The sequence below is a fragment of the Xanthomonas sp. NCPPB 2250 genome (assembly GCF_056725265.1).
Map to the genome: position 1 here is coordinate 2804352 of NZ_CM161520.1, position 57063 is coordinate 2861414.

The 57063-nt window shown below is 69.1% G+C and carries 50 protein-coding genes and 1 riboswitch (2 of these 51 running past the window's edge); of the genes, 35 read left to right on the top strand and 15 right to left on the bottom strand.

The window, feature by feature from the left end:
* From AC1PMG_RS10955 to AC1PMG_RS10965, 3 genes are all read right to left on the bottom strand, one after another.
* Nucleotides 1-329, bottom strand: the 5' portion of a protein-coding gene (locus AC1PMG_RS10955; RefSeq protein ID WP_225851617.1) for a hypothetical protein. Its footprint begins 79 nt before the window's first position; only the first 329 of its 408 coding nucleotides appear in the window; the start codon lies at nt 327-329; the stop codon falls past the left edge of the window.
* Nucleotides 326-1666, bottom strand: coding sequence for a voltage-gated chloride channel family protein (locus AC1PMG_RS10960; protein WP_481108917.1), 1341 nt, complete (start codon nt 1664-1666; stop codon nt 326-328). The genes AC1PMG_RS10955 and AC1PMG_RS10960 overlap by 4 nt, the downstream gene beginning before the upstream one ends.
* An 80-nt stretch (nt 1667-1746) precedes the next feature.
* Nucleotides 1747-1817, bottom strand: a riboswitch (Fluoride riboswitch).
* 58 nt (nt 1818-1875) lie between these two features.
* Nucleotides 1876-3246: a replication-associated recombination protein A gene (locus tag AC1PMG_RS10965; protein WP_481108918.1), complete on the bottom strand. Its 1371-nt coding sequence runs from the start codon at nt 3244-3246 to the stop codon at nt 1876-1878.
* 138 nt (nt 3247-3384) lie between these two features.
* On the opposite strand from AC1PMG_RS10965, the gene dmeF reads away from it, so the two are divergent.
* The gene (gene dmeF, locus AC1PMG_RS10970) at nt 3385-4500 is read left to right on the top strand and encodes a CDF family Co(II)/Ni(II) efflux transporter DmeF (RefSeq protein WP_481108919.1); all 1116 of its coding nucleotides are present in this window, start codon (nt 3385-3387) and stop codon (nt 4498-4500) included.
* 46 nt (nt 4501-4546) lie between these two features.
* Here dmeF and lolA read toward each other — a convergent pair whose 3' ends face one another.
* The 3 genes from lolA to AC1PMG_RS10985 all read right to left on the bottom strand — a co-directional run bounded on the left by lolA (nt 4547) and on the right by AC1PMG_RS10985 (nt 9615).
* Entirely contained in the window at nt 4547-5173 is a 627-nt protein-coding gene (lolA, locus tag AC1PMG_RS10975; RefSeq protein WP_017914052.1) for an outer membrane lipoprotein periplasmic chaperone LolA, read from the bottom strand.
* Between the two features lie 84 nt (nt 5174-5257).
* Nucleotides 5258-7204: a DUF3857 domain-containing transglutaminase family protein gene (locus tag AC1PMG_RS10980; protein WP_481108920.1), complete on the bottom strand. Its 1947-nt coding sequence runs from the start codon at nt 7202-7204 to the stop codon at nt 5258-5260.
* Nucleotides 7205-7257: 53 nt separating this feature from the next.
* Nucleotides 7258-9615: a DNA translocase FtsK gene (locus AC1PMG_RS10985; protein ID WP_017913921.1), complete on the bottom strand. Its 2358-nt coding sequence runs from the start codon at nt 9613-9615 to the stop codon at nt 7258-7260.
* Between the two features lie 287 nt (nt 9616-9902).
* On the opposite strand from AC1PMG_RS10985, the gene trxB reads away from it, so the two are divergent.
* The 4 genes from trxB to infA all read left to right on the top strand — a co-directional run bounded on the left by trxB (nt 9903) and on the right by infA (nt 13181).
* Entirely contained in the window at nt 9903-10871 is a 969-nt protein-coding gene (gene trxB, locus AC1PMG_RS10990) for a thioredoxin-disulfide reductase (RefSeq protein WP_010341722.1), read from the top strand.
* Between the two features lie 114 nt (nt 10872-10985).
* Nucleotides 10986-12110, top strand: coding sequence for a GNAT family N-acetyltransferase (locus tag AC1PMG_RS10995; RefSeq protein ID WP_481108921.1), 1125 nt, complete (start codon nt 10986-10988; stop codon nt 12108-12110).
* A 22-nt stretch (nt 12111-12132) separates the two neighbouring features.
* Nucleotides 12133-12870, top strand: coding sequence for a leucyl/phenylalanyl-tRNA--protein transferase (gene aat, locus AC1PMG_RS11000; protein WP_481108922.1), 738 nt, complete (start codon nt 12133-12135; stop codon nt 12868-12870).
* Between the two features lie 92 nt (nt 12871-12962).
* Entirely contained in the window at nt 12963-13181 is a 219-nt protein-coding gene (infA, locus tag AC1PMG_RS11005; protein WP_004425677.1) for a translation initiation factor IF-1, read from the top strand.
* Between the two features lie 124 nt (nt 13182-13305).
* Here infA and clpA read toward each other — a convergent pair whose 3' ends face one another.
* Together clpA and clpS are read right to left on the bottom strand one after the other, a co-directional pair.
* Nucleotides 13306-15588 (bottom strand): ATP-dependent Clp protease ATP-binding subunit ClpA, encoded by a 2283-nt coding sequence (gene clpA / locus AC1PMG_RS11010; RefSeq protein WP_342072723.1) that lies wholly within the window; start codon nt 15586-15588, stop codon nt 13306-13308.
* Nucleotides 15589-15711: 123 nt separating this feature from the next.
* Nucleotides 15712-16032 carry an ATP-dependent Clp protease adapter ClpS gene (clpS, locus tag AC1PMG_RS11015; protein WP_010341728.1) on the bottom strand — a complete coding sequence of 107 codons (321 nt, stop codon included), beginning with the start codon at nt 16030-16032 and terminating at the stop codon, nt 15712-15714.
* Between the two features lie 76 nt (nt 16033-16108).
* Here clpS and AC1PMG_RS11020 point away from each other — a divergent pair, with 76 nt between their 5' ends.
* From AC1PMG_RS11020 to AC1PMG_RS11045, 6 genes are all read left to right on the top strand, one after another.
* A complete protein-coding gene (locus AC1PMG_RS11020) occupies nt 16109-16612 on the top strand; it encodes a hypothetical protein (RefSeq protein WP_017908261.1) in 504 nt (167 codons plus the stop codon).
* A complete protein-coding gene (locus AC1PMG_RS11025; protein WP_481108923.1) occupies nt 16612-17070 on the top strand; it encodes an NUDIX hydrolase in 459 nt (152 codons plus the stop codon). The genes AC1PMG_RS11020 and AC1PMG_RS11025 overlap by 1 nt, the downstream gene beginning before the upstream one ends.
* On the top strand, nt 17067-18209 hold the full coding sequence (gene mnmA, locus AC1PMG_RS11030; RefSeq protein ID WP_481108924.1) for a tRNA 2-thiouridine(34) synthase MnmA: 1143 nt from the start codon (nt 17067-17069) through the stop codon (nt 18207-18209). The genes AC1PMG_RS11025 and mnmA overlap by 4 nt, the downstream gene beginning before the upstream one ends.
* A complete protein-coding gene (gene hflD / locus AC1PMG_RS11035) occupies nt 18206-18820 on the top strand; it encodes a high frequency lysogenization protein HflD (protein WP_342072719.1) in 615 nt (204 codons plus the stop codon). The genes mnmA and hflD overlap by 4 nt, the downstream gene beginning before the upstream one ends.
* Before the next feature lie 162 nt (nt 18821-18982).
* Complete coding sequence (locus tag AC1PMG_RS11040) at nt 18983-20173, top strand: methyl-accepting chemotaxis protein (protein WP_160947203.1); 1191 nt, start codon at nt 18983-18985, stop codon at nt 20171-20173.
* 130 nt (nt 20174-20303) lie between these two features.
* Nucleotides 20304-20603, top strand: a complete 300-nt coding sequence (locus AC1PMG_RS11045) for a hypothetical protein (RefSeq protein WP_481108925.1) — start codon at nt 20304-20306, stop codon at nt 20601-20603.
* Between the two features lie 767 nt (nt 20604-21370).
* On the opposite strand, the gene AC1PMG_RS11050 is transcribed toward AC1PMG_RS11045, so the two are convergent.
* From AC1PMG_RS11050 to AC1PMG_RS11060, 3 genes are all read right to left on the bottom strand, one after another.
* Nucleotides 21371-22690 carry an ABC transporter ATP-binding protein gene (locus AC1PMG_RS11050; protein WP_010341738.1) on the bottom strand — a complete coding sequence of 440 codons (1320 nt, stop codon included), beginning with the start codon at nt 22688-22690 and terminating at the stop codon, nt 21371-21373.
* Nucleotides 22691-22706: 16 nt separating this feature from the next.
* Complete coding sequence (locus tag AC1PMG_RS11055) at nt 22707-24464, bottom strand: ABC transporter permease (RefSeq protein WP_481108926.1); 1758 nt, start codon at nt 24462-24464, stop codon at nt 22707-22709.
* Nucleotides 24465-24984: 520 nt separating this feature from the next.
* Nucleotides 24985-27774, bottom strand: coding sequence for a sensor domain-containing protein (locus tag AC1PMG_RS11060; RefSeq protein ID WP_481108927.1), 2790 nt, complete (start codon nt 27772-27774; stop codon nt 24985-24987).
* Between the two features lie 163 nt (nt 27775-27937).
* On the opposite strand from AC1PMG_RS11060, the gene AC1PMG_RS11065 reads away from it, so the two are divergent.
* Complete coding sequence (locus AC1PMG_RS11065) at nt 27938-30040, top strand: PAS domain-containing sensor histidine kinase (RefSeq protein ID WP_342072715.1); 2103 nt, start codon at nt 27938-27940, stop codon at nt 30038-30040.
* Nucleotides 30041-30044: 4 nt separating this feature from the next.
* Nucleotides 30045-31769: an EAL domain-containing protein gene (locus AC1PMG_RS11070; RefSeq protein ID WP_010341742.1), complete on the top strand. Its 1725-nt coding sequence runs from the start codon at nt 30045-30047 to the stop codon at nt 31767-31769.
* A 168-nt stretch (nt 31770-31937) separates the two neighbouring features.
* Here the strand turns inward: AC1PMG_RS11070 and AC1PMG_RS11075 are convergent, their stop codons facing one another.
* The 4 genes from AC1PMG_RS11075 to flgA all read right to left on the bottom strand — a co-directional run bounded on the left by AC1PMG_RS11075 (nt 31938) and on the right by flgA (nt 34616).
* Nucleotides 31938-33122: an ATP-binding protein gene (locus AC1PMG_RS11075; RefSeq protein ID WP_407136534.1), complete on the bottom strand. Its 1185-nt coding sequence runs from the start codon at nt 33120-33122 to the stop codon at nt 31938-31940.
* 124 nt (nt 33123-33246) lie between these two features.
* Complete coding sequence (locus AC1PMG_RS11080; RefSeq protein ID WP_026143350.1) at nt 33247-33585, bottom strand: flagella protein; 339 nt, start codon at nt 33583-33585, stop codon at nt 33247-33249.
* Nucleotides 33586-33587: 2 nt separating this feature from the next.
* Nucleotides 33588-33905, bottom strand: a complete 318-nt coding sequence (flgM, locus tag AC1PMG_RS11085) for a flagellar biosynthesis anti-sigma factor FlgM (RefSeq protein WP_048489805.1) — start codon at nt 33903-33905, stop codon at nt 33588-33590.
* Nucleotides 33906-33971: 66 nt separating this feature from the next.
* A complete protein-coding gene (gene flgA, locus AC1PMG_RS11090; protein WP_481108928.1) occupies nt 33972-34616 on the bottom strand; it encodes a flagellar basal body P-ring formation chaperone FlgA in 645 nt (214 codons plus the stop codon).
* 113 nt (nt 34617-34729) lie between these two features.
* Here flgA and AC1PMG_RS11095 point away from each other — a divergent pair, with 113 nt between their 5' ends.
* From AC1PMG_RS11095 to AC1PMG_RS11200, 22 genes are all read left to right on the top strand, one after another.
* The gene (locus AC1PMG_RS11095) at nt 34730-35680 is read left to right on the top strand and encodes a chemotaxis protein (protein ID WP_026143352.1); all 951 of its coding nucleotides are present in this window, start codon (nt 34730-34732) and stop codon (nt 35678-35680) included.
* A gap of 168 nt (nt 35681-35848) precedes the next feature.
* On the top strand, nt 35849-36247 hold the full coding sequence (gene flgB, locus AC1PMG_RS11100) for a flagellar basal body rod protein FlgB (RefSeq protein ID WP_017912875.1): 399 nt from the start codon (nt 35849-35851) through the stop codon (nt 36245-36247).
* A 2-nt stretch (nt 36248-36249) separates the two neighbouring features.
* Entirely contained in the window at nt 36250-36657 is a 408-nt protein-coding gene (gene flgC / locus AC1PMG_RS11105) for a flagellar basal body rod protein FlgC (RefSeq protein ID WP_017908570.1), read from the top strand.
* A gap of 41 nt (nt 36658-36698) precedes the next feature.
* A complete protein-coding gene (locus AC1PMG_RS11110) occupies nt 36699-37376 on the top strand; it encodes a flagellar hook capping FlgD N-terminal domain-containing protein (protein WP_342072713.1) in 678 nt (225 codons plus the stop codon).
* Between the two features lie 30 nt (nt 37377-37406).
* Nucleotides 37407-38630, top strand: a complete 1224-nt coding sequence (gene flgE, locus AC1PMG_RS11115; RefSeq protein WP_481108929.1) for a flagellar hook protein FlgE — start codon at nt 37407-37409, stop codon at nt 38628-38630.
* Between the two features lie 149 nt (nt 38631-38779).
* Entirely contained in the window at nt 38780-39535 is a 756-nt protein-coding gene (locus AC1PMG_RS11120; RefSeq protein WP_342072711.1) for a flagellar basal body rod protein FlgF, read from the top strand.
* 102 nt (nt 39536-39637) lie between these two features.
* Nucleotides 39638-40423 carry a flagellar basal-body rod protein FlgG gene (flgG, locus tag AC1PMG_RS11125; protein ID WP_160967501.1) on the top strand — a complete coding sequence of 262 codons (786 nt, stop codon included), beginning with the start codon at nt 39638-39640 and terminating at the stop codon, nt 40421-40423.
* 23 nt (nt 40424-40446) lie between these two features.
* Nucleotides 40447-41148: a flagellar basal body L-ring protein FlgH gene (flgH, locus tag AC1PMG_RS11130; protein WP_017908575.1), complete on the top strand. Its 702-nt coding sequence runs from the start codon at nt 40447-40449 to the stop codon at nt 41146-41148.
* Nucleotides 41149-41156: 8 nt separating this feature from the next.
* On the top strand, nt 41157-42275 hold the full coding sequence (locus AC1PMG_RS11135) for a flagellar basal body P-ring protein FlgI (RefSeq protein WP_342072710.1): 1119 nt from the start codon (nt 41157-41159) through the stop codon (nt 42273-42275).
* 1 nt (nt 42276) lies between these two features.
* Entirely contained in the window at nt 42277-43485 is a 1209-nt protein-coding gene (gene flgJ, locus AC1PMG_RS11140; protein ID WP_481108930.1) for a flagellar assembly peptidoglycan hydrolase FlgJ, read from the top strand.
* 11 nt (nt 43486-43496) lie between these two features.
* A complete protein-coding gene (flgK, locus tag AC1PMG_RS11145; protein WP_481108931.1) occupies nt 43497-45371 on the top strand; it encodes a flagellar hook-associated protein FlgK in 1875 nt (624 codons plus the stop codon).
* Entirely contained in the window at nt 45368-46573 is a 1206-nt protein-coding gene (gene flgL, locus AC1PMG_RS11150; RefSeq protein ID WP_481108932.1) for a flagellar hook-associated protein FlgL, read from the top strand. Before flgK ends, flgL begins: the two co-directional genes overlap by 4 nt.
* Nucleotides 46574-46904: 331 nt before the next feature.
* Entirely contained in the window at nt 46905-48092 is a 1188-nt protein-coding gene (locus tag AC1PMG_RS11155) for a flagellin (RefSeq protein WP_481108933.1), read from the top strand.
* 705 nt (nt 48093-48797) lie between these two features.
* Nucleotides 48798-49985, top strand: coding sequence for a flagellin (locus tag AC1PMG_RS11160; RefSeq protein ID WP_481108934.1), 1188 nt, complete (start codon nt 48798-48800; stop codon nt 49983-49985).
* 199 nt (nt 49986-50184) lie between these two features.
* On the top strand, nt 50185-51507 hold the full coding sequence (gene fliD, locus AC1PMG_RS11165) for a flagellar filament capping protein FliD (RefSeq protein ID WP_481108935.1): 1323 nt from the start codon (nt 50185-50187) through the stop codon (nt 51505-51507).
* A gap of 148 nt (nt 51508-51655) precedes the next feature.
* On the top strand, nt 51656-52075 hold the full coding sequence (gene fliS, locus AC1PMG_RS11170) for a flagellar export chaperone FliS (RefSeq protein WP_010341674.1): 420 nt from the start codon (nt 51656-51658) through the stop codon (nt 52073-52075).
* Nucleotides 52072-52371: a hypothetical protein gene (locus AC1PMG_RS11175; protein WP_481108936.1), complete on the top strand. Its 300-nt coding sequence runs from the start codon at nt 52072-52074 to the stop codon at nt 52369-52371. Before fliS ends, AC1PMG_RS11175 begins: the two co-directional genes overlap by 4 nt.
* The gene (locus AC1PMG_RS11180) at nt 52368-52946 is read left to right on the top strand and encodes a PilZ domain-containing protein (protein ID WP_152236985.1); all 579 of its coding nucleotides are present in this window, start codon (nt 52368-52370) and stop codon (nt 52944-52946) included. Before AC1PMG_RS11175 ends, AC1PMG_RS11180 begins: the two co-directional genes overlap by 4 nt.
* A gap of 91 nt (nt 52947-53037) precedes the next feature.
* Complete coding sequence (locus AC1PMG_RS11185) at nt 53038-53670, top strand: response regulator (protein WP_017908534.1); 633 nt, start codon at nt 53038-53040, stop codon at nt 53668-53670.
* 267 nt (nt 53671-53937) lie between these two features.
* The gene (gene rpoN, locus AC1PMG_RS11190) at nt 53938-55341 is read left to right on the top strand and encodes an RNA polymerase factor sigma-54 (RefSeq protein WP_481108937.1); all 1404 of its coding nucleotides are present in this window, start codon (nt 53938-53940) and stop codon (nt 55339-55341) included.
* Between the two features lie 15 nt (nt 55342-55356).
* A complete protein-coding gene (locus AC1PMG_RS11195) occupies nt 55357-55740 on the top strand; it encodes a response regulator (protein WP_010341669.1) in 384 nt (127 codons plus the stop codon).
* On the top strand, nt 55737-57063 hold the 5' portion of the coding sequence (locus AC1PMG_RS11200; RefSeq protein ID WP_017908532.1) for a sigma-54 dependent transcriptional regulator. The gene runs 158 nt beyond the window's last position; the window shows 1327 of its 1485 coding nt (coding positions 1-1327); it begins with the start codon at nt 55737-55739; its stop codon lies beyond the right edge, outside the window. Before AC1PMG_RS11195 ends, AC1PMG_RS11200 begins: the two co-directional genes overlap by 4 nt.

The following is a 57063-nucleotide window of genomic DNA, read 5'->3' on the forward strand; positions in this document are numbered from 1 at the left end:
ACGGCGTGGACCTTGCGCAACTCCTCCGCATGGTCGGCCACAAAATCGCGCAGGCGCTGCTCGGTGTCCAGCAGTTCCAGGCAATGCGGATGGCGCATGCCGCTCAACTCCGGATGCCGCTGCGACAGACCAGCGCCGGGCAGATAGCCACGCTCGACCGGATGCAGCATGGCTTGGGCAATACGGCTGCGGCGCGCCATCGCCAGCAGGTGATCGGCGAGCGCCGGCGCGGTCAGCCGATGCCAGAAGCGCGTGGGCCGCCCGGCCTTGGTGGAGAACGGAAAATACAGGCGCAAGGCCGCCATCTGCGCTGGGAGCGGCCGGTTCACGGCAACCGCTCCGCGTCGGTGTCCACCGCCGTGTCCTGCACAGGCAACGGCCGGCGCCGCAACTGCCCCAGGTCGGCGATCCGCAGCGCCTCCGGCATCGGGCCTGCGGCGCGACGATGCTTGCCGTGCCCGACGCGTTGCGCGTGATAGATGCCGGTGTGCCCCGAAAACAGGAAGGCGGTGACGCAGCCGATCGCCGCCAACGGTCCGATATCGGCCCCGAACAGTTCCATCGCCATCAACGTGGTGGCGATCGGCGTGTTGGCCGCTCCCGCGAAGACCGCCACGAAGCCGATGCCGGCAAGCAAGGGGAACGGCAGGTGCAGCAGCGGCGCCAGCGCGTTGCCCAGGGTCGCGCCGATATAGAACAAGGGCGTCACTTCCCCACCCTTGAAGCCGCTGCCCAGCGAGGCCACGGTGAATGCGAACTTGCCCAGAAAATCCCACGGCGCCATCGGCTGCCGAAAGGACTGCACGATGTCGGGAATGCCCAGTCCGACATAGTGGTAGGCATCCAGCGCCCACACTGCCGTGGCGATCACGATGCCGCCAAGGGCCGGTCGCAGGGGCGCATACGCGACCGTGCGCTTGACCAGTCCACCGACGTGGTGCGTCGCGGTGGCGAACAGCATGCCGACCAGGCCGAACACGATGCCCGCGGCGACCACGGCCATCACGCTGGCGCTGCTTACCGGCACCACCTGGCCGATCGCATACGTGGTGTGCTGGACGCCCCAGGCGCGGCACACCTGGTCGGCGACGATCGCGGCGACGACGCAGGGGAACAGCGCGTCGTAGCGCATGCGGCCGATCGCCAGCACTTCCAGGCCGAACACCGCGCCCGCCAGCGGCGTGCCGAACACCGAGGCGAAACCGGCGCTGATGCCGGCCATCAACAGCATGCGCCGGTCCGGACGCTGCAGACGCAGCACATGCGTGAGCTGGTCCGCCAAGGCCCCGCCCATCTGCACCGCCGTCCCTTCGCGACCCACCGATGCGCCGAACAGGTGCGACACCACCGTCCCACCCAGCACCAGCGGCACCATCCGCAGCGGCACGACCTTCTTCGGATCGTGGATCTCGTCGATGATGAGGTTGTTGCCGCCATCGACCGCCTTGCCCAGCAGGTGGTAGACCAGGCCGACGCCGAATCCGGCGACGGGCAGCACCCAGATCGCCCAGCGATGCGCTTCGCGCCAGGCCGTGGCGCCGTCGAGGGAAAACAGGAACAACGCAGACGCGCTGCCTGCCAGCGTGCCGACGATCAGGGCAATAACCAACCATTTGCCCAGGTAGGGCAGCAATTCGAACTGTTCCAGGCGTTGCAACTTGGGCATCGGTCCTCTCCTCAGCCACGGATTGGGCCGACCGGAGCGAGGGATGCGGACGCGCGCGCCTACAGCCCCGACCTGGTCGGGCGACTGTAGGCGTCATCAACCACGCCGAGCGCGTGGTGGTTAAAGGAGGAACGCCATCTCCTGCCGCGAGTATGCGGGGCGTTGCGCGCGGGTGTCCAGCGGCATCGCGCGCCGCGGTTCGGTGGCCGTCAGCCGCGCGTCCCGGCCTTCTCTGCCCGCGCCTGCTCGCGCGCGGCGCGCAGGCGGTCGAGCTTGTCCTTGAGCTTGATCTCCAGGCCGCGCTCCACCGGCCGGTAGTACACCCGCTCGCCCATGGCATTGGGAAAGCCGGTCTGGTCCAGGGCGATGCCGCCTTCGGCGTCGTGGTCGTACTGGTAGTCGGCGCCGTAGCCCAGGGTCTTCATCAGCTTGGTCGGCGCGTTGCGCAGGTGCAGCGGCACCTCCTGGGTGCCGGTCTCGCGCACTTCGGCCTTGGCCTGGTTGAACGCGGCATAGCCGGCGTTGGACTTGGCGGTGCTGGCCAGGTACAGCACCAGTTGCGCGAAGGCCAGCTCGCCTTCGGGACTGCCCAGGCGCTCGTAGATGTCCCAGGCTTCCAGCGCCATCGACTGCGCGCGCGGGTCGGCCAGGCCGATGTCCTCGATCGCCATGCGAGTCAGCCGCCGCGCCAGGTAGGACGGATCGCAGCCGCCGTCGAGCATGCGCGTGAGCCAGTACAGCGCGGCGTCCGGATTGGAGCTGCGCACCGACTTGTGCAGCGCCGAGATCTGGTCGTAGAACTGCTCGCCGCCCTTGTCGAAGCGGCGGGTGCGGTCGGCCAGCACCTGCTGCAGGGTCTGCGCGGTGATCTCGCCGCCCTCGTCCTGGGCCAGCTCGGCGGCGATTTCCAGCAACGTCAGCGCGCGCCGCACGTCGCCATCGGCGGCGCCGGCGATCTCCAGCAAGGCCGCATCGGAGACCTGCAGGTGCTCGGCGCCGAGCCCGCGTTCGGGATCGTGCAGCGCCCGCTGCAGCGCCTCGGCGATGTCCTGCGGCGACACCGCCTCCAGCACGTGCACACGGCAGCGCGACAGCAGCGCCGAATTCAGCTCGAACGAGGGATTCTCGGTGGTCGCGCCGACGAACAGGATGGTGCCGCGTTCGATATGCGGCAGGAACGCATCCTGCTGCGCCTTGTTGAAGCGATGCACCTCGTCGACGAACAGCACGGTGCGGCGGCCATCGGCGAAACGCTGCGCGGCCTCGGCCAGCACCCCCCGCACCTCCGGCAGGCCGGACAGCACCGCCGAGATCGCCTTGAACTCGGCCTCGGCGTACTGCGCCAGCAGCAGCGCCAGGGTGGTCTTGCCGCAGCCCGGCGGCCCCCACAGGATCATCGAGTGCACCCGGCCGGACGCGACCGCGCGGCGCAGCGCACTGGTCGGCGCCAGCAGGCGCTTCTGCCCGACCATCTCGTCGAGCGTGCGCGGTCGCATGCGCTCGGCCAGCGGGCGCATGGACTCGCGGTCGACGCTCAGCAGGTCGGGGGTATCGGAAGCGAAGGGTCTGCGTTTGGCCATCTGCCCATTCTATCGCCGCGGCCCGTGCACGCCGTGCGGCCTGCAAGCGCCCCTGCCGGCATCTCCGTCATCGCAAGCCTGCGCGGTACCGACGCCAGCGCTAGAATCGCGGCGCCTCCTTGCCCGGCCGATCCCGCCATGAGCCACCACGACACCCTGGACGCCTTTACCCATCAGCACGACTTCCTCGGCACCCGCCACGAGCGCAATGCGCGCCGCACCTGGTCGGTGGTGGCGCTGACCGCCGCGATGATGGTCGTGGAGATCGTCGCCGGCTGGTGGACCGGCTCGATGGCGCTGCTGGCCGACGGCCTGCACATGGCCACCCATGCCGGCGCGCTGTCGCTGGCCGGCTTCGCCTACTGGTTCGCGCGCCGGCACCGGCACAACCCGCGCTTCACCTTCGGCACCGGCAAGGTCGGCGACCTGGCCGGCTTCTCCAGCGCGCTGATCCTGGCGCTGATCGCCCTGGGCATCGGCGTGGAATCGGCCATGCGCCTGGCGCAGCCGGTGCACATCGCCTACGACGAGGCCCTGTGGATCGCGGCGCTGGGCCTGCTGGTGAACCTGCTCAGCGCCTGGATGCTGGGCGCCGACCACCACCACGATCATGGGCACGGCCATGGTCATGTCCACGGCCACGGCGATCATCACGACCACGATCACGGCCATGCCCACGCCGCGCACCGGCATGACGAGCATGCGCACGCGCATCACGATGGGCATGACCACGATCACGCGCACGCTCACGACCATCACCACCCTCACGATCACCACGGGCATGCGCACGCCCATGCCGCGCCCGCGCAAAGCCACGACCGCCACGCGCACGCCGATCACAACCTGCGCTCGGCCTACATGCATGTGCTGGCCGACGCGCTGACCTCGGTGATGGCGATCGTCGCCCTGCTGCTGGCCAAGTACCTGGGCTGGACCTGGACCGATGCGTTGATGGGCATCGTCGGCGCCATCGTCATCGCCCGCTGGTCGCTGGCGCTGCTGCGCGACACCGGCGCGGTACTGCTCGACGCCTCGGCGCCGGCGGCGCTGCAGGCACAGATCCGCGACCGCCTGCAGCAGGACGACGAGCGCATCGCCGACCTGCACGTGTGGCGGGTCGGCCCCGGCCAGCATGCGGCGATCGTGTCGCTGGTGACGCACAAACCGCGGCCGGCGGCGTTCTACCACGCCCGCCTGCAGGGCGTGGCCACGCTGGGCCACGTCAGCATCGAAGTGCAGACCTGCCCCAACTGAGCGGAAAGGCCGCCGCGCACCGACCCGGCGCGCGGCGGCGGCCGGCTCAGCGGTCGCCGACCACGTCCACGTCCTTGTCCGGGACGTAGCGGAAGGTGCCGGCGGCGAAGGCCGGATTGCGCTTCCAGTCGCTGAAGCTGATGTCGGTGCGCTGGCCGACCGGGTCGACCACTTCCATGCGCGCCAGGCCATTGCGGTCGAAGCCGAGCTTGGCCATCTGGAAGCTGGCCTCGGTGTCCACCTTCGGCGTCATGGTCAGCCATTGCAGCCCGTCGCGGGCCACCGCCTCTTCGCTGACGTCGTACTGGCGGTCGAGCCGGCCCGGATCGATCAGCGCGGTCAGCGGGCTGTTCTGCTCCTCGCTGCCCTGCGCGCGCACCGTGGCCTGCTTCAGGTCCGGGTCGTAGACCCAGACCTTGCTGCCGTCGGCGACGATCAGCTGGGTATAGGGCTTGCGGTACTCCCAGCGGAACAGGCGCGGCGCCGACAGCGCGACGCGGCCGCTGGAGCTTTCCTTCAGCGTGCCCTTGCCGTCGTAGACCTTCTGCGCGAACTGGCCGTCCAGGCCCTTCAGCCCGCGGGTGAAGGCGGTGAGGTCCTCGCGGGCGCCGGCGAAGGCGGAGCCGGCCAGCAGCGCGGTGGCGAGGACGGTGTAGCGGAGTGTGCGAAGCATGCGGATGGATTTCCGGATGGAGTGTGGGAAGTGTGACGCGCCGCGCCTGAATAGGCGATCAGAGGATGGCTGGCCGCGCCAGGTCTACGGCCCGGTCTGCATCCGGCCGAGGTCGCCGTACAGGATCTGGCTGCGGAAGCCGCGCCGCACCTGCTGGTACAGCTCGCGGAACGCGGCGTAGTCCTGCGGCTGGCACAGCGCCGCCGGGCCGTGGATCGCGCGCCGGTGCAGCGTATGCGTGGCGGTCACGGTCTGCCCGTCGCGCACCCAGGTCGCGGCGTACTCGCCGGCGGCGTTGCGGAAATGGGTGTCGGCCGGAATCGCGATGATCGGCACGCTGTCCGGGAAGGTGAGCCGGTAGGTTTCGCTGCGCGCATTGTCGTTGCAATAGAACGGGGTCAGGTTGCGCTCGGCCGAGGCGGTGCTGTAGACCCCGCGCACCGAATCGGCGCCGGGCATCAACGGCAGGCTCATGCCGCCGACCACGCCGAAGTCGACGTAGTCGTGAGCCTGGAAGCGGTAGGCGTAGCCGAACGGCCGGCTCAGGTCCTGCGGCGTGCCCTGCAGCAGCAACTCGCCGCTGCCGTCGAAGCCGGACGCGGCGACGATCGACTCCTCGATGCGGGTGCGGTTCTGCGCGTTGAGCTGCACGAACATCGTGCGCAGGCCGACCTCGCCGACGTCGCCGCTGTCCAGCCGGGTGACCCCGCTCACGCTGCCGTCGGCGGCGAAGCGGTAGTCGGTCTCGACCAGGTAGCGATTGCGCTTGGCGTCGTCCGGCGGCGTGCGCGCCACGGTGCCGTCGGCCGTGTGCAGCACCGGCGCACCCAGATCGCCGGCCGGCAGCTGGCCGAAGCGCGCGTACGGGCTGGTCGAATCCACGTACAGCTTGAACTCGGGCAGATAGGTGATGGCGTGGTTGAAGCGGCCCAGCACCGGCACCTCCGGCAGGGTCGGCCCGCCCTGCGCACCGATCAGCACCGGCGTGCTGGCGATGCCCTTGGCCGCCAGCAGCGCTTCCAGCACCACGGTGTGGTCCTTGCAGTCGCCGTAGTGGTTGTCGAGGATGCTGTCGGCGCTGTTCGGCTGCAGCCCGCCGTTGCCCAGGTACACCGCCACGTAGCGGATGTTGCGCGCCACCCATGCGTACAGCGCGGCGGCCTGCGCGCGGCGATCGCCGATGCCGGCGGTGATCTGCTCGGCGCGGGCGCGCACCTTGGGCGTGACCTGCGCGGCGGCGGCACTGCTGCGCTGGTAGGCCTGGGCCATCTGCGACCAGCGGCGGAAGCTGCTGGCCATGATGGTCGGGCTGAACTCCCAGGTGGCCGCCGACCAGTTCTGGCTCTTCATCGGCTCGCGGCGGCTGTAGCGCCATTCCCAGCGCGCCTGTTCGCCGTCGATCGTCGGCGTGTCGCTGCCCTGCACGCCGCGCGTGTACAGGTGCATCTGCAGGCGCCGCGGCGCCACCAGGGTCACCGTGGCGTCGTCGTACTGGGAGAACACGCTGAAGGTCTCCCACAGGCTGAAGTAGCCGGGGAAGTACGGCACGGTCTGGGTGCGGCGCACGCGGTACACCAGGCGCGCGCCGGGCATCAGGTTGGGGAACACCACCACCTTGACCTTGCGGTCGGCGTACATCGCCGCCGATGCGCTCGAATAGCTTTCCTGGGTGTAGATCTTGTCGGCCGGCACGTCGTGGCGCAGCCCGTCCGGGGTCAGCGTGTAGGCGGCCAGCACCTCCAGCGTCTCCAGCTTCTCGCTGTAGCCCAGCCGCACCTGGCTGAATTGGTCGACGCCGGCCTTGGTCTTGAGCAGCAGCTCGTACTCGTCGGTCTCGACGCTGGTGGCGTCCTCGCGCACCTCGTAGTCGGCGCGGTAGCGCACGTAGCTGTAGTTGTTGCTGACCACGGGGGCGGCCGCCGCACCCGCGGTCTGGTCGGTATCGGGATGCGCGGCCGGCGCCGGTTGCGCGCCGGCGAGGCCGGCCAGCGCCAGCAGCGCCGCGCCGAACAGCCAGCGCGCGGTGCGCACAGGCCTCCGGCCAGGCAGACGCCGGCCATGGCCGGCGGGCGGCGCGGTGCGGTTCACTTCGGCGGCGGCGGCGCCAGCACGCTGCGGTCGCCGTTGTGTTCGGGCGGGCTGACCACGCCGGCGGCTTCCATCGCCTCGATCAGCCGCGCGGCGCGGTTGTAGCCGATCTTCAGCCGCCGCTGCACGCCGGAGATCGAGGCGCGGCGGGTCTCGGTGACGATGCGCAGGGCCTCGTCGTACAGCGGATCGGATTCGTCGCCGCCCCCGCCGCCGGCTTCGGGCAGGCCGGTGGCGCCGATCACGGTGCCGTCGCCCATGGTCTGCACCTCGTCGAGCACGCCCTCGATGTAGTCGGCCGGGCCGCTGGCCTTGAGGTGCTCGACCACCCGGTGCACTTCCTCGTCGCTGACGAAGGCGCCGTGCACGCGGTCCGGCATCGCCGTGCCCGGCGGCAGGTACAGCATGTCGCCGTGGCCGAGCAGGGTCTCGGCGCCGGACTGGTCGAGGATGGTGCGCGAGTCGATCTTGGAGCTGACCTGGAAGGCGATGCGGGTCGGGATGTTGGCCTTGATCAGGCCGGTGATCACGTCCACCGAGGGGCGCTGGGTGGCCAGGATCAGGTGGATGCCGGCGGCGCGGGCCTTCTGCGCCAGGCGCGCGATCAGTTCTTCGACCTTCTTGCCGACGATCATCATCATGTCGGCGAATTCGTCGATGAAGATGACGATGAACGGCAGCGTGTCCAGCGGCCGCGGCGCCTCGGCCAGGTCCGGGTTGGGCTTGAACAGCGGGTCCATCAGCGGCTGCCCGGCGTCCTGCGCGTCCTTGACCTTCTTGTTGAAGCCGGCCAGGTTGCGCACGCCGACCGCGCTCATCAGCTTGTAGCGGCGCTCCATCTCCGCCACGCACCAGCGCAGGCCGTTGGCGGCCTCCTTCATGTCGGTGACCACCGGCGCCAGCAGGTGCGGGATGCCCTGGTAGACGCTCAGTTCGAGCATCTTCGGGTCGATCATCAGCATCCGCAGGTCCTTGGCCGAGGCCTTGTACAGCAGGCTCAGCACCATCGCGTTGACCGCCACCGACTTTCCCGAGCCGGTGGTGCCGGCGACCAGCAGGTGCGGCATGCGCGCCAGGTCGGCCACGGTCGGGCGCCCGGCGATGTCCTTGCCCAGCGCCAGGGTCAGCGGGCTGGCCGACTTGTCGTATTCCTTGGAGCGCAGCAGCTCGCTGAGATAGATCATCTCGCGGCTGACGTTGGGGATCTCCAGGCCGATCACCGACTTGCCCGGGATCACGTCGACCACGCGCACCGACTTCACCGACAGGCCGCGGGCGATGTCCTTGTCCAGCGAGCTGATCTGGCTGACCTTGATGCCCGGCGCCGGTTCTATCTCGAAGCGGGTGATGACCGGACCCGGATAGGCGCCGACCACCTGCGCCTCGATGCGGAAGTCCTTGAGCTTGAACTCGATCTGCCGCGACAGGGTTTCCAGGGTCTCCTCGGAATAGCCCTTGGCCTGCGGCTTGGGGTCGTCCAGCAGGGCCAGCGGCGGCACCCCGGACGGGTCGCTGCCGGTGCCGTGGAACAGCGGGATCTGCTGCTCGCGCTTGGCGCGCTCGCTCTTCTCCACCACCGGCGCCGGCGGCGGCTCGATCTTGACCGGCTCGCGCTTGGCGCGCTGCACCGCATCGACCTTGCGCACTTCCTCGCGTTCCTCGCGCATGGCGCGGGTCTGCTGCCACTCGTTGGCCTGCTGGGTACCGCGGCGGGCCAGCGCCGGCAGGGTCATCACCGCCTTGCCGATGCGCTCCATCACCGCGAACCAGGACAGCCCGGTGGCCAGGGTCACCGACACCAGCAGCAGCACCAGCACGAACAGGTTGGCGCCGAGCGCGCCAAACCCGGCGCCGAGCGAATTGCCGACCAGCTTGCCGAGGATGCCGCCGGCCCCGGCCACGTCGCCGGCGAACAGGCGCAGGTGCAGCAGCCCGGTGGCGGCGATCAGGAAACCGACGATGCCGACCAGGCGCAGCGCCGGCCCCAGGTCGGCCTCGCCATCGCCGTCCTGGTCCATGCCGAACAGCGCGATCCAGGAGATCGCGCCGATCACCACCGGCAGCAGGAAGGCCACGTAGCCGAACAGTTGCAGCAGCACATCGGCGATCCAGGCGCCGAACTTGCCGCCCATGTTGTGCACCGGCGCGACCACGCTGCCGGTATGCGACCAGCCCGGATCGGTCGCCGAATAGGTGGCCAGGCTGGCCAGCAGGTACAGCAGCAACGGCGCGATCGCGATCAGCGCCAGATCGCGCCACAGCTTCTGCCGGCGTGGGTTGGGCGCGGCGCCCTGCTTGCGTGCCGCCGCATTGGCGCCCTGGGTTTTGCCGCGTTCCGGAACCTGCTTCGCCACGCTATGACCAGACCTTAGAAATGCATCGTTAGTGATTGATAATAAACGACTCGCCCTTGCATTTCAGCAGTCGGTACCTGAATCGTCCGGACTTGCGCAGGCCGACGCCGGCAGCGCCCGATCGCGGCGGGCAACGACGCGCGAGACAGGCTGTCTGTCGCAGCGGGCCGCAGCGTTTCCGCCACGCGGCTTGATTCGTTCCAGGCCGGCCGCCACTCTATGCGCCTTCGCCGGAACCCGCGCAATGCCGCGTTTCCGCCGCCATTTCACCCTGTTCGCGAGTATACATGAGCCCCTCTGCCGCCAATTCCGCCAAGCATTCCCGCCTGCTGATCCTGGGTTCCGGCCCGGCCGGCTGGACCGCCGCGGTCTACGCCGCGCGCGCCAATCTCAAGCCGGTGGTGATCACCGGTCTGCAGCAGGGCGGCCAGCTGATGACCACCACCGAGGTCGACAACTGGCCGGGCGATCCCCACGGCCTGATGGGACCGGACCTGATGGCGCGCATGCAGGCGCATGCCGAGCGCTTCGAGACCGAGGTGATCTTCGACCACATCCACACCGCCGACCTGTCGCAGCGTCCGTTCCGGCTCAGCGGCGACAGCGGCGACTACACCTGCGACGCGTTGATCATCGCCACCGGCGCCACCGCCAAGTACCTGGGCATCCCCTCGGAAGAGGCGTTCAAGGGCCGCGGCGTGTCCGCCTGCGCCACCTGCGACGGCTTCTTCTACAAGGACCAGGACGTGGTCGTGGTCGGCGGCGGCAACACCGCCGTGGAAGAGGCGCTGTACCTGTCCAACATCGCCCGCAAGGTCTATCTGGTGCACCGCCGCGACACCCTGCGTGCGGAAAAGATCATGCAGGACAAGCTGTTCGCCAAGGTCGCCGCCGGCAAGATCGAGACCGTCTGGCATCACCAGGTGGACGAGGTGCTGGGCAACGAGGCCGGCGTCACCGGCGTGCGGGTCAAGTCGGTGCAGGACGGCAGCACCCGCGACCTGGAAGCGCACGGCTTCTTCGTCGCCATCGGCCATCACCCCAACACCCAGCTGTTCGACGGCCAGTTGGCCATGCACAACGGCTACCTGGAGATCCGTTCGGGCCTCGGCGGCGCCGCCACCGAGACCTCGGTGCCGGGCGTGTTCGCCGCCGGCGACGTCGCCGACCAGCACTACCGCCAGGCGATCACCTCGGCCGGCTTCGGCTGCATGGCCGCGCTGGACGCCGAGCGCTATCTGGACAAGGGTGCCTGAGTCCGCGCACGTCCTGCACTGCCGGCGTCCGGCCGGCAGCGGCCGTGCGCCCGCGCGCGCGGCCGCTGACGCCGGCGGCCGCTGCGCCGCCTTCCACCGCGAGCAGCGCCGGCGATGAGCCGGATCCGCTGGCTGCACCAGCTCGATACGGTCGCCGCCGCCGACTGGGACGCCCTGCACGACGGCCGCAATCCCTTCGTCGCCCACGCCTTCCTGGCCGGCCTGGAGCGGCACGGCTGCCTGCGCCCGGACTGGGGCTGGAGCCCGCTGCATCTCACCGTCTGGGACGGCGAGACGCTGGTCGCGGCGGCGCCCGGGTACGTCAAAAGCAACTCGCACGGCGAATTCGTGTTCGACCATGCCTGGGCGCATGCCTATGCGCGCTACGGCCAGGACTACTTCCCCAAGTGGCTGTGCGCGGTGCCGTACTCGCCGGTGACCGGGCCGCGGCTGCTCGCTCGCGACCTGGCGGCACGACAGGAACTGCTCGCGGCCATGCAGGCGCTGACCGAGCGCACCGCCCTGTCCTCGGCCCACGTCAATTTCCACCGCGCCGAGGAGGACGCCGCGTTCGGCACCGACTGGCTGGAGCGCAACGACGTGCAGTATCAGTGGCACAACGACGCCGGCTGGTCCGCGTTCGACGATTACCTGGGCGCGATGGACCACAAGCACCGCAAGAACATCCGCCAGGAGCGGGCCAAGGTGCAGCGCGCCGGCATCGGCTTCCGCGTGCTGCACGGCGACGAGGCCAGCGCCGCCGACCTGCAGGCGATGTACGGCTTCTATCTGCGCACCTTCGACGACTACGGCAATTCGCCGGCGCTGACCCTGGACTTCTTCTCGCACCTTGCGCGCACGATGCCGCGCAACCTGCTGATCTTCCTGGCCATGCATGACGACACGCCGGTGGCCGGGGCGTTCTGCCTGCGTGGCGGGGACACCTTGTACGGCCGCTACTGGGGCGGCGAACCCCTGCCCGGCCTGCACTTCGAGACCTGCTACTACCAGGGCATCGCGTACTGCCTGCGCGAGGGCCTGACTCGCTTCGAGCCGGGCGCGCAGGGCCAGCACAAGATCGCCCGCGGCTTCCTGCCGCGGCTGGTACGCAGCCGCCACTGGATCGCCGACCCCGGCTTCCGCGTGCCGTTGGCCGAGTGGTGCGCGCAGGAGCGCGCCGAGGTGCGCCAGCACGCGGCGGCGCTGCAGCGCCACTCGCCGTTCCGCCACGACGCCTGAGGCATCGGCTACGCTGCCGGCGATGCGTCGTCTCCCTGCCCTGCTCGCGGCCGATCCCGCCGCCCCGTTCCCGCCGCCGTCCAGCGCCCTGCGCGAGCCGGACGGCCTGCTCGCTGTCGGCGGCGACCTGTCGCCGACCCGCCTGCTCGCGGCCTATGCGCAGGGCATCTTCCCCTGGTACTCCGACGGCGAACCGATCCTGTGGTGGAGCCCGGACCCACGTACCGTCTTCCGCAGCGATGGCGTGCGCCTGTCCTCGCGCTTCCGGCGCAGCCTGCGCCACTGCCCGTGGACGGTGCGCGCCGACACCGCCTTCGCCGCGGCCATCGACGCCTGCGCGCAGATTCCCCGCCGCGGTCAGGACGGCACCTGGATCACCGCGCCGATGCGCGACGCCTATCTGGCCCTGCACCAGGCCGGCCACGCGCATTCGGTGGAAGTGTTCGACGGCGACGAGTTGGTCGGCGGCATCTATGGGGTGGCCCGCGGGCGCATGTTCTTCGGCGAGAGCATGTTCAGTGCGCGCAGCGGCGGCTCCAAGGTCGCGCTGGCGGCGCTGGCGCGGCGCCTGCACGGCTGGGGCTGGCCGCTGATCGACGCGCAGGTGGAGAACGACCACCTGCTCAGCCTGGGCGCCGAGCGCTGGCCGCGTGCGCGGTTCCTGGACACCATCGCGCCGCTGGTGGCGGCGACCGCCGAGACCGCGCCGTGGACGCTGCGGTTCGGCACCCTGGCGGCCGCGGAACTGGCCCAGGGCTGAGCGGGATTAACGCAAACTTTGCATGCCGCGGCCCAGGCGAGTAAAATCCTCGCTCTTCAGGCCTTTGGCCGTTCCGAATCGCACAGGATTACATGTCGAAAGACGACTCCATCGAATTCGAAGGCACCGTCAGCGAGACGTTGCCCAATACCACGTTCCGGGTCAAGCTGGAAAACGGGCACGAAATCATCGCCCACATCTCCGGCCGCATGCGCAAGAACTACATCCGCATCCTGACCGGCGACCGGGTGAAGGTCGAAATGACCCCGTACGACCTGACCAAGGGTCGCATCACCTACCGCATGAAGTAATCCGCCCCGGCGGACATGAAGAAGGCGGCCCACGGCCGCCTTTCGCGTCTGCAACGGTAGAACGACGGTGACCTCGCCAGGCGGCTGCAGCCTCTGCAGCCGCCTTTCGTCGTGCCTGTCGGCCTCAGTCCACCGTCGCCGGCAGCAGGCGCTCCGGCTCGGCCTGGGTGTCCACCACCAGCTCGCCGTCGCGCACGTCGATGGTGACGCGGCCGCCATTGACCAGCTTGCCGAACAGCAGCTCGTCGGCCAGCGGACGCTTGACCTTGTCCTGGATCACCCGCGCCATCGGCCGCGCGCCCATCAGCGGGTCGAAGCCGTGCTGGGCCAGCCAGTCGCGCGCGGTCGGGGTCGCCGACAGCGACACGTGCTTCTCCTGCAGCAGCATCTCCAGCTCGATCACGAACTTGTCGACCACGCGCAGGATGTGGCTGAAGGCCAGCGGCTGGAACTGCACCACCGCGTCCAGGCGGTTGCGGAACTCCGGGGTGAAGCTGCGGCGGATGATCTCCATCGCATCGGTGGAGTGGTCCTGCTGGGTGAAACCGATCGAGCGCCGCGAGGCCTGAGTGGCCCCGGCATTGGTGGTCATCACCAGGATCACGTTCTTGAAGTTGGCCTCGCGCCCGTTGGTGTCGGTGAGCACGCCGCGGTCCATGACCTGCAACAGGATGTTGAAGATGTCCGGGTGCGCCTTCTCCACCTCGTCCAGCAGCAGCACGCAGTGCGGGGTCTTGACGATCTTCTCGGTCAGCAGGCCGCCCTGGTCGAAGCCGACGTAGCCCGGGGGCGCACCGATCAGGCGGCTGATCGAATGCGGCTCCATGTACTCGGACATGTCGAAGCGCACCAGCTCGATGCCCAACTGCAGCGCCAACTGCTTGGTGACCTCGGTCTTGCCCACGCCGGTGGGGCCGGCGAACAGGAAGTTGCCGATCGGCTTTTCCGGATTGGCCAGGCCCGAGCGCGCCAGCTTGATCGACGAGGACAGCGTCTCGATCGCCGGATCCTGACCGAAGATCACCATCTTCAGGTTGCGCTCCAGGTGCTGCAGCACGTCCTTGTCGGTGGCGCTGACCTGCTTGGCCGGGATCCGCGCCATCTTGGCGACGATGGTCTCGATCTCCTCGATGTCGATCAGCTCTTTGCGCTGGCCTTCCGGCAGCAGCCGCTGGCGCGCGCCGGCCTCGTCGATCACGTCGATCGCCTTGTCCGGCAGCAGCCGGTCGCCGATGTGCTTGACCGACAGGTCCACCGCCGCCTGCAGCGCGTCGTCGGCATAGGTCACGCCGTGGTGCGCCTCGTACTTGGGCTTGAGGCCCTGCAGGATCTCGAAGGTCTCGCCCACGGTCGGTTCGACGATGTCGATCTTCTGGAAGCGCCGCGCCAGAGCGCGGTCCTTCTCGAAGATGCCGCGGTATTCCTGGAAGGTGGTCGAGCCGATGCAGCGCAGCTCGCCCGAGGACAGCGCCGGCTTGATCAGGTTGGACGCGTCCATGGTGCCGCCGGAGGCGGAACCGGCGCCAATGATGGTGTGGATCTCGTCGATGAACAGCACCGCGTTGGGCACTTTCTTCAGCGAGGTCAGCACGCCCTTCAGGCGCTTCTCGAAGTCGCCGCGGTACTTGGTGCCGGCGACCAGCGCGCCCAGGTCGAGCGAGAAGATGACCGCGTCGGCCAGCACCTCGGGCACCGTGCCCTCGACGATGCGCTTGGCCAGGCCCTCGGCGATGGCGGTCTTGCCGACGCCGGCCTCGCCCACGTACAGCGGGTTGTTCTTGCGGCGGCGGCACAGCACCTGGATGGTGCGCTCGATCTCGTCGGCGCGGCCCACCAGCGGGTCGATGCGGCCATTGCGGGCCTGCTCGTTCAGATTGGTTGCGTACTCGGCCAGCGCGTCGCCCTTGGGTTCGCCCTCGCCCGCCTCGCCCTTGGGCTCGCCGTCGGACGGCGCGGCGTGCTCGCCGTCCTCGCCCATCTTGGCGATGCCGTGGGACAGGTAGTTGACGATGTCCAGGCGGGTGATGTCCTGCTGGTTCAGGAAGTACACCGCGTGCGAGTCCTTCTCGCCGAAGATCGCCACCAGCACGTTGGCGCCGCTGACCTCCTTCTTGCCCGAGGACTGCACGTGGTAGACCGCCCGCTGCAGCACCCGCTGGAAGCCCAGGGTGGGCTGGGTGTCGCGGCCATCGTCGTCGGCCAGGCGCGCCACCGAGGCTTCGATGGCCTGTTCCAGGTCGCCACGCAGGCGGTCGACGTCGGCGCCGCAGGCCTTGAGCACGGCCTGGGCGGAGGGATTGTCGAGCAGTGCCAGCAGCAGGTGCTCCACCGTCATGAACTCATGACGGGCTTCCCGGGCGCGCTTGTAGCACTGGCCGATGGTCTGCTCGAGATCTTTGCTGAACATGGTGTACTCCGACGTCTGTTGCCGACAATATGTGGCTTGAGTTGCGAATTTCCACAACCCTATCGGATCAGTGTGTTCACACCGCGTTAGTCCGGGCAAACCGGTGACCGACGCCTCCCACTATCAGGCTTTTTCCATCGTGCACAACAGGGGATGCTGGTTCATCCGCGAGAACTCGTTCACCTGAGCCACCTTGGATTCAGCCACCTCGCGGGTATAGACCCCGCACACCCCGCGGCCGCGGGTATGCACATGCAGCATCACCTGGGTGGCGCGCTCCAGGTCGAGGGAAAAGAACTGCTGCAGCACGGTCACCACGAAGTCCATCGGGGTGTAGTCGTCGTTCAGCAACAGCACCTGATACATGGGCGGGCGGGCGACTTCCGGCTTGCCGGTCTCCACCATGACGCCATGATCGTGCTCGGGGGAATTCTTGCGGGGCATCCGCCCATTATATACGGGGGCCGCCGGCCAGGATTGGACGATCGCCGGCCCTGCCCGCACAATTCCCCTCCTTTCGATGGCGCTGCGCATGCATTCGACGATGTTCCCTAAGCTTCCGCTGCTCGCCGCATTGCTCGCCGCTGCCCTGCCGGCCGCCGCCGAGACGCCGGATGCGGCGCTGGGCAAGCGCCTGCAGGCGCTGGGCTACGACGTACAGGCGGACGAAGACGGCGACTATCAGGTGCTGTTCGGCCTGCGCGACCACGGGCAAGAGCGCAAGCAGCTCACCTACGTGCGCTCGCCGGTGGAGACCTTCGGCAGCTACCGCATCCGCGAGGTGTGGTCGCCGGCCTACCAGGCGCAGGGCGACAGCCTGCCCGCCAAGGTCGCCAACCGACTGCTGGAGGATGCACAGTCGGACATCCTCGGCGGCTGGGTGCGCCAGGGCGGCACCGCGGTGTTCGTGGTCAAGATCCCCGCCGATGCCGACGATGCGGCGCTGCGCGAAGCACTGGAAGCGGCCGCGCGCGGCGCCGACGCGATGGACGCCGAACTCAACGGCGGCAAGGACTTGTTCTGATGACGGTGGTCGCGGAACCCTGGCAGCCGGACGTGACCGTGGCCACCGTGGTGGTGCGCGACGGGCGCCTGCTGCAGGTCGAGGAAGCCATCGCCGGTGCGCTGGTGTTGAACCAGCCGGCCGGCCACCTGGAGCCGGACGAGAGCCTGATCGAGGCCGCGGTGCGCGAGACGCTGGAGGAAACCGGCTGGCAGGTGCAGCCGACCGCGTTCATCGGCGCCTACCAGTGGAAGGCCGACACCGGCCGCCACTACCTGCGCTTCGCCTTCGCCGCCGATCCGGTCGCGCACGACGCGCAGCGGCCGCTGGACACCGGCATCGTGCGCGCGCTGTGGATGACCCCGGCCGAACTGGAGGCCGAAGCGCCGCGCTGGCGCAGCCCGCTGGTGTGGCAGGTGGCGGCCGACTACCTGGCCGGGCGCCGCTACCCGCTGGATCTGCTGCGGCAGGTGGCATGAGCGGCGCAGCGGTTATGGTCGGCGTCTCCGGCGGCGTGGATTCGTCGGTGGCGGCCTGGCAGCTGGTCCAGCAGGGCGCGGCGGTGTCCGGCCTGTTCATGCAGAACTGGGCCGACGACGGCAGCGGCGACTGCCGCGCCGACGACGACCGCCGCGATGCGGTGGCGGTGTGCGGGCGACTGGGCATCCCCTTCCATTTCCGGGATTTTTCGCAGGAGTACTGGCAAGGCGTGTTCGCGCACTTCCTGGCCGAGTACGCCGCCGGGCGCACCCCCAACCCGGACGTGCTGTGCAACCGCGAGGTCAAGTTCAAGCATTTCCTGGATGCGGCGCGCGAACTCGGCGCCGAACGCATCGCCACCGGCCACTATGCACGGGTGGACAGCGTCGGCGGCCGCTGGCGGCTGCTGCGCGGGCTGGACCGCAACAAGGACCAGAGCTACTTCCTGCACCAGTTGGGCCAGGCGCAACTGGCCGCGACCCTGTTCCCGGTCGGCGAACTGCCCAAGGAACAGGTGCGCCGCATCGCCCGCGAGGCCGGCCTGCCGACCCACGCCAAGAAGGATTCCACCGGCATCTGCTTCATCGGCGAACGCGATTTCCGCGAATTCCTGGGCCGCTACCTGCCGGCGCGGCGCGGCGAGATCCGCGACCCGCACGAGCAGGTCGTGGCCGAGCATCCGGGCGTGTTCTACTTCACCCTGGGCCAGCGCGAGGGCCTGAACATCGGCGGGGTGCGCGGCCGCGCCGCGGCGCCGTGGTACGTGGTCGGCAAGGACGTCGCCCGCAACGTGCTGTACGTCGACCAGGATCGCGACAGCCCCTACCTGATGGCCAACGGGCTGCAGTCCGAGGCCGCCCACTGGATCGCCGGCGCGCCGCCGGCACGGCGCTTCGACTGCACCGCGCAGACCCGCTACCGCCAGGCCGACGAGCCCTGCACGGTCGAGGTCGGCGACGACGGCACCCTGTCGGTCCGCTTCGCGCGCCCGCAGCGCGCCGTCACCCCCGGGCAGTCGCTGGTGCTGTACCAGGGCGAGGAATGCCTGGGCGGCGCCGTGATCGCCACCACCGATGCCCCGCTGGAGCGCCGCCTGGCGCAGCAGGCCCCCGCCGTACACGAGGACCCCATTCGATGACCGATTCCATGGACGCGCGCATGCTGGCGCTGGCGGGCATGGCCCAGGCCCTGCAGCAGGTGCGGCGCATCGCCGAGACCGGCCAGTCGGAGGCGTCGCTGGTGCGCACCCTGCTCGACAGCGTGTTCCGCATCGACGCGCCCAGCCCCGAAGCGGTCTACGGCCGCCGCGCCGACCTGGCGCCGGGCCTGCGCCTGCTGCACAACTACTTCCGCAACCAGGGCCAGGACGAGGTGCTGCCGCGGCTGGCGCTGGCGGTGATCCAGCTGGAACGGCGCTTCGCCGGCGATGCCGAGACCGACGCCAAGGTCGACGCCGGCCTGGCCCGGATCGCGCCGCTGCTGGAGCGCCATGCCGACAGCACCCACCCGGAGGTGATCGCGGCGCTGGGCCAGCTCTACGCCGACACCATCAGTCACCTGCGCCCACGGGTGATGGTGCAGGGCAACCCGCATTACCTCGGCCAGGCCGGGGTGGTGGCGGAGATTCGCGCGCTGCTGCTGGCGGCGGTGCGTGCGGCGGTGCTGTGGCGGCAGATGGGCGGCAGCCTGTGGGATTTCCTGCTGGCCAAGCGGCGCATGCGCGAGACCGTGGACCGCGCATTGCGCTGAGTCCCCCGGGGTGCCGGCACCGGGTCGGCAGCGCGCCGCCCGCGGTGGTTCTGCGACGCAGATCGTACGAATGTCGGCAGGTTTCGATGATCCGCGCACCGCGTTGCTAAAGACCCGGGGGGGACGGCCGATACAGCAATCGTGAATCTGCCGAGAACTTCCATGTACTCACGCCTCCTGATCCGTCTGGCCGCCCCGCTCGCCCTGACGCTGCTGTTCCCCATCGCCGCCGGTTTCGATTGGCCGGCCCCGGTCCGTTGGGCCATCCTCACCACCATGACGCTGAGCTGGCTCGGTTTCGCCGGCTGGACCGCGTACAGCCAGACCCGGCGCTCGCCGGAGCAGGCCAAGGTCATGCGCGAGCAGGACCACCTGCTGACCGAGCTGCGCAGCTTCGTCGGCAACGAGATCGAGGGCTCCCGCTCCGAGATCGAACGTGCCCGCGAGCTGATCCGCCAGGCGGTCAGCGGCCTGGGTGGCAGCTTCGAGGCGATGAACCGCAAGTCGCGGCAGCAGAGCGTGGCGCTGGCCCGCATCGTCGACCGCGCCGGCGAAGACGGCGGCGCCGGGGTGGACGTGGCCCGCTTCGCCCAGCATGCCAGCCAGCGCATGGAGCAGCTGGTGGAGGCGCTGGAGCAGGTCAGCGGCCAGAGCAGCACCACGGTGCACTACATCGACGACATGTCCCAGCACCTGGACGGCATCTTCGCCCTGCTGGAAGACGTCAAGTCGATCGCCGACCAGACCAATCTGCTGGCGCTGAACGCGGCGATCGAAGCGGCGCGTGCCGGCGAGGCGGGCCGCGGCTTCGCGGTGGTGGCCGATGAGGTGCGCAACCTGTCCGAGCGCTCGACCACCTTCAACGAGCAGATCCGCAAGCTGGCGCACAGCTCCAAGGACGCCATCGCCAAGGTCCGCGAGACGGTCTCGAACATGGCCTCGCGCGACATGGACCGCTCCCGCGAGGCGCGGGCCGAGGCCGCGGCGATGCTGGACAACGTGGCCGCGATCAACCACTCGCTGGGCGACGGCATGCGCGAGATCTCCGAGTGCGGCCGCGCCATCGACAGCAGCGTCGCCGAAGCGGTGCGTGCCCTGCAGTTCGAGGACATCGCCACCCAGGCCCTGGGCGGCGTGCACACCCACCTGGACCGCCTGACCGCGATCAACCGCGAGGCCGTGGCGCTGCAGGAACTGCTGCACCGCAATGGCGGCGTGTTCGACCACGAACTGATCGACGCCCTGCAGCGGGTCGGCAACCGCCTGCGCGACATGCGCACCGAGTGGGAGCGTCCGCCGCACAAGCCGGTGGCGCAGCAGAGCATGGGTGCCGGCACGGTCGAGTTGTTCTAAGTCCGCCTTGTCGCGCTCCGCGCCATGAACCGACGAGTCCCCGGCCCCTGCCGGGGCTTGTCGTCTCTGCCCTTCCCGTCCGGCCCCGTCGATGTCGATGCCTCTCCAGTCCCTGTCCCGAGTTGCGGCCATGTCCTGCGATGACAGCAGCAGCGCGCACGTGCCTGCGTCCGAGCCGGTGGCCGCACCCGGCATCCGGCCGGTGACCGCGCCGCGCCAGCCCGGCCATACCCTGCGACGGCTGGAGACGCTGGCCCAGGCCGAACTGCGGCAGTTGCTGATCGCACGCGCACCGGCGCAGCACGACGCGCGCATCGCCGACCCGGTCTGGGCCGGCCTGGCCTGGGACATGGGCCTCAACGGCAGCGCGGTCGCCGCCGCCGGCACGCCGGCGCCGCTGGTGCACTTCCCGCTGTACGACGGCGACTGAGTCGATCTCGGCGGTTGCGGTTGCGGGCGGCGAGCGGATCCTGGTGAGGGCATTGCCTTCAGGGCGTCGCCAAACGGTTCGTCCCAGCTCGTTATTCTCGATTTCGCTTGGCGCATAAGGCCGAGAGGGCCGAGCCAACCATGCGCGCGCCGCATCCGTAGGAGCGGCTTCAGCCGCGACAGGCGGTCCCGATAGTGCTTCGTCGCGGCTGAAGCCGCTCTACGAGGCGACGGCTGGTCTCGCTAGACCACGGCAGATGGCAGCGATACGCAATGCCATTGGTCGCGAAAAGCGCGCGACACGCGCCTGGCAGGCTGCATGCAGTCGGGACTGAAGTCCCTCCCACAATTACTCCGATCAGATCGCGACCTCTCCAATCAGATCGCGACATCGTTGCTGCAAAGGCGCATTCGGCGAAAGGCGGATTTGGCGGCGAGACGCGGCATCGGCCTACCGACGTCGCATCCAGACGCGTGCCTGAACCCGCTCCCCTACGTCGAGCGCCCGGTCGCGGGGAAGCATCACTGTGGGAGCGACTTCAGTCGCGACGCATGGCGCCATCCGGCAACGCTGATGCGCCTGCAGTTGCGAGTGGCGTTCCTGCCACAAGCTGCCCTGCGGGTGGGCTGGCGCTTTGTGACGTCATGCCATCCCCTCGCGGCGAAGGCTGCGGCAGATGTCCATTCGCGCCTGACGCTGCTCCTGCGATGCTTGGCGTCGGGTCGCGGCTGAAGCCGCTCCTACGCGATGCTACGCAACGCCCCGGCTTAGCTCGGATTCTCCAGCGAGAACAGGTCCGCCTGCTTGTCGTAGGCGAAGTACTCGGCGTAGCGCGCCCAGCTGGTGACCGCTTGCACGGTCTCCGCCGCATAGGCCTCGGACATGTGGTCTTCCAGTTCGTCGCGGAAGCGGCGCGCCGGCGCGTGATGCGCCGGGCGTTCGTCGAGCACGCGGCGAATGTGCGCGGCCAGCGGCACGTAGGTGGCCAGGTGCTGTGCGAACAGTTGCTTGCGCGCGTCGGTGCCCAGTTCGGCGAAGCGCTGCCCGGCCGGGGTCAGCTGCAGGTCGCCCTGTTCGAACACGGCGAAGCGCAGCAGTTGCAGCGTCTCGGCGATCGGGAACAGTTCGTCCACTTCCAATTGCAGGCCGGCCGCCAACGGCGGCAGGTCGGCACGGCCGTGGTAGGGCTCGGCCGCCACCGCTTCGATCAGGCCGGCCAGCAGGTTGCTCGAGACGCGCGGCAACACCATGGCGATGCCGCTGCCCGGGAACACGCCCTCGCGGGTCTGCGGCCGCTGCGGGCTGGCGGTCATGCGCGCATAGATGTCGTCGACCAGGGCGCGGAACGCCGGCGCCAGGCGATTGCGCGGCTGCGGCAGGGTCACCTCGATCTCGCCGATCACCCGTCCCGGATTGGCGCCGAAGATCACGATGCGGTCGCACATCAGCACCGCCTCTTCGATGTTGTGGGTGACCATCAGGATCGATTCGATCGGCATGCGCCCTTCCGACCACAGGTCCAGCAGGTCGGTACGCAGGGTCTCGGCGGTCAGCACGTCCAGCGCCGAGAACGGTTCGTCCATCAGCAGCAGCTTCGGTCGCACCACCAGCGCCCGCGCCAGGCCCACGCGCTGGCGCATGCCGCCGGACAGTTCCTTCGGGTAGGCACCCTCGTAGCCGTCCAGGCCGATCAGGTCGATCGCCGCCAGGGCGCGCCGGCGGCGCTCGTCGGCGGCCACGCCGCGCGCCTCCAGGCCCACTTCCACGTTCTGCAGCACGGTCAGCCACGGGAACAGGGCGAAGCTCTGGAACACCATGGCGATGTCGTCGGCGACCTGGCCCGGCGCGGCATCGCGGAAGGCGATGCTGCCGGCGCTGGGCTGCAGCAGCCCGGCGATGGCGCGCAGCAGGGTCGACTTGCCCGAACCGGAACGGCCGAGCAGGCCCACGATCTGCCCCGAATGCAGGGTCAGGTCGACGTCCTCCAGCACCACCAGCGGCGTCGCCCCGCCCTTGTCGTAGGTCTTGCGCACACCCTGCACGCGGACCAGCGGGGCGCGCTCGGGCACGCTTGCGGAATAGCTCATGGTCGGTCTCCAGGAATCAGTCGAAACGCAGGCGGCGTTCGGCGAAGACGTACAGACGTCGCCACACCGCACGGTTGAAGAGGGTCACGAACAGCGACATCACCGCCACCCCGAGCAGCACCCGCGGGCCGTCGCCAGCGGCGGTGGCGCGGGCGATGTAGGCACCGAGACCGTAGGCCTGCACCTGGGTGTGGCCCCAGCTGGCCAGTTCGGCCACGATGCTGGCGTTCCAGGAACCGCCTGACGCGGTCAGCGCACCGGTGATGTAGTACGGGAAGATCCCGGGCAGGATCACCCGTCGCCACCAGGTCCACGAGCGCAGGTGATAGATGGTGGCGGCCTCGCGCAGATCGGTGGGGAACGCGCTGGCGCCGGCGATCACGTTGAACAGGATGTACCACTGGGTGCCGAGGATCATCAGCGGCGACAGCCAGATGTTGGGATCGGCGCCGGTGCTGACGATGGCCAGCACCGCGAACGGGAACAGCACATTGGCGGGGAACGCGGCGAGGAACTGCGCCAGCGGCTGAACCCGCTGCGCCACCTTCGGGCGCAGCCCGATCCACACCCCGATCGGCACCCACACCACGCTGGCCAGGGCGATCAGCACCACCACCCGCAGCAGCGTGGCCAGGCCGCCGCCGAAGGCCTCGGCCAGATCGTGCAGGCCCAGGTGGCGGCGGCCGTAGTCGTAGGCGAACCACGCCGCGGCCGCACCGGCCAGGGCCAGCGCCGCGCTCCACAGCCGATCGCCCCACACCCCGTTGCGGCCAGGCGCGCGCGGCGCCGCCACCGGCTGCGGCTGCTGCCGCGGCGCCCAGCGCACCAGCATGGCGCGCTGCCAGACCCAGGCCAGCGGCGCGACCAGGCGCTTGGCCAGGCGCGTGCGCCGCAGCAGGTCGTACAGCCACGACTGCGGCTTGTCCTGCGAGGCGGTGAGTTCGGCGCGGAACTTGTCCGACCAGGCCACGATCGGGCGGAACAGCAACTGGTCGTACAGTGCGATCAGCACCGCCATCGCCACCACCGCCCAGCCGACCGCGGCGAAGTTGCGCTGCGCGATCGCCAGCGCCAGGTACGAGCCGATGCCGGGCAATTCCAGGGTGTGGTCGCCGACGCTGATCGCCTCGGACGCGACCACGAAGAACCAGCCGCCGGACATGGACATCATCATGTTCCAGATCAGCGAGGGCGTGGCGTACGGCGCCTCCAGTCGCCAGAAACGCTGCCAGGCGCTGAGCCCGAAACCGCGCGACACCTCGTCCAGGTCGCGCGGCACGTTGCGCAGCGACTGGTAGAACGAGAACGCCATGTTCCAGGCCTGGCTGGTGAAGATGGCGAAGATCGAAGCCAGTTCGGCGCCGATCTGCCGGCCGGGGAACAGGCCCAGGAAGAAGGTCACGGTGAAGGTGAGGAAGCCCAGCACCGGCACCGACTGCAGGATGTCCAGCGCCGGCACGATCACTCGCTCGGCGCGCCGGCTCTTGGCGGCCAGGGTCGCCACCACGAAGGTGAACACCAGCGAGGCGGCCATCGCCGCGAACATGCGCAAGGTGGTGCGCAGGCCGTATTCGGGGAGCTGCCACAGATCCAGCGACACGGCGGCGGTGCCGGCCGGCGGCAGCGGCGCGCGCATGTCGGATGCGCCGTGCAGCAGCAACGCACCCAGGCCCAGCAGCAGCGCGAACACCGCAAGATCGTGCAGGTTGGGCAGCACGCCGGGGCGTGCGGCGAGCTGTCCGGGCGCGGAGCGGTCGCGGGCGAATGGCAGCATGGGAAGATCCGGCAGGAGCGGCAGCGAACGCCGCAGGAAAAAGGACGCTGGCGCGGGTCGCGAAGCGGACCGCCCAGTGTGACCGGGGAAGATGTACGCCGTGCGTCAGCCGCTGCCGGCCGCGCGGGTGTCCCCAGACAATGCGGTGCACGTACGCCGTCGCCACGCGACGCAACCGCGCAGCGGCGAACGAATCAGGGACGATGGCGATGGCAGGCGCATGGGCGGCTCCGACGATGGGGAACGCCAGGGGCTACGCTCGGAGTCCTCGCGGATCGGGCTTGCGCATTCTCGGAATCAAGGCCAGCCGCGCGGGGCTGGCGAACGATCCCGTCCTGAGCGGACGGGACCCATCTGGGACGACCCAGACCGTGGCGGTCCTGTCAGCTCTGTCGCTGCAGCGTCGGTCTAGGATGACTGTCCAAGGAAGGTGGCCTCTGGCCGGAAAACGATGGGCGCGCGCAGTATAGCCAGCTGCTGCGTCGCCGCAAACCCGTGCGGCGCACGCGGCGCCGCACATTCACTGCGCAGCCAGCACCAGCCGCGGGTGTGTGGCCGGCGCCACCTGCTGGCGCGCGCGCAACCAGGCGGCCAGCTCGCGTGGCGGCAACGGCCGCGAGTGCAGATAGCCCTGGATCTCGTCGCAGCCCTGCTCGCGCAGCAAGGCCTCTTCCTGCACCGTTTCCACGCCCTCGGCCACCACCTGCATGCCCAGCGCGTGACCGAGCTGCACGATCGCCTGGGTGACCTTGGCGGTGCCGCTGTCGTGCAGCATGTCCTGCACGAAGCTGCGGTCGATCTTCAGGCGCTGCACCGGGAAGCGATTGAGGTAATGCAGGTTGGAGAAGCCGGTGCCGAAGTCGTCGACCGCCAGCAGCACGCCTTCCTGCTCGAACAGTTCGAAGCAGCGGCGCAGCGATTCGCTGTCGCGGATCAGCGCCGACTCGGTCAGCTCCAGCTCCAGCCGCTTCGGCGACCAGCCATTGCGCTGGCACAGCTCGATGACCCGTTCGGCGAAGCCGCGGTCGCGCAACTGCATCGCCGAGACGTTCACCGAAACCCGGTCGAAGCTCAGCCCCGCCGCATCCCAGGCCGCGGCCTGACGGCAGGCCTCGCCGATCACCCAGTCGCCCAGGCGCACGATCTCGCCGCATTCCTCGGCGATCGGAATGAACTCGGCCGGGTTGCAATGGCCGTGGCCGGGGCGGTGCCAGCGCAACAGCGCTTCCACCGCCGGCGCGCGCTCGCCCGCCGCATGCACCAGCGGCTGGTACACCAGCGAGAACTCCTCGCGGTCCAGCGCGCCATGCAGCGCATGCTCGATCTCCAGGCGCCGCTGCGCGCGCAGCAGCACGTCCTGGCTGTAGTAATGGCAGGTGTTGCGTCCGGACTCCTTGGCCGCGTACATCGCCGCGTCGGCGGCGCGCAGCAGGCCGTCGAAGTCCTGGCGCCCCTCCTCCATCAGCGCGATGCCGATGCTGGCGCCGATCTTGATCACGTTCTCGCCGCTGTGCAGCGGTTCGGCCAGCGCCGCGATCAGCTTGCGCGCCACGTGCCCGGCGTCACCGGGCTCGGCCAGATCGCGCAACACCACCACGAACTCGTCGCCGCTGAAGCGGCCGAACAGGTCGCTGGTGCGCAGCTGCTGATGCATGCGCGTGGCCGCCAGCTTCAGCAGCGCGTCGCCGGTGGCGTGGCCGAAGGAATCGTTGATGCTCTTGAAGCCGTCCAGGTCGACGAACAGCATCGCCAGCGTGGTGCCGCGCTCCACCGCCTCGTGCATCGCCTTCTCGGCCTGCTCGCGCAGCAGCTGCCGGTTCGGCAGGCCGGTCAGCAGGTCGTAGTGGGCCAGCAGCTCGATGCGCTCGCTGGCCTCGCGTTCGCGGGTGATGTCGCGGAACAGCACCACGAAGCGCGGCGGCAGGCCGTCGCGCTCGTCCAGTTCGATCAGCACCTGCACCCAGATGCGCTGCCCGGACGGGCGGTGGAAGCACAGGTCCAGTTGCTCCGGCAGGCCGCCCTCGGTGATGCGCACCAGCGCCGACTCGAACGCATCGCGCGAGTCCTGGGTGTACAACGCCAGCGCGTGGTCCAGATCGATGGCCTCCTTGCGCAGGCCATGGATGCGGTAGCACTCCTCGGTCCACTGCATTCGCCGGGTGCCGACCTCGATCTCGCAGCCGCCGATCTTGCCCAGCGCCGAGACCCGGTTGAGCAGTTCGGTGCGCCAGCGGATCAGGGCGTCGGTCTGGCGCTGCTCGGTGATGTTCTGCACCTGGCCGAGCACGCGCTGGATGCGGCCGTCGGCCTCGACCTGCGGCTGCGCCCACACCCGCAGGTGCAGCGGCGACTCGCTGCCGCACACCAGCTCGACCTCGAAGTTGGCCGGCTTGGCCTCGCGGGCCATGCGCCGCCAGACCGAGATCAGCTGCGCCATCGAATCGCGGCTGAGCAGGCGCAGCCAGCCGCGGCTGCTCGGCGCCTGCTGTTCGTCCAGCCCGGTGACGCGCAGGAACTCGCGCGAGCACCACACCCGGTCGCGCAGCGGATCCCAGGACCAGCTGCCCATACGGGTCATGCGCTGCGCCTCGCGCAGCAGGGTCTGCTGGTCGCGCAGGCGCTGCTCGAGCAGCTTCTGCTCGTGGATGTCGGTGTGCGTGCCGATCATGCGCAGCGGACTGCCGTCGGCGGTGCGGGCGACGATGCGGCCGCGGTCCAGGATCCAGTGCCACTGCCCGTCCTGCCGGCGCAGGCGGAACTCGCACATGTAGGTTTCGGTGCGGCCTTCGAAATGCGCGCGGATCGCCTGGCGCAGGCGCTCCTGGTCGTCGCTGTGAACCAGCGGCAGCAGCGCGTTCAGGCCGTCGGCCGGGGCATCGCCGGCGTAGCCGAGCATCCGCTTCCAGCGCTCGGAGCGGAAGATGGTGTCGCTGGGAATGTCCCAGTCCCACAGCCCGTGCTCGGCGCTGTCCAGGGCGATCTCCCAGCGGGTGGCGCCGTCGCTGCCGACCGGTTCGGGCACGCTGAGGGTATAGGCCAGCAGGCCGCCGCTGTCGTCGCGCACCGCGCGCAGCCAGCCGTCCAGGCGTCGCCCGGCGGTGCCGGGCAAGGCGCAGGCCAGCATGGTCTCGCCGCCGAGCAGGCGCTCGCGGGCCGCACGCAACAGCTCGGCGTACGCCTCCACGGTGCGCGGCAGCTCCAGTGCCTGCGCTGCCCGGTTCGCCGCCAGCGGCCTGCCATCGGCGTCCAACAGGACGAGCGCCGAGGTGAGCGGGTGCTGCAGCAAGCTTGCGATGACGCCTTGATCCACGCCGAGATGCTCCGTTTCGCCGCCCTGAAGGCCAGCGGTCGAAGGTGATAACGGCACCCGGCGGCATTAATTGAGCGCCCGCACCGCCCGACCATGGGCCGCGGCGGCCGTCAGCGGCTAAGATGTCCGCCGGACACGGACCACCGCAGCAGGCTGCCGGGGCATGCAACCACAACGCGACAGCTCCCTGCCCAATCAGGCGACCTCCGGCATGCGCCTGGCGCAGCGCCTGGACCGCGGCATCTGGCGAGTGGTGCTGCTGTACGTGCTGCTGGGACTGGCGCTGTCGATCGGCAGCGACCTGGTTTTGGCGCATTTCGTAGACGATCCCCGCACGTTGATCGTCCTGCAGCTGGTCAACGACGCCCTGTTCCTGGCCCTGACCGCGATCGCCCTGTACTACCTGCTGCGCCCGCTGGTGCGCGCCGCGGTGCAGGCGCACACCCGGCTGGCGCTGTCGGAGGCCGGCTACCGGCAGATGTTCCACGCCAATCCCAGCCCGATGCTGGTCTACGACCTGGAAAGCCTGCGCATCCTCGACGTGAACCCCGCGGCGGTCGCCTTCTTCGGCTGGTCGCACGACGAGTTCGTCGGCCTGGAATTGGCGCGGCTGTGGCCGCCCAGCGCCAGCGCCCGCCTGGCCGAGGTGATCGAGACGATCCGGCAGACCCCGTCCAAGACCTGCGTGGTGGCCGAGCCGCTACGCCTGCGCGACGGCAGCCAGTGCATGGCCGAGGCGCGCAGCACCAGCCTGGACTACCACGGCCGGCAGGCGCGGCTGGTGGTGATCAGCGACCGCAGCGCCGAGTACGACGCGCAGCGCCGCCGCGACCAGGCCCTGCGGCACCTGCAGGAGGCGCAGTCGATCGCGCGGCTGGGCTCCTGGCAACTGGACCGGGCCAGCGGCCTGGGCAGCTATTCCGAGCAGGTCTACCGGATGCTGGGCCGGCGCGTGCCGGACCAGGCGCGCCAGCACCGCCTGGAAGAGCTGCTGGTGCCGCCCGACGTGGCGTCGCAGGCGCGCATCCAGCGGGTGATCGAGGACCTGTGCGGCAGCGCGCCGCTGCAACTGGACATGCTGCTGCCGGTGCTGGCCGCCGACGGCCAGGCGCGCATGCTGCACCTGCGCGCCGAATCGTCCAGCGACGACGCAGGCGGCGCCTGCGTGCACGGCACCCTGCAGGACGTGACCGAGCACGAGCGCTCGCGGCGCCTGCTGCACGAGCGCGAGGAGCAGTTCCGCGAACTGGTGCGGGTGCTGCCGGACGGCGTGGCGATCCTGCACCAGGAACACGTGCTGTACGCCAACGCCGCCTGCGCCGGGCAGTTCGGCTTCGAGGGCGAGAACCTGCTCGGCGAGCCGCTGCAGGGCCTGGTCGACAGCGCCGACCTGGCGCTGGTACGGCAACGGATGGGCGCGGCCGGGGCCAAGGGCGAACGCGGCGCCACCGCACGCATGTGCCGCCGCGACGGCTCGCTGTTCCATGCCGGGCTGTCGTTCGGCAACGTTCGCTACAGCGGCCGCGACTGCAAGCTGCTGATCGTGCGCGACCTCAGCGAACCGGAACGCATGCGCGACGCGCTGGCGCAGAGCAACCGCGAACTGCAGGCGATGGCCCGACGCCTGTTCTCGCTGCAGGAAGACGAGCGCCGCGCGATCTCGCGCGACCTGCACGACGACATCGGCCAGGCGATCACCGCGATGAAGCTGTCGGCGCACGCGGCGCTGGACGAGACCGACGCCGAGCGCCGCCGCGAGGACCTGAGCGAGATCGTGAGCCTGGCCGACAGCAGCATCACCAAGCTGCGCAACCTGTCCACGCTGCTGCGGCCGCCGCAACTGGACGCGCTGGGCCTGGAAGCGGCGCTGCGCTGGCAGGCCGGCATGCTGTTCCGCGCGTCGCCGGTGCGCCTGCACCTGGACATCGCCACCCTGCCCGAGCGCCCCAGCGGCGAGGTCGAACAGGCCTGCTTCCGCATCGCCCAGGAGAGCCTGACCAACGTGCTGCGCCACGCCAGCGCCGGCGAAGTGCGGATGACCCTCGGCGACGAGGAACGCCAGCGCCTGCGCCTGGAAGTGGTCGACGATGGCGACGGTTTCGATCCGGCCGGGCCGCGCGGCCTGGGCCTGATCGTGATGCGCGAGCGCGCGCAGAGCGCCGGCGGTACCCTGCAGATCGACACCGCCCCCGGTGCCGGCACCCGGGTGACGCTGTGCCTGCCCTACACCACCGCGGCACCACCGTCGCCCCCGCCTGGAACCTGAGCCGATGTGGAATCCCGCCAGCGCCGTACCCGTGGACGACGAATTGCCGTCGCGCCTGGGTGCGGGCCATCCCGCCCTGACCGGCATGATCGCCGAGGCGCTCGCCGGTGGGCCTGGGGTGATGCTGCTGCACATCGACATCGACCACTTCGCCTCGATCAACGAGAACATGAGCCCGGAGGTCGGCGACCAGGCGCTGGCGCTGCTCGCGCACCGGCTGCAGGCGCACCTGCGCGGCCGCGGCCTGCTGTGGCGCCACGGCAGCGACGAACTGGTGATGGCGGTACCGCGCACCGCCGACGTGCCGCCGCCGGAAGCCTTCGCCGAGGAGATCCGGCAGCAGATCGAGCTGCCGCTGTCGGTGCTGCCGTACACCTTGTTCATGACCGGCAAGATCGGCGTGAGCCTGTGCCCGGAGCATTCCACGCGGCTGTCGACCCTGCTCGACTTCGCCGAGGATGCGGTCTACCAGGCCGCGCGCGAAGGCGGCAACCTGGTGCGCCTGTATGCCGCCGACGGCCCGCCCAGCGCGCACAGCGAGAGCATCATCTCGCGGCAGATCGTCGACGCCATTCCCAACGGCGAGCTGCGCCTGCGCTACCAGCCGATGGTCAGCGCCCGCGACGGCCGCGTGGTCGGCATGGAATCGCTGCTGCGCTGGCAGTCGCCGACCCTGGGCATCCTGGTGCCGGAGCGCTTCATGCGCACGGCCGAGCGCCTGGGCGTGATCGTGCAGATCGGCACCTGGGTGATGGAAGGCGCGCTGCGCCAGGCGCGGCTGTGGCGCGACCAGGGCTTCGACGACTTCACCATCGCGGTCAACGTCTCCACCCTGCAGCTGCTGCGCCCGACCTTCTTCAACGAAGTGATGTCGGCGCTGCAGGCGGCCGGGGTGCCGCCGCAGATGGTGGTGCTGGAGATCAACGAAAGCGCGCTGACCAACAACGTCAACTTCGTCCACGAGACCCTGGCCAACCTGTGCCGCGAAGGCATCAGCCTGAGCCTGGACAACTTCGGTACCGGCGACTCCAGTCTCAGCGCGCTGGTGCGCTATCCGGTGGACAAGCTCAAGATCGACCGCAGCTTCATCAAGAGCGCCCCGGCCGGCAACCGCGAGGCGGCGATCGCCCGCGCGATCATCGCCATGGGCCACCAGTTGGGCATGGTGGTGATCGCCAACGGCGTGGAATCGCAGGCGCAGCTCGGCTTCCTGCGCCGCAACGACTGCGACATCTTCCAGGGCTACCTGTTCGGCGAACCGATGTCCGCCGAAGCGGCGGGAATGGCCCTGCGCCGGCGCTACCTGCGCCCGGAATCGTTCACCGAGACCCGCCCGGACCGCACCCTGCTGCTGCTCGACGACGAGGAGAACGTGCTGCGCTCGCTGGTGCGGCTGTTCCGCCGCGACGGCTACCGCATCCTCGCCGCCGGCAACGTCCGCGACGCCTTCGACCTGCTCGCCACCAACGACGTGCAGGTGATCCTGTCCGACCAGCGCATGTCCGACATGAGCGGCACCGAGTTCCTGGGCCGGGTGAAGATGCTCTACCCCGACACCATCCGCCTGGTCCTGTCCGGCTACACCGACCTGGCCACCGTCACCGACGCGATCAACCGCGGCGCGATCTACCGCTTCCTGACCAAGCCCTGGAACGACGACGAACTGCGCGAACACATCCGCCAGGCCTTCCGCACGCACGACGAACAGCGGCGGGATGCGGGGCCCTGAGGGGCCGGGATTCGGCGTTGGGGATTCGGGATTCGCTCAAAGGCCGGGATTCGGCATTTGGGATTCGGGATTCGTAAAAGCGCGGTGTCGGCATTTCATTGACACGCACGGACGGGAACAGCAAACGCAAAACCGCTTTTGCCAATCCCCAATCCCGAATCCCCGCCCCTACTTCGGCTGCCTAACCGGAATCACGATCCGGAACGTCGAACCCTCGCCGACGGTGCTGCTGACGTCGATGCGGCCGTGGTGCTTGTTGACGATGCCGTAGGAGATCGACAGGCCCAGGCCGGTGCCGCTGCCGACCGGCTTGGTGGTGAAGAACGGGTCGAAGATGCGCTGCAGCAGGTCCGCCGGAATGCCGGCGCCGGAGTCCTTGAACTCGATCCACACCTCCTCGCCGTCCTGGCCGGTGCTGACCACGATGGTGCCGCGCTCGCCGATCGCCTGGCCGGCGTTGAGCAGCAGGTTCATGTACACCTGGTTGAGCTCGGACGGCAGGCACTCCACCAGCGGCAGGTTGCCGTAGTGGCGCTCCAGGGTGACCTTGTACTTGAGCTCGTTCCAGATGATGTTGATCGTGGATTCCAGGCCCGAGTGCAGGTCCACCAGCTTCCACGACTCCTCGCGGCCGGAATAGGAGAAGTCCTTGAGGTCGCGGACGATGCGGGTGACCCGCTCGATGCCTTCGCGCGATTCGGCCATCAGCTGCGGCAGGTCGCGGCTGATGAAGTCGATGTCGAAGCGGTTGCGGATGTCGTCGATCTCCGGGATCAGCGCCTTCGGATCCGGCGCGCGCAGGGCGCGCTCGTAGGCTTCGATCAGGGTGAAAAGGCTGCGCAGGTATTCCTGCAGGCTGCCCAGATTGGAATGGACGTAGCCGATGGGGTTATTGATTTCATGGGCGACGCCGGCGGCGAGCTGGCCGATCGAGGCCATCTTCTCCGACTGCAGCAGCTTTTCCTGGGCGCCGTTGAGGCGCAGGTAGGCCTGACGCAGTTCGGCGTGGCGTTGCTGCAGTTCCTGTTCGTAGTCCTGCTGGCCTTCGATGCCCTGGATCAGCATCAGGTAATGGCCGCCGTCCGCGTCGGCGTGGAAGTACAGGTGCGCCAGCACCACGTGCTGCTCGGTCGGCAGGCTGCCGCTCCAGCGGCCACTGCTGCGCGCCTGCGACAGCGCGTCGCCCGGCAGCCACTGCGCCAGATGCGAGGCCAATGCGCCGGTGTCGGCGCTGGAGGAAAGATGGCGGCGCGCGGCGCTGTTGGCGAGCAGCAACTGGCCGTCGGCGCGGAACAGCACCACGCCTTCGTACAGCAGTTCGCTCAGGGCGAGCAGGTTCTCGCGTGCGGGCAGGACGAGCGATGCGTTGGGATTGATTTCGGCGAAATTCACGACAGGCGGCGGGCGATCGATGGATGCCCAATATACGCCGTTGCCGCCGGCGGATGCGCGTCCCGCACTGGGACTGCGCCGCGGCCTACGCGACCGCCAGGGGACGCTGGGAGAGCGGCGTGCTGGACTCGCCGTTGGCGTCGTAGGAGGACGCGCTCTCGCTGCGGCCGAGGTGGCGCAGCGCCCAGTTGACCTCGCGTCGGCGCCGCGACAGCAGCGCGCCGTTGGCGCGGTTGGCGTCGGCCAGCTCACGCAGCCGCAGTTCGGCCTCGGCGCCGGCGGGCACGTCGGCCTCCAGTGCGCGCAGTGCCGCCAGCTTGGCGCTGGTCGCCTGCATGAGGCCTTCCACGTTGTGATCCAACAACGCCTGGCGCTCGCCGGCGAGCGCGTCGCTGAGCTGCTGCAGGGGGTTGGTCACGGACATGTTCATGCGCCGAGTTGCCGATCCATGTCGATCATGCGGCTGGCGATCGCGTCGGGGTTGATCTTGTAGCTGCCGTTCTGCAGCGCCGAGCGCACCGCATCGACGCGGCTGCTGTCCACTGCCGGCGCGGCCGACAGTTGGCGCTGCAGGGTCTGCAGGCCGGACGCTTCGCCGGTCAGGCGCAGGCTATCGGTGGCTGCGGCCGCACCGACCGCACGGTCCTTGCCTTCCTCGGACGCGCCGGAGGCGGCCTTGGTCGAGACGGACGACGTGCGAAGGGTGGCCGGGCTCGGCAAACTCCCTTCAATTTTCTGGGTCATGACGGACATCCTGTTACGGGTTCGGTGTAGGTAACGGCACAGCGTCGGAGAACTTTAGCCGGATTCTTAGCGCGTCACTAAAACGTCGCCATTTTGTGACACAGTTCCCTGAACGATGCGCTTGGACGACAGGTTTTCGACGGTCACCCGCTCGTTTTCGCCCGCATCGCCCAGTGCACGCCCGGACATGCGCACTTCCAGGCCACCACTGCGTGCCACCAGCGCCACATTGTCGCCGCGCCGGACCAGCCGCGGCGCGACCAGGTCGGTGGCGGACAGCAGGGTGCCGGCCGGCAGGGTTCGCCGCACCACCTTGCCGATCGCCGCTTCCGGCTCGGTCATCGCGGCGCCGACGATGCGCGCCGCGTCGCGCTTCTCGGGGACGATATCGGCCGCGCCGATGGTTTCTCCAGCGGACAGGCCGCGCGCCAGCACCAGGACGTGCTGCAAGCGCCGCACCTTGACCGGGACGAACAGCCGCCAGCCGGTCTCGCGCGGGCAACTCACCTCCACGGTCGTGGTGCCGGTCGGCTGGGCCTGCAGCGGCACCGGGCACAGCGGCACCCGCACCGAGGGGTCCAGGGTCGCCTCGGCATCGGCGTCGGCCCCGGCCAGCGACAGCGCCGCGGCACGGATCGACTCAACCGACTGGAAGTCCGCAGCCCAGGCCGGCGTCGCCGCCAGCAGCACCAGCAATAGGATCGGGCGCATCGCCGTCTCTCTCTGAAAGGTCGCCGGCATCATGCAAAGGCCGTGCCGCAAACCGCACGCCCGATCCGGACCGCGCCCTCAAGTTCCGCCGCGAAGGCGCCGATATGAACGCCATGAGTCATGACCTTCTCAACCGAATCGACCAGCGCACCCGCTTGGCGGGCCACAACCGGCTTGCCCTGCTGCTGTTCCGGCTGGGCGGTCGTCAGCTTTTTGGCGTGAACGTCTTCAAGGTGCAGGAAGTGCTGCGCCGGCCGGAGCTGTTCCAGGTGCCGGGGCTGCCGCTGCAATTCTCCGGCGTCGCCGACGTGCGCGGGCGCTCGGTGCCGGTGCTCGACCTGGGCCTGGCCATCGGCCACCCGGAGCGCGAGCCGAACGCGGACACCGCCCCAGGCTATCTGGTGGTGACCGAGTTCAACCGCTCGGTCCAGGGCTTCCTGGTCAGCGGCGTGGAACGCATCGTCAACATCGCGGTGGAGGACATCCATCCGCCGCCGGAGCTGGGCGCCGAGTCCAGCTACCTGACCGCGGTGACCCGTTTCCAGGGCGAGCTGATCCAGGTGATCGACGTGGAAAGCGTGCTGGCCGACATCGCCCAGACCCGGGTCGAGGCCAACCTGGACCCGTCGCTGGCGCTCACCGGCCCGCAGCTGCAGGTGCTGGTGGTCGACGACTCGCGCGTGGCGCGGCAGCAGATCCGCAGCGTGCTGGACCAGCTCGGGGTCGGCGCGACCCTGCTGTCGGACGGCCGCCAGGCCCTGGACCATCTCTTGCAGATCCACGCCGCCGGCGAGAATCCGGCCGAGCGCTACGCCATGGTGATCTCGGACATCGAGATGCCGGCGATGGACGGCTACACGCTGACGACGGAAATCCGCCGTCATCCCGGCCTGGCAGGCCTGTACGTGTTGTTGCACACCTCGCTGTCGGGCGTGTTCAACAATGCGATGGTCGAGCGCGTGGGCGCCAATGCCTTCGTGGCCAAGTACAGCCCCAACGAGCTGGCCGAGTACGTGCTGACCCGGCTGCGGGTGGTCGCCGCGGCCGCCCAGGCCGCCGCCTGACCCGGACGGCCCAGGCGCCGCGCCCCGCCACGCGGCCGGCCTGACGCTTTATAGAAAGCGCGGACGCCGCCAGCGTCCCGCGACCGACCATCTGATCTTCCGGGCTCCGCGCCCGCCTTTGGCACGCGCCTTGCCTGTGGTTTCGGCAACGAACCGCGGGATCGTGCCATGTCCAATCCGATCACAGCCTACTTCGGCGTCCATGGCGACGCCCTGCCGCTGCGCGAGCAGCGCATGAAGCTGATCGCCAGCAACCTCAGCAACGTCGACACGCCCGGGTACAAGGCCCAGGACCTGGATTTCGACGCGGCGATGCGTGCCGCGCAGGGACAGCGCGAAGGCACCCAGCTCGCGGTCGACGACAGCCGCCACATCGCCGTCGGCGGCGATGGCCTGAATCCGTTCCAGGTCACCCGGGCCGCAAGCCAGCCCAGCATGGACGGCAACACCGTCGATCCGGACGCCGAACGCGCCGCCTACGGCCGCGCCGCGCTGGAGTACCGCGCCTCGCTGAGCTTCCTCGAATCCAAGGTGCGCAGCATGCTCACCGCGATCACGGGCCAATAAGCATGAGCAACCTGCCGATCTTCGACGTCGCCGGCTCCGCGCTGCAGGCGCAGTCGGTGCGCATGAGCACCATCGCCAGCAACCTGTCCAACGCCGATTCGGTGGCCGGTTCGGCGGAGGCGGCCTACAAGCCGATCGAGCCGATCTTCCAGGCGGTGCGCAACCCGCACGACAGCAGCCTGACCTCGGTCAACGTCAAGGAAATCGCCCAGACCAACGCGCCGCCGATCAAGCGCTACGAACCCGGCCATCCGCTCGCCGACGCCGAGGGCTACATCTATTCGCCCGATGTGGATCCGGTCTCGCAGATGGTCAACCTGATCTCCGCCTCGCGCAACTACCAGGCCGGCGTGGAGGTGCTCAACACCGCCAAGGAACTGGCGCTGGCCACTCTGACCATGGGCCGCTGATCCGCCCTCCTTCCGCCGCGTCACGTCCCAGGACCGCTTCCATGACCAGCGTCACCAGCTCCACCGACACCACCTATTCCAGTCTGGGCCTGAGCGCCTCGGCCAACACCAGCACCACCAAGAACAAGGCGCTGCAGCAGGCGGACTTCCTGAAGCTGATGACCGAGCAGCTGCAGCACCAGGATCCGCTCAAGCCGATGGACAACAGCCAGATGGTCGCGCAGATGGCGCAGCTGTCCACCGTGCAGGGCATCGGCGACCTCAACAAGACCGTCACCGCGCTGTCCTCGTCGATGAGCACCGACCAGGTGCTGCGCGGCGCCAACCTGATCGGACACAAGGTGCTGGTGCCGTCGGCGACGCTGCCGCTGGGCGCCGAGGGCAGCACCGGCGGTCTGGTCGCGGCCAAGGCCGCCGGCGTGGTCGACGTCACCGTCAGCGACGCCACCGGCCAGCCGATCAAGAAGATCAGCCTCACCGCCGACAAGGCCGGCCAGCTCGATTTCGCCTGGGACGGCACCGACGCCAGCGGCAAGCGCATGCCGGCCGGCAGCTACAGCATCACCGCTGGGCAGACCGACGCCCAAGGCAACCAACTGTCCCTGTCCACCTACGTCCAGGCGCCGGTCGAGAGCGCCATCATCGGATCGGACGGCATCTATCTCGATCTGACCGGGCTCGGCACCACGCCGCTGACCAACGTCCTCCGCGTCAGCTAACGCCACGCCGACAATCCACAGGAGTCCACCATGGGTTTCAATACATCGCTGTCCGGCCTCAGGGCGGCCAATACCGACCTCAACGTCACCGCCAACAACATCGCCAACGCCAACACCACCGGCTTCAAGGGCTCGCGCGCCGAGTTCGCCGACCAGTTCACGCTCAACGGCTACGGCCTGGCGCGCAACGCGGTGGGTTCGGGCGTGCGCGTCAGCAACGTCGCCCAGCAGTTCTCGCAGGGCACCATCGATCCGACCGGGCGCAGCCTGGACCTGGCCATTTCCGGCTCCGGCTTCTTCACCCTCTCCAACAACGGCGCGCGCGTGTATTCGCGCGCCGGCAACTTCCAGACCGACGCCAACGGCTATGTGGTCAATCCGCAGGGCGGCCGGCTGCAGGTGTTCCCGCCGGCCAGCAACGGCAACGGCTTCGCCGCCGGCACCCTGACCGACCTGCAACTGCTCACCACCGACAGCCCGCCCAAGCAGACCAGCACGGTCAACCTGACCTTTACCCTGCCCGGCAACACGCAGCCGCCGACCGTGGCCACATTCGATCCGAACGACGCCAACAGCTACAACAACTCCAGCGGCGGCACCACGGTGTACGACTCGCTGGGTGTGGCCCACGTGCAGACCTCGTACTTCGTCAAGACCGCCACGCCCAACCAGTGGACCGTCTACAACTACGTGGACGGCGTCGCCGCCGGCGGTGCCAGCACGCTGCAGTTCTCCAACAGCGGCGCGCTGGTCAGCCCGGCCGACGGCAAGATCGCGCTGGGCACCTTCACCCCCAGCACCGGCGCCGGCACCCTGTCGCTGAACCTGAATGTGTTCGGATCGACCCAGTACGGCGAAGCCTTCGCCCTGCGCGGCGCGACCCAGGACGGCTATGCCAGCGGCAAGCTCAACTCGATCAGCATCGACGAGAAGGGCATCGTCTACGCGCGCTACTCCAACAACGCCGACAAGGCGCTGGGCCAGATCGCGGTGACCAACTTCGTCAATCCGCAGGGCCTGAGTTCGCTCGGCGACAACGCCTGGGCGGAAAGCTCGGCCTCGGGCCTGGCCCGTACCGGCTCGCCGGCGACCTCGGACTTCGGCAGCGTGCAGTCCGGCGCGCTGGAATCCTCGACCGTCGACCTGACCGAACAGCTGGTCAACATGATCGTGGCCCAGCGCAACTTCCAGGCGAACTCGCAGGTGATCTCGACCCAGGATCAGGTCACGCAGACCATCATCAATATGCGTTGAGGCTGGGATTGGTGATTCGGGATTGGTGATTCGCCGCCGCTGGCGCCCGTCGACCGGGTGCCAGCCCAAGCCACCACTTCCCCGATCGTCTGCGGTATCCCCGCTTTTTCGAATCCCGAATCCCTTCTCCCGAATCACGGCCCACACCCATGGACAAAGCCCTCTACGTCGCCATGACCGGCGCCCGCGCGTCGCTGCAGGCGCAGGCCACCGTGTCGCACAACCTGGCCAACGTCGAGACCTCCGGGTTCAAGGCGGCGCTGGCCAATACCGAGGCCTATCGGATTCCTGGCGCCGGTTATCCGTCGCGGATCGATGCGCTGCACATCGACCAGGGCTTCAATCGCGACGTCGGCGCCCAGCACATGACCGGCAATCCACTGGATCTGTCGCTGGATGCCGATCGCTGGCTGGCGGTGCAGTCTTCCGACGGCAAGGAGGCGTACACGCGCGGCGGCGAATTGGCGCTGACCCCGAATGGCCAGCTGGTCACCGCCAGCGGCCATGCGGTGCTCGACGACCAGGGCAACCCGGTGGCGATTCCGCCGCACCAGTCGCTGGAGATCGGCAACGACGGCACGGTGTCGATCGTGCCGCTGGGCGAAGCCCCCACCGCGATGAGCACCATCGCCACGCTGAAGGTGGTGCAGGCGCCGGCGGACCAGCTCACGCGCAGGCCCGATGGCCTGATGCGCAACGTCAGCGACGATCCGGCCAAGGCCTTCGCGCCGGCCACCGGTAACTCGCTGCGCACCGGCATGCTCGAAGGCAGCAACGTCGATGCCGCCGGCGCGCTGGTGCAGATGATCCAGTTGCAGCGCCAGTTCGAAATGCAGGTCAAGGTCATCAAGAACGGCGACGAGAACGCGCAGTCGGCCAACACCCTGCTGCGTCTGAACGGCTAAGACGAGCCTCGGCGCCAGCGGCGCCGGTTTGGCACGGCACATGCATCACTCCCTGCGCCCCCGGCGCGTCGTGCCGGGGCCACCATCAGAGGAACTCGGGTCATGAATCAGGCTTTGTGGGTCGCCAAGACCGGACTGGATGCGCAGCAGACGCGCATGTCGGTCGTCTCCAACAACCTGGCCAACACCAACACCACCGGTTTCAAGCGCGACCGCGCCAACTTCGAGGACCTGCTGTACCAGCAGGTGCGGCAGCCCGGCGGCGCCAGCTCCTCGCAGACGCAGCTGCCCTCGGGCCTGCAGATCGGTACCGGCGTGCGCGTGGTCGCCACCGCCAAGGATTTCGAGCAGGGCAGCCAGCAGCAGACCGGCCGCGCCCTGGACGTGATGGTCAACGGCCGCGGCTTCTTCGAAGTGCAGATGCCGGACGGCACCACCGCCTACACCCGCGACGGCAGCTTCCAGATCGACGCGCAGGGCCAATTGGTCACCAACAGCGGCTACGCGATCCAGCCGGGCATCCAGATCCCCGAAGGCGCGCAGTCGGTGACCATCGGCAACGACGGCACGGTCAGCGTGCAGGTCGCCGGCACCGCCGCGGCGCTGCAGGTCGGCTCGCTGACCCTGACCGACTTCATCAATCCCTCGGGCCTGCAGGCCAAGGGCCAGAACCTGTACGTGGAAACCGCCGCCTCCGGCCCGGCCACCAACGGCACGCCCGGCCTCAACGGCCTCGGCAACATCGCGCAGGGTGCGCTGGAAGGCAGCAACGTCAACGTGGTGGAAGAGCTGGTGAGCATGATCGAAACCCAGCGCGCCTACGAGATGAACGCCAAGGCCATCTCCACCACCGACTCCATGCTCGGCTATCTGAACAACAACGTCTGATCCCCTCGCCTCCGGAATCCGCCATGTCGCGCCTGTCCTCTCTCTCCTTCTCCGCCGCGCTGCTGCTGCCGGTCCTGCTCGGCGGTTGCGCCGGTCTGGGCGTGGCCGCCGGCGACGTGCGTCCGTACGCGCCGATGGCGCCGATCGTGCCGGTGATGGCGCCGCAGGCGCAGCCGACCGCGGGTGCGATCTACGCCGCCGGCCCCGGCCTGCAGTTGTACTCCGACCGCCGCGCCCGCGACGTCGGCGACCTGCTGACCATCACCCTGGTCGAAAGCACCAACGCCAGCAGCACCGCCAACACCAGCATCAGCAAGAAGGACGCGGTGACCATGGCCACGCCGACCCTGCTGGGCGCGCCGCTCACCGTCAACGGCACCAACATCCTCAACAACTCCACCAGCGGCGACCGCAGCTTCGCCGGCAAGGGCAACACCGCGCAGAGCAACACCATGCAGGGCAGCATCACCGTGACCGTGATGCAGCGCCTGCCCAACGGCAACCTGGTGATCCAGGGCCAGAAGAATCTGCGGCTGAACCAGGGCGACGAACTGGTGCAGGTGCAGGGCGTGGTCCGCGCCGCCGACATCGCCCCGGACAACACCATCCCCTCCAGCAAGGTGGCCGAAGCGCGCATCGCCTACGGCGGCCGCGGCGCGGTCGCGCAGTCCAACGCGATGGGCTGGCTGAGCCGCTTCTTCAACTCGCGCATCTCGCCGTACTGAGGCCCGCCATGACTCTCCTGTCCCTGCCCTGCCGCCTGCTCGCCGCCGTCGCCCTGTGCGCCGGCCTGGCCGCGCCGGCCGCGGCCGAACGCATCAAGGACCTGGCCCAGGTCGGCGGCGTGCGCAACAACGCGCTGGTCGGCTACGGCCTGGTGGTCGGCCTGGACGGCAGCGGCGACCGCACCAGCCAGGCGCCCTTCACCGTGCAGAGCCTGAAGAACATGCTCGGCGAGTTGGGCGTCAACGTGCCGTCGAACGTCAATCCGCAGCTGAAGAACGTGGCCGCGGTGGCGATCAGCGCACAGCTGCCGGCGTTCGCCAAGCCGGGCCAGACCATCGACATCACCGTCTCCTCGATCGGCAACGCCATCTCGCTGCGCGGCGGCACCTTGCTGATGGCGCCGCTGAAGGGCGCCGACGGCCAGGTCTATGCGGTCGCACAGGGCAACCTGGTGGTCGGCGGCTTCGGCGCGCAGGGCAAGGACGGTTCGCGCATCTCGGTGAACGTGCCCAGCGTCGGCCTGATCCCCAACGGCGCGACGGTGGAACGTGCGCTGCCGGACGTGTTCGGCAACACCGGCGAGATCACCCTCAACCTGCATCAGCCCGATTTCACCACCGTCTCGCGCATGGTCTCCGCACTGGAAAGCACCTTCGGCCCGGGCAGCGCGCACGCGGTGGACGGCTCCACCGTGGCGGTGCGTTCGCCCACCGACCAGAGCGCACGGATCGGCCTGCTGGCACGGATCGAGAACGTCGAGATGTCGCCGGGCGCGGCGGCAGCCAAGGTCGTGGTCAACGCCCGCACCGGCACGGTGGTGATCGGTTCGCAGGTCCGGGTCAGCCCGGCGGCGATCTCGCACGGCTCGCTGACGGTGACCATCAGCGAAGGCACCCAGGTCAGCCAGCCGAATGCGCTGAGTGGCGGCCAGACCGTGGCCACGCCCAAGTCCACCATCACCGCCACCAACGAAGGCAGCCGCATGTTCAAGTTCGAGGGCGGCACCTCGCTGGATCAGATCGTGCGGGCGGTCAACGAGGTCGGCGCCGCGCCTGGCGACCTGATCGCGATTCTGGAAGCGCTCAAGCAGGCCGGTGCCCTGAGCGCGGAGCTGGAGGTGATCTGACATGCGTATCTCGGCCGCTCCCTTCGACCTGCACGCCTCTACCCAGAACGATCCGGCCAAGATCGACAAGGTCTCGCGCCAGCTCGAAGGGCAGTTCGCCAACATGCTGGTCAAAAGCATGCGCGAGGCCAGTTTCGGCAATTCGCTGTTCCCCGGCGAGAACCAGACCTTCCGCGACATGTACGACCAGCAGCTCGCCAAGGGCCTGACCGACGGCAAGGGGCTGGGCCTGGCGGCGATGATCTCCAAGCAGCTGGGCGGCGGGCAGTCGGCCGCGGCCACGCCCACCAATACCTCGCTGGACGCGGCCAAGGCGGCCAAGGCCTATTCGCTGGTGTCCGGCCAGTCCGGCAACGGCCCGATGCCCCTGCAGGGCGAAGCCGCGCTTGCCGCCGGTGCCACGGCCGGCGCCGGCGTCGGCCCGTGGAGCGGCGCCGAGGCGACCGCCTCCCCGCAGCAGCAGGTGCTGGACATGATCGCCGGCCGCGAGAGCAGCGCCATGCACCAGGCCATCGGCAGCAGCCCGGCCGACGGCAGCGCCGGCATGTCCTGGGCCGGTGCCGACGACCGCTGGTCGAACGTGCAGGCGGCTGCCGACAGCGGCACCGCCATCGATCCCAGTGCCGCCGCGGCCGCCAACGCCGCCGCGGCCAGCCTCGGCGAGCGGACCCCGGAAGGCTTCGTCGCCAAGATCTGGAACCATGCGCAGAAGGCCGCGCAGGAACTGGGCGTGGACGCGCGCGCCCTGGTCGCGCAGGCCGCGCTGGAAACCGGCTGGGGCCGCCGCGGCATCTCCCGCGGCGACGGCGCCAGCTCCAACAACCTGTTCGGGATCAAGGCCACCGGCTGGACCGGCGACCGCGTGACCACCGGCACCCACGAGTACGTGGACGGGGTCAAGCAGTCGCAGACCGCCGATTTCCGCGCCTATTCCTCGCCGGCGGAAAGCTTCGCCGACTACGTGCGCCTGCTGAAGACCAATCCGCGCTACCAGCAGGCACTGAAGGCCGGCACCGACATCCGCGGCTTCGCCCAGGGCCTGCAGCGCGCCGGCTACGCCACCGACCCTGCCTACGCAGCCAAGATCGCCGCCATCGCCGGCGGCCCGACCATCGGCCGCGCGGTCGCCGCGATCGGCAGCGCCGCCGCCGGCGGCATCGAGCGCGTGCTGGCCAGCACCGTCGATTCGTCCGGCCTCGTGCGCCGTTGAGGTAGCCGCCCATGTCCATCCTCTCCACCGGTACCGGCGCCCTGCTCGCCTTCCAGCGGGCCCTGTCCACGGTCAGCCACAACGTCGCCAACATCAATACCGACGGCTACAGCCGGCAGCGGACGACGTTCGCGACCACGGTCCCGAGCCAGTACGGCAGCGAGTTCATCGGCAACGGCACCCAGATCACCGACGTCTCCCGCGTCGCCGACCAGTTGGCGATCTCGCGCCTGTTCGACAGCACCGGCGAAGTCGCGCGGCTGAAGCAGCTCTCCAGCCTGTCCAGCCGCGTCGACGGGCTGTTCTCGGACAAGGCGACCAGCATCGCGGGGCAGTGGTCGAACTTCTTCGACGCCACCACCGGCCTGTCCTCCAACGCCTCGGCCAGCGCCAACCGGCAGAACCTGCTGGACGCCGGCAATTCGCTGGTCACCCGCTTCAAGCAGCTCAACGGCCAGCTCGACTCGCTCGGCAGCGAAGTCAACAACGGTCTGCTGGCCGGCACCGCCGAAGCCAACCGCCTGGCCACCGAGATCGCCAAGCTCAACGGCCAGATCGGCTCCAACGCCAATGCCGCCGCACCGGACCTGCTCGATCGCCGCGACCAGATGATCAGCCAGCTCATCGGCTACACCGGCGGCAGCGTCATCCAGCAGGACGGCGGGATGATGAACGTCTATACCTCCGGCGGCCAGGCGATGGTGGTCGGCACCAATGCGTCGACGCTGGTCACCAGTCCCGATCCCTACCAGCCGGAAAAGCTGCAGATCGCGCTGAAGACGCCGGGCGGCTCGACGCCGCTCAACAGCAAGGCGCTGGGCGGCCAGCTCGGCGGCTTCCTGGAGTTCCGCAGCAACGTCCTGGATCCGACCAAGGCCGAACTCGGCCGCATCGCCACCGGCGTGGCCAGCAGCTACAACGCGCAGCACCACGCCGGCATGGACCTGTACGGCCAGATGGGCGGCGATTTCTTCAACCTGCCGGCGCCGACCGTGGACGGCAACAGCGCCAACACCGGCACCGCGGCGTTCACCGCCAACGTCAGCGACCTGAGCAAGCTCGACGGTCAGAACCTGCTGCTGACCTACAACGGCACCGCCTGGAGCGCCAGCCGCGCCGACACCGGCGCCAGCGTCCCGATGAGCGGCTCCGGCACCAACGCCGATCCGTTCGTGGTCAACGGCGTGACCCTGCAGGTCTCCGGCACCGCCGCCAGCGGCGACAAGTTCCTGCTGCAGCCCACCGCCAACGCCATCAGCAAGCTGTCCGTGGCCATCAGCGACCCATCGCGCATCGCCGCGGCGACGCCGATCCAGGCCAGCGCCACCCTCAGCAACCAGGGCACCGGCAAGGTCAGCAATGTCACCGCGACCAACGCCAGCAATGCCAACCTGCTGACGCCGGCGAACATCGCCTTCATCGATTCCACCCATTACTCGATCAACGGCGGCGCGCCGCAGACCTACACCGCCGGCCAGACCATCAGCGCCAACGGCTGGAGCCTGACCATGGACGGCGTCCCGTCCGCCGGCGACAGCTTCGCGGTGGGGCCGACCGGGGTCGGCTCGAGCAACAACGGCAACGCCCTGCTGCTGTCCAACCTGGACGATTCCAAGGCCTTCAACGGCGGCACCATCACCCTCAACGGTGCGGTGGCCGGCCTGACCACCACGGTCGGCTCGGCGGCGCGCCAGGCCAAGTACGCGGCCGACGCGCAGGACGTGATCCAGAGCAGCGCCCAGGACGCGCGCGACTCGCTGTCCGGCGTCAACCTCGACGAGGAAGCGGCGGACATGTTGCGGCTGCAGCAGGCCTATCAAGCGGCCTCGCGCCTGATCTCCACCGCCGACACCCTGTTCCAGTCCATCCTGAGCGCGGTCCGATGAGCAATCGCATCTCCAGCGGCATGATCTTCAATCAGTCGCTCAACACCATGCTCGGCAAGCAGGCGACGATCTCGCACCTGCAGCAACAGCTCTCCACCGGCCAGCGCATCGTCAGTGCGGCCGACGACCCGGTCGCCGCGGGCACCGCGGTCAGCCTGGATCGCACGGTGGCCGCGCTGGCGCGCTTCGGCGACAACGCCAACAACGTGCAGAACCGGCTCAACCTGCAGGAAAACTCGCTGGCGCAGGCCGGCGACCTGATGGCCCGGGTCAAGGATCTGACGGTGGAAGCCAATAGTTCGGCGCTGACCACGCCCGACCGCAAGGCCATCGCCGCGGAGCTGAAGACCCTGCACGACAGCCTGCTGAGCCTGTCCAACAGCACCGACGGCTCCGGCCGCTACCTGTTCGGCGGCACCGCCGACGATGCGGCTCCGTTCGCCGTGGTCTCGGGCAACGTGGTCTACAGCGGCAACCAGACCCAGCGCAGCGTGGAAGTGGCACCGGACACCAAGGTCTCCGACACCCTGCCCGGCAGCGAGATCTTCATGCGCGTGCCCACCGGCGACGGCACCGTGGACGCGCATGCGGCCGCCGGCAACACCGGCACCGGCCTGCTGCTGGATTTCAGCCGCGACGGCTCCGGCAGCGCGTGGAACGGCAGCAGCTACAGCGTCGTGTTCACCGCCGCCACCACCTACGAGGTGCGCGACAGCAGTGGCGCGGTGGTCAACACCGGCACCTATGCCGCCGGCGAGAGCATCGGCCTGCCCGGCTTGAAGATGCGTGTGGACGGCGCGCCCGCCGCCGGCGACAGCTTCCAGATCGGCGCCTCGACCACCAAGGACGTGTTCTCCACCATCAGCAACCTGGTCAACCTGCTCAACACCGATCCGATCACCCCGGCCGCCAAGGCAGCGCTGCAGAACGGCCTGCAGTCGTCGATGCGCGACATCACCCAGGCCTCGTCGAAGATGATCGACGCGCGCGCCGCCGGCGGCGCCCAGCTCGCGGCGATCGACAACGCCACCGACCTGCGCGCCGCCAACGACGTGACCCTGAAGACCACCCTGTCCTCGCTGCGCGACCTGGACTACGCACAGGCGATCTCCCAGTACCAGCTGGAACAGTCGGCGCTGAAAGCGGCACAGACCATCTTTACCCAGATGCAGAGGATGTCGCTGTTCGACCGGCTCGGCTGATCGGCGATATACCGGATATACAGAAAGGCCCGGAGCGCGGCGACGCTTCCGGGCCTTTCGCGTTATACAAAGATCGTCATCGCCGCTGGATAAGTAGACAACGCGCAGGCAGCCCTAAAGTTTGCCGAAGTGCGGCCGAGAAAGGCTCTCCGCGGTGTTCCAGGTGTTTTGCGCATCGCCGGAACGGCGAATTTTCTGCAGTAAATCGCTAAAGGTTGCGCGCCTGTCGCCGTTACTCATATCACCAGCCGCACTGGCCAATTGATGGCCCCCTGCGGAGACTCCAGGCACCGACCGGTTGCCGGACAAATCGCTTAGAGGAGATATCAAAATGGCACAGGTCATCAATACCAACGTAATGTCGCTGAACGCTCAGCGGAACCTCAACACCACCAGCACCAGCCTGGCGACGACGATCCAGCGCCTGTCCTCGGGCCTGCGCATCAACAGCGCCAAGGACGATGCGGCCGGTCTGGCGATCTCCGAGCGCTTCACCACCCAGATCCGCGGCCTGGACGTGGCCTCGCGCAACGCCAACGACGGCATCTCGCTGGCGCAGACCGCTGAAGGTGCGATGGTCGAAATCGGCAACAACCTGCAGCGTATCCGCGAACTGGCGGTGCAGTCGGCCAACGCCACCAACTCCAGCACCGACCGCGGTGCGCTGAACTCGGAAGTCAAGCAGCTGGCCTCGGAAATCGACCGCGTCTCCAGCCAGACCAACTTCAACGGCACCAAGCTGCTGGACGGCTCGTTCTCCGGCGCGCTGTTCCAGGTCGGCGCCGACGCCGGCCAGACCATCGGCATCAACACCATCGTCAACGCCAGCGCCGCTTCGCTGGGCAAGGCCGGCTTCGCCGCCACCCAGACCGGCTCGGCCGCGCTGGCCTCCGGCACCGCGACCGCCAGCGGCAGCTTCTCGGGCATGGTCGTCAACGGTGTCAGCATCGCCTCGGTGGCCGTGGCCAACGGCGACGCCGGTGCCGACGTGGCCAAGAAGATCGCCTCGGCGATCAACGACAAGCTTGCCCAGACCGGCGTGTACGCCTCGATCGACCCGACCACCAGCGCGCTGAAGCTGGAATCGGTCAAGGGCGGCCAGGACTTCTCGTTCACCGCGGGCTCGGCCACCGGCGCCACCGGCATCACCTTCAGCAACGCCGGCATCGCCGCCAGCGCCGCTGCCACCGCCGGCACCACCAACTACCTGGCGGACGTGGACATCTCCACCTTCCAGGGTGCGCAGAAGGCGATGAGCATCATCGACAACGCGCTGACGGCGGTGAACTCCTCGCGTGCCGACATGGGTGCGATCCAGAACCGCTTCACCTCCACCATCGCCAACCTGAGCTCCACCTCGGAGAACCTGTCGGCCTCGCGCAGCCGCATCCGCGACACCGACTACGCCAAGGAAACCGCCGAGCTGACCCGCACGCAGATCCTGCAGCAGGCCGGCACCGCGATGCTGGCCCAGGCCAAGCAGGCGCCGCAGAGCGTGCTGAGCCTGCTCCAGGGCTAAGCGCGGCCAGACGCAACGCACCACCGGGCCCCTCCGCAAGGAGGGGCTTTTTTATTCCTTCGTCCAACCGCGCGGGACGCCTCCCGGACGCGGCCATCACTCCGCCAGATGCCAGCGCTCGACGCGCAGGTGGAACCGCACGTGTCGCCCCGCGGTCGGCGTATCCGACTTGCGGCCTTGATTGCGGCGGCTGGACTGGCGCGACCCGCATGGTCGGAGAGCGGGCTGGTCGGCCTCAGCGGGGATGATCTGCGACGGTTCCAGCCATGGCCGAGGATGGCCTGGAGAGACGGTCGCCAGGTGCGGCGGAAGACGGACCAGTTCTACTCCACCATGCACCGCCCATCCCGTCCGTCAGGCGTTCGCGCTGCGGTTGCGACAACGCCACGATCGAGCTGCTCAAGCGCATCGCCCGGCGCTGCCGCGATGACGCCAGCCTCTTCCTGAAGCGCTGCACCACCGTTGTACCGGACATGCGCGATGGAACCTAAAGTTTGTCCGGGCGCGGCCGAAACAAGCTCTTCGCCGCGCTCCGGACACGTTGCAAATCAACGAATTTCTAGGTTTTTTCGCAGCGAATCACTAAAGGTTGCGCAGCGACCGCCGTTACTTATACCAGCAGCGGCACTGGCCAATTGATGGCCCCCTGCGGAGGCTCCAGGCACCAACGGGTTGCCGGACAAATCGCTTAGAGGAGATATCGAAATGGCACAGGTCATCAATACCAACGTAATGTCGCTGAACGCTCAGCGGAACCTCAACACCACCAGCGCCAGCCTGGCGACGACGATCCAGCGCCTGTCCTCGGGCCTGCGCATCAACAGCGCCAAGGACGACGCGGCCGGTCTGGCGATCTCCGAGCGCTTCACCACCCAGATCCGCGGCCTGGACGTGGCCTCGCGCAACGCCAACGACGGCATCTCGCTGGCGCAGACCGCCGAAGGCGCGATGGTCGAAATCGGCAACAACCTGCAGCGTATCCGCGAACTGGCGGTGCAGTCGGCCAATGCGACCAACTCCAGCACCGACCGCGGTGCGCTGAACTCGGAAGTCAAGCAGCTGGCCTCGGAAATCGACCGCGTCTCCAGCCAGACCAACTTCAACGGCACCAAGCTGCTGGACGGCTCGTTCTCCGGCGCGCTGTTCCAGGTCGGTGCCGACGCCGGCCAGACCATCGGCATCAACAGCATCGTCAACGCCAGCGCCGCCTCGCTGGGCAAGGCCGGCTTCGCCGCCACCCAGACCGGCTCGGCCGCGCTGGCCTCCGGCACCGCGACCGCCAGCGGCAGCTTCTCGGGCATGGTCGTCAACGGCGTCAGCATCGCCTCGGTGGCCGTGGCCAACGGCGACGCCGGTGCCGACGTGGCCAAGAAGATCGCCTCGGCGATCAACGACAAGCTGGCGCAGACCGGCGTGTACGCCTCGATCGACCCGACCACCAGCGCGCTGAAGCTGGAATCGGTCAAGGGCGGCCAGGACTTCTCGTTCACGGCAGGCTCGGCCACCGGCGCCACCGGCATCACCTTCAGCAACGCCGGCATCGCCGCCAGCGCCGCCGCCACCGCCGGCACCACCAACTACCTGGCGGACGTGGACATCTCCACCTTCCAGGGCGCGCAGAAGGCGTTGAGCATCATCGACAACGCGCTGACCTCGGTGAACTCCTCGCGTGCCGACATGGGTGCGATCCAGAACCGCTTCACCTCCACCATCGCCAACCTGAGCTCCACCTCGGAGAACCTGTCGGCCTCGCGCAGCCGCATCCGCGACACCGACTACGCAAAGGAAACCGCCGAGTTGACCCGCACGCAGATCCTGCAGCAGGCCGGCACCGCGATGCTGGCCCAGGCCAAGCAGGCGCCGCAGAGCGTGCTCAGCCTGCTCCAGGGCTAAGCGCGGCCAGACGCAACGCACCACCGGGCCCCTCCGCAAGGAGGGGCCTTTTTTTTGACGCCCAGGATGCGGCACAGGATTTGCATGGCAACGGGGAGCCGTCGCGACGCGCAGGCGGCGCTCAAGAAGCTCTCCCGCGCGCCGATACTCCCCTCAGCCGCTGGCGCACCGCGCGCCGGCCACCTCAAGGACCGCCACCATGTCCACCACTGGAATCGGCTCAGGCCTGGACATTCCCAGCTTCGTCGCCAAACTGGTGTCGAAGGAACGCCAGCCGCAGGAAGACCGGATCAACCGCGACGGTACCGCCTCCAGTGCGCAGCTGTCGTCCTTGAGCACGATCAAGAGCGCGCTGTCCAACCTGCAGACGGCGATGAGCACGGTGTCCGACAGCGCGGACAAGGGCGCCTACAAGGCGACCATCGACGACGGCGCCGGCTATACCGCCACCGTGACCTCCAGCGCCAACGCCGGCAGGTACGGCATCGAAGTGGTGAAACTGGCGCAGTCGCAGAAACTGACCTCGTCGGCCTACGCCAGCGGCGCCGTCGTCGGTGGCGGCACCCTGACCATCGCCTACGGCAGTACCACGCTCAACATCAACGTCGATGCCGGCAGCAAGCTCAGCGACGTGGCCGACTTCATCAACAAGGCCGCCAACGGTGCCGGCTTGACCGCCAGCGTGGTCACCGCCGACGATGGCGACCACCTGGTGCTCAATGCGGTCGACACCGGCACCAAGGGCGCCCTGACCATCACCACCTCCGGTGGCGACGGCGGCCTGGCCAATCTCACCTACCCGCCCGGCAACAACGGCGGGCTGACCCAGACCATCGCCGCCGCCGACGCGGTGGTGAAGGTGGATGGCTTCCAGCGCACCTCCAGCAGCAACACCATCGCCGACCTGGTGCCCGGTGTGGCGATCAACCTCACCAAGGCGGTGGCCGGTACCACCTTCAATCTCAACATCACCAGCGACAACACCCCGCTGAAGGCCAACCTGACCGCCCTGGTCAGCGCCTACAACTCCGCCAACAGCGTGCTCAAGTCGTCCAGCGCCTACGATGCCACCAACAAGAAGGCCTCGCCGATGACCGGCGATGCGATGGTGCGCGGCCTGCAGCAGTCGCTGCGCCGGCTGGTCAGCGACAACGTGAGCGGCCTGATGGCGATGGGCGTGACCATCGACAAGGACGGGGTGATGAGCTTCGACAGCGCCAAGTTCGACACCGCGGCGGCCGCCGATCCGTCGGCGGCCAAGACCCTGCTCGGCAACAACGGCAGTTTCGGTACCGGCATGAGCACGCTGCTGAAGAGCAACCTGGACAGCACCAGCGGCACGCTGACCCAGCGGACCGACGCGCTCAACAAGCACATCTCCGACCTGACCGACCAGCTCAGCGATCTCGACAAGCGCATGCAGACGCTGACCGACCAGTACACCGCGCGCTTCACGGCGATGGAGACGCTGGTGACGCAGATGCAGGGCGTGAGCGACAGCCTGACCAAGCAGTTCAGCTGACGCGCACGCGGCCGCGCGGCTCAAGTCGAGACGCGTCGCGGCCGATAGAAAGAGTATCGACAGTCATTACGGATTGGCCGCAGCAACCGCAGCGTCGCCGCTCACCGGCGCGGCGCGGAGGCCAGCCGATCCACCCGAGGAGTTTTCCATGTACGGTTCCAGCCGCCAGTACGCCGAGCAATACCGCAAGATGGGCATTTCCACCAGCGTCACCGATGCCGATCCGCACAAGCTGGTCGCCATGCTGTTCGCCGGCGCCTGCCAGCGCATCCGCCAGGCCCAGGCCTGCCTCGCGCAGGGCGACCAGGCACGCAAGGGCAAGGCGATCGGCGAGGCCTGCGCCATCGTCGGCCATCTCAACGGCTCGCTCGACCACGAGGCCGGCGGCGAGATCGCCGGCAATCTGTCGGCGCTCTACGACTACGTGATGCACCGGCTGACCGAAGCCAACCTGCACAACGACGACGCGGCGCTGACCGAAGCGCTGGAACTGCTCAGCGAGATCGACGCGGCCTGGGCCGCCATTCCCGCGCAGCAGCGCGAACTGGCCACGGCGAACGCGTCGTGAGCATCCAGCTCGCCGACCTGCACAACGACCTGCACGAGTTGCGCGAGGTCCTGCGTGGCGACGACTACGCGCTGGCCCAGGCCATGGTCGCCGATCACGAGCGGCACCTGCGGGCGTATCTGCAGCAGGACGGCGCCGACCGCTCGCGCGAGGCGTTGAAGCCGTTGTTGGTCCTGCAGCAGGCGGTGACCGCGCAGATGCGCATGGAGCGCGACCATGCCGCGGCCTGGCTGCGCAGCAGCCGCCAGTCCAGCCACGCCGCGCGGCTCTATTCGCAGGCCGGACTGCTGGGATGAACACCGGCTCGGACGGCGCGGCGCAGCACCCGGCCGACGCCGAACTGTTCCACGACACCCTCAGTTGCGAACTGGCGCTGCCGGCGGATTTCCGCCTGGGCAACGGCGCCGGCCGGCTCGCTGCCGGCGAGGCGCTGTTGCGCAGCCTGGCGCAGATCGAGGATCTGCGCGGCGAGGACGGCAGCGACGACCGCAGCGAGTCCACCGCGCAGACCCAGCGGATGGAGGCCAAGCTCGACCTGATGCTGGTGCTGCTGGGCCGGCTGGCCCGCCAGCACGAGGATGCCCTGCCGCTGCGGCCGCTGTGCTGGTCGCGCCGGGGCGTGCGGCTGGAGCTGGGCGCGCGCTCGGGCGCCGCGGCCGGCGCCGCCGGCCTGCTGCGCCTGCAGCCCTCGGACTGGCTCCCGGACCACCTGGAACTGCCGGTACGGGTGCTGGCCGAGGCCGCCACCGCGGGCGTCGTGCAACTTTGGCTACGGTTCGAGACACAGCCGCCGGGCCTGCAAGAGGCCCTGGAACGCCACCTGTTCCGGCTGCACCGCCGGCAGATCGCCGACAGCCGGCGCGCGCGCTGAGCCGGCACACCGCCCCCCGGACCGCCGCGGCGAGGTTGGCGGCGGCGGGCGGCTCGGCTAATGTGCGGCTCTGAATAGAAGGACCTGCACCGTGCGAGTCATCATCGTCGACGATCACACCCTGGTACGCGCCGGCCTGAGCCGGCTGCTGCAGACATTTGCGGACGTCGACGTGGTCGCCGAGGCCAGCAACGCGCAACAGGCCGTGGACCTGGCCACCCTGCACCGCCCCGACCTGGTGCTGATGGACCTGTCCCTGCCGGGGCGCAGCGGCCTGGACGCCCTCACCGACGTGCTGCACAGCTCGCCCAAGACCCGGGTGGTGATGATGTCGATGCACGACGACCCGGTGCATGTGCGCGATGCGCTGGACCGCGGCGCCACCGGCTTCGTGGTCAAGGACGCCGCCCCGCTGGAGCTGGAGCTGGCGTTGCGCGCGGCCAGCGCCAACCAGGTGTTCCTGAGCCCGCAGATCTCCTCCAAGATGATCGCGCCGATGCTCGGCCGCGAGCGCCCGGTCGGCATCGCTGCGCTGTCGCCGCGGCAACGCGAGATCCTGCGCCAGATCGGCCGCGGCCAGAGCAACAAGGAAATCGCCTCGGACCTCGGCATCAGCGTCAAGACCGTCGAGACCCACCGTGCGCGGATGATGGAATCGCTGGGCTGCCGCCGCGCCAACGATCTGGTCCTGCTGGCCGCACGCCACCAGGGCGAACTGAGCTGAACTGGGGACGACATCCCGACACGGAACATTGGCATGGGGCTTGCCTTAATCGGTCAGCAGGCGTGACGGTTCCGCCGAACCCTGCTGCATCAGGCATTGCGCCGTCGACTGTCCGGCGCCCACGCGCCGCATGTCGGGGAATTCCTGACACGCTGTCGGGAATTTGACTACCCTACTCAGGAACCCCCCGATTCTGTTACCGTCGGGCGACAAGCACTATGCGTTCCACGGGCGCCAGAGGGTTGGCGCCGAACCGAGGAAGTCCGCATGAAGCCGACCGTTTCCGCCCAACTGGGCCAGCAACTGCATCTGACCCCGCAACTGCTGCAGTCGATCCGGCTGCTGCAGCTCGATGGTATGCAACTGGAACTGGAAATCCGCCGCGCGCTGGAGACCAATCCGCTGCTCGAGCTGGAAGAGCCCGAGGGCGTGATCGAGCCGGTGGTCAAGCATGAGGACGCCGCGCTGGAAACCGCGGCATTCGACGAACTGCCCGAATCCTCGATGTGGGACATCCCGGCCGCCGGCTGGAACGATGGCGAAGACGACCGCATGCAGCGCATCGCCGCGGGCGAGTCCACCGATCCGCACCTGCGCGTGCTGCAGCGGCTGGCCCTGGAACTGCCGGCGGCGGAACTGGCGGCGGCCGCGTTCTGGCTGGAACACTGCGACGATGCCGGCTACCTGGACGGCGCGCTGGACACCCTGCAGCAACTGGCCAGCGCCCGCCTGGGCCTGTCGGTGGCGCAGGCCGAGGCGGTCCGCCAGCGCCTGCTGCACGGCGACCCGGGCGGCCTCGGCGCCTGCGACCTGCGCGAGTGCCTGCAGGCGCAGCTGGGCGACCTGCCCGGCCGCGTGCCAGGCCGCCACCTGGCCGCGCGCATCCTCGCCGGCGACCTCGACCTGCTCGCCAGCCACGACTACGCCCTGCTCGGGCGCCAGCTCGACGCCGAGACCGACGACGTGCGCGAGGCGGTGCGGCTGATCCTGTCGCTGCAGCCGCGCCCCGGCGACAGCCTGCAGCCGCAGGATCTGGGCCATGTGCTGCCGGACGTGGTCGCCTGGCACGCCGACGGCACCTGGCGTGTCGCGCTGAACCCGGCCACCACCCACCGCGTCACCGTCAACCCGATGCACGAGCGCGCCCTGGCCGAGGCCGGCGACGCCGCGCAACCGCTGCGCGAAATGCTGCAGGAAGCGCGCTGGCTGACCCGCGGCCTGTCGATGCGCTACGAGACCCTGCTGCGCACCACCCGCGCCATCGTCGAGCGCCAGTCGGCGTTCCTGGTCAAGGGCGAGGAAGCGATGGCGCCGCTGACCCTGAAGGAAGTGGCCGAGGCGATCGGCATGCACGAATCGACCATTTCCCGCATCACCACCGGCAAGTACCTGCAGACCCCGCGCGGCACCTTCGAGCTGAAGCACTTCTTCGCCGTGCGCCTGGAAGGCGCCGCGGTGTCCGGCCAGGCGGTGCGCGCCATGGTCCGGCGCCTGATCGAATCCGAGCCGGCCGGGCGGCCGCTGGCCGACGAGGCCATCGCCGGGCTGCTGTCGCGACAGGGCGTGAACGTGGCAAGGCGCACTGTCGCCAAGTATCGTGAACAATTGGACATCGCTCCCGCACGCGAACGCCGCCGCGGCAGCAAGCCGCTGCTGGCCCGTGCGGGCTAAGGAAAAACGACGCATATGAACAAACTGTCCGTGCTTCTGGTCGACGACCACGAAGGTTTCATCAACGCCGCCATGCGCCACTTCCGCAAGCTCGACTGGATGGAGGTGATCGGCAGCGCCGCCAATGGCCTGGAGGCCATCGAGCGGTCCGAGTCGTTGCGCCCGCAGGTGGTGCTGATGGACCTGGCCATGCCCGAGATGGGCGGTCTGCAGGCCACGCGCCTGATCAAGACCCAGGACCAGGCGCCCTACATCGTGATCGCCAGCCATTTCGACGATGCCGAGCACCGCGAGCACGCCATGCGCGCCGGTGCCGACAACTTCGTCAGCAAGCTGTCCTACATCCAGGAAGTGATGCCGATCCTGGAGGGGCTTCGGACCGAAGGAGTGCCGGCATGAGCGAATCGCGGATCCTGGTGATCGATGACGACGCGGTGCGCGCCGAGCGGACCGTCAGCCTGCTCGAATTCATGGACCTCAACCCGCGCTGGGTCACCGACGTGGCCGACGTCCAGCCCGGCCGGCATCGGCAGACCGAGTGGATGGCGATCCTGGTCGGCGGGCTCGACGACCAGGACCAGGCCGATGCCTTCTTCGGCTGGGTGGCGCGCAGCTCGCTGCCGCCGCCGGTGCTGCTGCTCAACGGCGATGCGCAGGCCTTCGCGCAGCGCCATGGCCTGCACGAAGCAAACGTGTGGCAGCTGGAAGCGCCGCTGCGTCACGCGCAGCTGGAAACCTTGCTGCGCCGCGCCAGCCTCAAGCGCCTGGACGCCGAGCACCAGGCCGGTGCCGCGCAGGACAACGGCCCGACCGGCACCAGCGCGGCGGTGACCCGCCTGCGCCGGCTGATCGACCAGGTCGCCGCCTTCGACACCACCGTGCTGGTGCTGGGCGAGTCCGGCACCGGCAAGGAAGTGGTGGCGCGGGCGATCCATCAGCAGTCGCCGCGCCGCGACGGTCCGTTCGTGGCGATCAACTGCGGCGCAATCCCGCCGGATCTGCTGGAAAGCGAACTGTTCGGCCACGAAAAGGGTTCGTTCACCGGCGCGCTGAGCGCGCGCAAGGGCCGTTTCGAGATGGCCGAGGGCGGCACCCTGTTGCTCGACGAGATCGGCGACATGAGCCTGCCGATGCAGGTCAAGTTGTTGCGCGTCCTGCAGGAGCGCAGCTTCGAGCGGGTCGGCGGCAACGTCACCATCCGCTGCAACGTGCGGGTGATCGCCGCGACCCACCGCAACCTGGAAGAACGCATCGCCGGCAACCAGTTCCGCGAGGACCTGTTCTACCGGCTCAACGTGTTCCCGATCGAGATGCCGGCGCTGCGCGAACGCAGCGACGACCTGCCGGCGCTGGTGCACACCATCGCCGCGCAACTGGCGCGAACCGGGCGCGGCGAAGTGCGCTTCTCCGAAGAGGCCTTGCAGGCGCTGCGCAGCTACGAATGGCCGGGCAACGTGCGCGAGCTGACCAATCTGGTCGAGCGCCTGGCGGTGCTGCACCCGGGCGGCCTGGTGCGGGTGCAGGACCTGCCGGCACGCTACCGCGGCGACTTCGCTTCGTCCATCGACGTCTCGGCCCCACCGGCGCCGATCGCAACGGATCCGCGGCGGGTGCCCAACGTGGTCGACCTGCACGTCGGCGGCAAGCCGGGGACGGACGCGGATGCGCCGGCCCAGGCCGCGGCGACGCTGCCGGAAAGCGGCCTGGACCTGCGCGGGCACA

What these genes read in the sequence shown, in the direction of transcription:
- AC1PMG_RS10960 (WP_481108917.1), bottom strand. Translation starts at nt 1,666, where the DNA reads ATGCCCAAGTTGCAACGCCTGGAACAGTTCGAATTGCTGCCCTACCTG.
- AC1PMG_RS10965 (WP_481108918.1), bottom strand. Translation starts at nt 3,246, where the DNA reads ATGGCCAAACGCAGACCCTTCGCTTCCGATACCCCCGACCTGCTGAGC.
- dmeF (WP_481108919.1), top strand. Translation starts at nt 3,385, where the DNA reads ATGAGCCACCACGACACCCTGGACGCCTTTACCCATCAGCACGACTTC.
- lolA (WP_017914052.1), bottom strand. Translation starts at nt 5,173, where the DNA reads ATGCTTCGCACACTCCGCTACACCGTCCTCGCCACCGCGCTGCTGGCC.
- trxB (WP_010341722.1), top strand. Translation starts at nt 9,903, where the DNA reads ATGAGCCCCTCTGCCGCCAATTCCGCCAAGCATTCCCGCCTGCTGATC.
- AC1PMG_RS10995 (WP_481108921.1), top strand. Translation starts at nt 10,986, where the DNA reads ATGAGCCGGATCCGCTGGCTGCACCAGCTCGATACGGTCGCCGCCGCC.
- aat (WP_481108922.1), top strand. Translation starts at nt 12,133, where the DNA reads ATGCGTCGTCTCCCTGCCCTGCTCGCGGCCGATCCCGCCGCCCCGTTC.
- infA (WP_004425677.1), top strand. Translation starts at nt 12,963, where the DNA reads ATGTCGAAAGACGACTCCATCGAATTCGAAGGCACCGTCAGCGAGACG.
- clpA (WP_342072723.1), bottom strand. Translation starts at nt 15,588, where the DNA reads ATGTTCAGCAAAGATCTCGAGCAGACCATCGGCCAGTGCTACAAGCGC.
- clpS (WP_010341728.1), bottom strand. Translation starts at nt 16,032, where the DNA reads ATGCCCCGCAAGAATTCCCCCGAGCACGATCATGGCGTCATGGTGGAG.
- AC1PMG_RS11020 (WP_017908261.1), top strand. Translation starts at nt 16,109, where the DNA reads ATGGCGCTGCGCATGCATTCGACGATGTTCCCTAAGCTTCCGCTGCTC.
- AC1PMG_RS11025 (WP_481108923.1), top strand. Translation starts at nt 16,612, where the DNA reads ATGACGGTGGTCGCGGAACCCTGGCAGCCGGACGTGACCGTGGCCACC.
- mnmA (WP_481108924.1), top strand. Translation starts at nt 17,067, where the DNA reads ATGAGCGGCGCAGCGGTTATGGTCGGCGTCTCCGGCGGCGTGGATTCG.
- hflD (WP_342072719.1), top strand. Translation starts at nt 18,206, where the DNA reads ATGACCGATTCCATGGACGCGCGCATGCTGGCGCTGGCGGGCATGGCC.
- AC1PMG_RS11040 (WP_160947203.1), top strand. Translation starts at nt 18,983, where the DNA reads ATGTACTCACGCCTCCTGATCCGTCTGGCCGCCCCGCTCGCCCTGACG.
- AC1PMG_RS11045 (WP_481108925.1), top strand. Translation starts at nt 20,304, where the DNA reads ATGTCCTGCGATGACAGCAGCAGCGCGCACGTGCCTGCGTCCGAGCCG.
- AC1PMG_RS11050 (WP_010341738.1), bottom strand. Translation starts at nt 22,690, where the DNA reads ATGAGCTATTCCGCAAGCGTGCCCGAGCGCGCCCCGCTGGTCCGCGTG.
- AC1PMG_RS11055 (WP_481108926.1), bottom strand. Translation starts at nt 24,464, where the DNA reads ATGCTGCCATTCGCCCGCGACCGCTCCGCGCCCGGACAGCTCGCCGCA.
- AC1PMG_RS11065 (WP_342072715.1), top strand. Translation starts at nt 27,938, where the DNA reads ATGCAACCACAACGCGACAGCTCCCTGCCCAATCAGGCGACCTCCGGC.
- AC1PMG_RS11070 (WP_010341742.1), top strand. Translation starts at nt 30,045, where the DNA reads ATGTGGAATCCCGCCAGCGCCGTACCCGTGGACGACGAATTGCCGTCG.
- AC1PMG_RS11080 (WP_026143350.1), bottom strand. Translation starts at nt 33,585, where the DNA reads ATGTCCGTGACCAACCCCCTGCAGCAGCTCAGCGACGCGCTCGCCGGC.
- flgM (WP_048489805.1), bottom strand. Translation starts at nt 33,905, where the DNA reads ATGACCCAGAAAATTGAAGGGAGTTTGCCGAGCCCGGCCACCCTTCGC.
- flgA (WP_481108928.1), bottom strand. Translation starts at nt 34,616, where the DNA reads ATGCGCCCGATCCTATTGCTGGTGCTGCTGGCGGCGACGCCGGCCTGG.
- AC1PMG_RS11095 (WP_026143352.1), top strand. Translation starts at nt 34,730, where the DNA reads ATGAGTCATGACCTTCTCAACCGAATCGACCAGCGCACCCGCTTGGCG.
- flgB (WP_017912875.1), top strand. Translation starts at nt 35,849, where the DNA reads ATGTCCAATCCGATCACAGCCTACTTCGGCGTCCATGGCGACGCCCTG.
- flgC (WP_017908570.1), top strand. Translation starts at nt 36,250, where the DNA reads ATGAGCAACCTGCCGATCTTCGACGTCGCCGGCTCCGCGCTGCAGGCG.
- AC1PMG_RS11110 (WP_342072713.1), top strand. Translation starts at nt 36,699, where the DNA reads ATGACCAGCGTCACCAGCTCCACCGACACCACCTATTCCAGTCTGGGC.
- flgE (WP_481108929.1), top strand. Translation starts at nt 37,407, where the DNA reads ATGGGTTTCAATACATCGCTGTCCGGCCTCAGGGCGGCCAATACCGAC.
- AC1PMG_RS11120 (WP_342072711.1), top strand. Translation starts at nt 38,780, where the DNA reads ATGGACAAAGCCCTCTACGTCGCCATGACCGGCGCCCGCGCGTCGCTG.
- flgG (WP_160967501.1), top strand. Translation starts at nt 39,638, where the DNA reads ATGAATCAGGCTTTGTGGGTCGCCAAGACCGGACTGGATGCGCAGCAG.
- flgH (WP_017908575.1), top strand. Translation starts at nt 40,447, where the DNA reads ATGTCGCGCCTGTCCTCTCTCTCCTTCTCCGCCGCGCTGCTGCTGCCG.
- AC1PMG_RS11135 (WP_342072710.1), top strand. Translation starts at nt 41,157, where the DNA reads ATGACTCTCCTGTCCCTGCCCTGCCGCCTGCTCGCCGCCGTCGCCCTG.
- flgJ (WP_481108930.1), top strand. Translation starts at nt 42,277, where the DNA reads ATGCGTATCTCGGCCGCTCCCTTCGACCTGCACGCCTCTACCCAGAAC.
- flgK (WP_481108931.1), top strand. Translation starts at nt 43,497, where the DNA reads ATGTCCATCCTCTCCACCGGTACCGGCGCCCTGCTCGCCTTCCAGCGG.
- flgL (WP_481108932.1), top strand. Translation starts at nt 45,368, where the DNA reads ATGAGCAATCGCATCTCCAGCGGCATGATCTTCAATCAGTCGCTCAAC.
- AC1PMG_RS11155 (WP_481108933.1), top strand. Translation starts at nt 46,905, where the DNA reads ATGGCACAGGTCATCAATACCAACGTAATGTCGCTGAACGCTCAGCGG.
- AC1PMG_RS11160 (WP_481108934.1), top strand. Translation starts at nt 48,798, where the DNA reads ATGGCACAGGTCATCAATACCAACGTAATGTCGCTGAACGCTCAGCGG.
- fliD (WP_481108935.1), top strand. Translation starts at nt 50,185, where the DNA reads ATGTCCACCACTGGAATCGGCTCAGGCCTGGACATTCCCAGCTTCGTC.
- fliS (WP_010341674.1), top strand. Translation starts at nt 51,656, where the DNA reads ATGTACGGTTCCAGCCGCCAGTACGCCGAGCAATACCGCAAGATGGGC.
- AC1PMG_RS11180 (WP_152236985.1), top strand. Translation starts at nt 52,368, where the DNA reads ATGAACACCGGCTCGGACGGCGCGGCGCAGCACCCGGCCGACGCCGAA.
- rpoN (WP_481108937.1), top strand. Translation starts at nt 53,938, where the DNA reads ATGAAGCCGACCGTTTCCGCCCAACTGGGCCAGCAACTGCATCTGACC.
- AC1PMG_RS11195 (WP_010341669.1), top strand. Translation starts at nt 55,357, where the DNA reads ATGAACAAACTGTCCGTGCTTCTGGTCGACGACCACGAAGGTTTCATC.